This window comes from Ruegeria sp. E5 (assembly GCF_056534105.1).
This window is the reverse complement of the sequence record NZ_JBQFPA010000001.1, coordinates 1579301-1629285: the sequence shown is the minus strand read 5'-3', so window position 1 is coordinate 1629285 and position 49985 is coordinate 1579301. Positions and strand designations below refer to the sequence as shown.

The window sequence follows — 49985 nt, the reverse complement described above, 5'->3', positions numbered from 1 at the left end:
TCGTCAGGCTCATAACCTGAAGGTCGCAGGTTCAAATCCTGCTCCCGCAACCAACTTTAGAAAATCCCAGAGCAGCCCGCGCAGACTACAAACAGTCCACCGGACCGTTCGATTAACGATCAAACCTCGTCAGGCTCATAACCTGAAACTCAGAGGTTCAAATCCTACTCCCGCAAACAAAAAACACCGTGCAACATCAGATGTTTACGCACCGCCCTAGGGCGGTTTTGTTCATTCTGGGACGCCCCCAAAGTAAGCAAATCCGCAAGTTCCCCAACAAGTTTAATCGCATACTTCCGTTCTTCGGGGACCTACTGGGTCTCCGACAGAAGGCAGCGGATGATCGTCATCACCTCGGCTTTTGTGTATAGATCATTCAACGCTTCTTTTCAAAGTTAACTTGATGATTGGCGATGACTGGAGGCAGCTGTTGGGACGAAAGCGGTTAAGTGTCATTCATTAAACGCTATAGGTCAAAACCAGCCAATCCGGTGCGATGTCTGCTGCAGATACTGACGTTTACTGGAACTCCAATCTGAAAATGGCAACCTTTCAAACTGCCTATTCGAAGCGGTCTAAGTACGCTTTCGATTTGTCAAATTTTGTGTTGAAGGAACCCTTATCAAAGGTCTGAGACGGTATTGGCGCAGGTGGTAAGCCGGCAGAGACTACACTTCACACGACCAAGTTACTCGCAGCGAGTCAATGCGTTACGGAAAAATCAAGAAAACGTAGTTGAAGTAACATAATGCTTGCTGCGAATCGATGAGAGGCTTATTAACCGACCTATCGGTCACTTAATGATGTGAATTCAAATTCGGAGTAATCGACCTATGGACGCCTTTATCTGCGACGCCCAGCGCACCCCGATCGGACGATATGGTGGTGGACTAAGCCAGGTGCGCACAGATGATCTTGCCGCCCTGCCAATCGCTTCGCTTGTCGCGCGTAACCCACAGGTGGATTGGTCCAGTCTGGACGACGTGATTTATGGCGATGCGAACCAAGCCGGTGAAAGCAACCGCAATGTGGCGCGGATGGCGGCGTTGCTGGCAGGGCTGCCGGTGGATGTACCGGGAACGACAATCAATCGGCTCTGCGCGTCTGGCATGGATGCGGTGGGCATGGCTGCGCGCGCCATCAAGGCTGGGGATTATGACATGGCGATCGCGGGTGGGGTCGAAAGCATGTCGCGTGCGCCATTTGTGATGCCCAAGGCAACATCCGCCTTTACTCGTGCCAATGCCGTTTACGACACCACGATCGGCTGGCGCTTTGTGAACCCGAAAATGGAAAAGGAATTTGGTATCGACTCGATGCCCGAAACAGCGGATAACGTAGCGGAAGCTTATGGTATCAGTCGCTCCGATCAGGACGCGTTTGCCGAACGCAGCCAGGCCCGCTGGGCCGCGGCGCACCAGACCGGGGTGTTTCAGGAGGAGATCACCCCGGTCACAATCCCACAGCGCAAAGGTGACCCGGTGGTGGTCGATACGGACGAGCATCCACGTCCGGGGACTACAGCAGAGAAACTGTCTGGCCTAAAGGGCATCAACGGGGTGGACAAGACTGTGACCGCTGGAAACGCCTCGGGTGTTAACGACGGCGCGGCGGCGATCCTGATGGCGAATGAATCTGCTGCGGCAAAGAACGATCTGATCCCGATTGCCCGTGTGGTTGGCATGTCCGTTGCTGGGGTGGAGCCGCGCGTGATGGGCATCGGCCCGGTTCCAGCCAGCCGTAAGGTGCTTGCACGGGCTGGGCTCAGCATTGATCAGATGGATGTGATAGAATTGAACGAGGCGTTTGCCTCGCAGGGCCTAGCCACGCTGCGCGAACTCGGGGTGCCCGATGATGCGCCGCATGTGAACCCAAATGGCGGGGCGATCGCCATTGGCCACCCGCTTGGAATGAGCGGTGCGCGGCTAGTGATGACTGCTGCCTATCAACTGCGCCGCACCGGAGGCCGCTACGCGCTCTGCACCATGTGTGTCGGGGTAGGGCAGGGTGCCGCACTTATTCTTGAACGTGTGTAAGGGAGGAGACCTCACATGTACGCTCAGATGATCAAAACAGCCGGAACAGGCGTGAAATCCCGCGAGGAGATGACCGAGCAGGAACGCGCGTTTCAGGACAAGATCGACGCCGATATCAAGATCGAGCCCAAGGATTGGATGCCCGACGACTATCGCGCGACACTGATCCGTCAAATTGGCCAGCACGCACATTCTGAAATCGTAGGCCAGCTGCCCGAAGGAAACTGGATCACCCGAGCGCCAACGCTGGAGCGCAAGGCGATCCTGCTGGCCAAGGTGCAGGATGAGGCCGGGCATGGGCTGTATCTCTATTGCGCAGCAGAAACGCTGGGTGTCAGCCGGGATGAGATCACCGAGATGCTGCTGGACGGGCGCATGAAATACTCGTCGATCTTTAACTATCCGACCCTGAACTGGGCTGATATCGGCGCGGTCGGATGGCTGGTCGATGGCGCTGCGATCATGAACCAGGTTCCGCTGCAGCGGACATCCTTCGGACCATACTCGCGCGCAATGATCCGCATCTGCAAAGAAGAGAGCTTTCACCAGCGCCAGGGCTATGATGCGATCCGCAAGATGGCAGAGGGTACGCCAGAGCAGCGTAAGATGGCGCAGGATGCAATAAATCGACTGTGGTACCCGTCGCTGATGATGTTCGGGCCGTCGGACAAGGAAAGCGTGCATTCGGCGCAATCCATGGCGTGGAAGATCAAGATCAACACCAATGACGAGCTGCGCCAGAAATTCGTGGATCAGACCGTGCCTCAGGCCGAATATCTGGGTCTGAGTATCCCTGACCCGGACCTGAAATGGAACGAAGAACGGGGCCATTATGATTACACCGACCCGGACTGGTCCGAGTTTTTCGATGTGATCAAGGGCAACGGCCCCTGCAATGTCGACCGGCTGGCCGCGCGTAACAAGGCGTGGGACGACGGTAAATGGGTTCGCGACGGGCTGCTGGCTCATGCCCGCAAGAAACGCGCCGCAAATCTGGCTGCAGAATAAGACTGCCCTGAGGAGGATACCAAATGAACAACGAATGGCCCCTGTGGGAAATCTTCATCCGCGGACAACATGGCATGAGCCACCGCCATGTTGGGTCGTTACACGCCCCGGACGCGGAAATGGCGATCAAGAACGCGCGCGATGTCTACACGCGCCGCAACGAAGGCGTTTCGATCTGGGTGGTTGAGGCCAACAACATCTCGGCCTCATCGCCCAGCGACAAAGGTCCGCTGTACGAGCCCAGCGAAAGCAAAGTGTACCGCCATCCAACCTTCTTCGATATTCCCGAAGAAGTGGGGGCGATGTAATGAGTGTTCCGGTTTCCAATGATGCTTTGCTGCAGTTTCTGCTGCGGATGGGGGACAATACCCTGATCCTCGGCCATCGCGTCAGCGAATGGTGCGGCCATGCGCCTGTGCTGGAGGAAGACATCGCGCTGGCCAATACCGCGCTGGACCTGATCGGTCAGACTCAGATGTGGCTGGGTCTTGCGGGTGAGATCGACGGCGGCAAATCCGCCGATGATCTGGCCTTTCTGCGAGATGCCTGGGATTTCCGCAATGTGCTGCTGGTCGAAGTGCCGAACGGCGATTTCGGCCACACGCTGATGCGTCAGTTCCTGTTCGATGCGTGGCATTCGATCATGCTGGGGCGTCTGATGACATCCTCTGACGACCGGGTCGCTGCGATTGCCGCCAAGGCCAGCAAAGAGGTCACCTACCACCTCGAACGCTCGGGCGACACGGTTGTGGGCCTCGGCGACGGGACCGAGGAAAGTCATGCCCGCATGCAAGAGGCGCTGGACTATCTCTGGCCATATGTCGGCGAGATGTTTGCCAGTGACGATGTTGATGCAGAAATGGTTGCGGCGAGGATTGCCCCGAACCCGGCAGATCTGCGCGCAGAATATGACGCTCTGATCGAGCGTGTGCTGTCCGAGGCGACACTAACCATTCCCGAAAGCCGCTTTGCCCATAAGGGCGGGCGCGACGGTCGCATGCATACCGAGCATCTGGGCCATCTTCTGACACAGATGCAGTGGTTGCAGCGCGCATATCCCGGCGCGAAGTGGTAAGGATCAATGCGGGCTTCAACGGATCAGGTGTGGGAATGGCTGGACGCTGTACCAGACCCTGAGATTCCGGTGATCTCGGTCGTCGATCTGGGCATTGTACGCGATGTGCGATGGGATGAAGACACTCTGACGGTTACCGTCACGCCGACCTATTCGGGCTGCCCGGCGACCTCGGTCATCAGCATGGATATCGAAACTGCGCTGCGTGATCATGGAATCGACGATCTGCGGATCGAGACAAGTATCGCACCGGCTTGGACCACCGATTGGCTCAGCGACAAGGGCCGTGCTCGGCTCGAGGATTACGGCATCGCCCCGCCGCAGCCTGCAGGTGGACCTGAACGCTGCCCACATTGCGGTAGCAAGGCGGTTGATAAGGTCAGCCAGTTTGGCTCGACCCCTTGCAAGGCCCATTGGCGCTGCACCGACTGCCTGGAACCTTTTGACTATTTCAAGTGCATCTGAGGGAGGATCACCGGATGGCACGCTTTCATGATCTGGAAGTTACCGATGTTCACAAAACCATCCGCGATGCGGTGGTCGTGACGCTGAAACCTGTAAACGGTTCAGCCGATGAATTCGACTTTACCCAAGGCCAGTACCTGACCTTCCGCCGCGATTTCGACGGGGAAGAACTGCGCCGGTCCTATTCGATCTGCGCGGGCAAGGATGAGGGCATTCTGCAGGTGGGGATCAAGCGCGTGGATGGCGGCGCATTCTCGACCTGGGCCAACTCCGATCTAAAGGTGGGCGATACGGTGCAGGCGATGCCGCCGATGGGCAGCTTTTACACCGCAATCGATCCCTCCGCCGAAAAGCATTATCTGGGCTTTGCGGGTGGGTCGGGCATCACGCCGGTTCTCTCGATCCTGAAGACGACGCTTGCCCGAGAACCGCATTCGCGGTTCACATTGGTATATGCCAACAAGGGCGTGAACACGATCATGTTCCGAGAGGAGCTTGAGGACCTCAAGAACCTCTATATGGGGCGTCTGAACGTGATCCATATTCTGGAAACAGACGCGCAGGAAATCGAGCTTTTTACCGGTCTGGTCACGCAAGACAAATGTGCCGAACTTTTTGAACACTGGATCGATATTCAGAACGTCGACACGGCGTTTATCTGCGGCCCCGAGCCGATGATGCTGGGCATTGCCTCAGCCCTGCGGGCGCATGGGCTGAACGACGGGCAGATCAAGTTTGAACTCTTCGCCAGCGCTCAACCCGGTCGGGTCAAGCGCAAAGTAAGCGGGGCGGACACGGCATCTCAGGACAACCAGACCAAAACATCAATCACCATGGACGGGGCAACGCAAACGATCACCATGCCGAAGGATCAATCGATTCTCGATGCCGCGTTGGAGAATGCGATGGACGCGCCTTACGCCTGTAAGGCCGGGGTCTGTTCAACCTGCCGCTGCCGAGTGCTTGAGGGCGAGGTCGAGATGGTCGCCAATCACGCATTGGAAGACTACGAAGTCGAGAAAGGATACGTCCTGAGCTGTCAGGCCTATCCGATGACCGACACCGTTGTCGTGGACTACGATCAGTAGACGGAGGGAATGATGGCTGAAGACATGACAATCGAGAGCTATTTGGCAGCGGGTGGTGTCCTGAGTAATCCAACCAACGTGCCTCCGCGCTATCGTGCAGAGCTCATGAAACTGATGGCGACCTTCGTGGACAGCGAACTGGCCGGCGCAGCGGGCTTTGCCGACATCATAAATCTGGGCCCGGGCATCAAGGAACGCATCGCGGCGGCCAAGATTGTGCTGGAAAAGACCGACAACGCAGATCGTGTCCTGAAAATCATGGGCGAGTTCGGAGCCAACACTGACCGCTATGCAAATCACCATCCCTGGACCACACGTCTGGATCGTGATGCGGATATCGGGGCTACGCGGTCCGAACACGACATGCGCCTTGCTGTATTCAACTATCCGATCGAAGGATGGGAAGATGCCGTGGTTATGAACCTGCTGATGAGCCTAGCGGTTGACGTCCAACTGGCTCAGTTTTCGCAGATATCCTATCAGCCTCTGGCCGAGGCCTTCCGCGAGATTTCCCCGATCGAGGCGCGCCATGGGGAGCTTGCGCTAGAGGGTGCGGGCAAGCTGATCGAACAGGGGAAGGCTGCAGAAATGCAAGCGTCGGTCGACTATTGGTGGCCCCGGGTCGCGGCAAGTTTTGGGGCGGGCACAGCCGAGAAAACCGAAACGCTCCGCAAGCTGGGGCTGCGGCAATTAACCGGGATTGAGATGAAAGATCAGTGGACAGTAAAAGCGACCGAACAGATCGAAAAGCTGGGACTTAAAGTACCCTAGCTTTCAAAGTTGGCGTTTACGGCTCAGCAACCCATACTTCACGGCCAATCCGCGAAGCGTGCGACGCTTTCGCCGATCTTTCTTCAATGACTGCTGGGCTTTAGCACCACATTTCCGATTGAACTCAAAAACGTCAATCACCCGCTCGGCGCAGCCACAGGCTTCGCCCAGACCTACTTTGGCGAAATAGAATTTATCGAAACGATCAGGGCGTTGCATGGGTGACCTCCGCCCATATTGAACCTCATCCTGACCGCAGAGCCAAATCAACTCTGTGCCAACAAGGGTTCAAAGGCCATCAACACCTGATAATGTCAGATTGCTTACCAACGCGGCGTAATCGCTGCGCGCGTCGGCATCCGCCCCGGCATTCCACATGTAGAACCAGTTCAACATTCCGAAAACGGACATGGTCGTGGCCCGAAGCTTGGCCGCATCATCCTTGAAAGTTGCAGGCGAGATGCTGGCGATGATGTCACTGACGAACACCACCAGATCCCGCTGATAGCTACGCAGCAGATTCTGCTGCTCTTCGGGCAATGCGGACATGCCGCTGGTTTGCACGCGATGCTCATCATCCACGCCTTGATAGGCCAGTAGGATTTCCCGCACCACCCGTTTCAAGCGATCCGCGGGTTCCATCCCATCAAGGTCCAAGCCGCAAACCTGGTCACGCAATTGCAGCAGGTAACTGTCGAGAATATCGAACAGAATGGCGTCCTTGCTGTCGTAGTAGTGATAGATATTGGCCTTGGATATCCCGCACTCCCGCGCCAGCTGAGACATTGACGCCCGATCAAATCCTTCCTGCGCGAAGACGCGGGCGGCGCATTTTAGGATGCGAGTTCGTTTATGGTCGTGGTCTTTTGCTATCGTGCGCGCCAAATCCTGACCCTCCGTCTGTCGCTTAACTGTCCCGATTGTCAATCACACGCCGGGCCTTGCCCTGTGAGCGTTCGACCTCGCCCGGCTCGCCTATATCGATCTCGGTCGAGATGCCAACCACCTCTTTAATCCGGCGAGATAGCATCCGAGCAGCGGCGGTTTTGCTCAGCTCATCGGCTGCATCTGGCGTTGCTTCGACATGCACGCGCATCGCGTCCATCCGGCCAGCTTTATAAAGTTCGATCTGGTAGTAGGGCGCCAGACCGCCGATTGCCAGAACCTGCTCCTCGATCTGACTGGGGAAGACGTTGACACCTCGCAGAATGATCATGTCATCCGAGCGGCCCGTGATCTTTTCCATCCGACGCATCGACCGCGCCGTGCCGGGCAAAAGCCGCGTCAGGTCACGGGTGCGATAGCGGATCATCGGAAGACCTTCTTTGGTCAGCGTGGTAAAGACCAGTTCACCAATCTCACCATCAGGCATGACCTCGCCGGTCTGCGGGTCGATGATTTCGGGGTAGAAGTGGTCTTCCCAGATCACGGGCCCGTCTTTGGTTTCGACGCACTCATTGGCGACGCCCGGTCCCATGATCTCGGACAGGCCGTAGATATCGACGGCATGCATATCGAATGCTTGTTCAACCTCGGAGCGCATCGAATCCGTCCATGGTTCAGCGCCAAAGACGCCGACAGCCAAGGAACTTTCGCGCGGATCGAGTCCAATCTTGTGATACTGCTCAAGAATGTTCAGCATATATGATGGTGTTACCATAATCCCGTCTGGTTTGAAGTCAGTGATCAGGTCGACCTGCTTGCCGGTCTGCCCACCGCTCATCGGGACGACCGTGGCCCCCAGACGTTCGATTCCATAATGCGCGCCCAGACCGCCGGTGAACAGGCCATAGCCATAGGCGTTGTGCACCATGTCGCCCCGGCGCAAACCGCTGGCACGCAATGACCGCGCCACCAGATCCGCCCAGTTGTCTATGTCGCCTTGCGTATACCCCACGACGGTTGGCTTACCCGTGGTTCCCGACGAGGCATGAACACGAATGATCTGCTCACGCGGGACTGCAAACAGACCAAAGGGATAGTTTTCCCTCAGATCGTTTTTGTAGGTAAACGGAAACCGTGCCAGATCACTGAGGGACTGAAGGTCGTCAGGATGCACACCGGCCTCATCAAACCGCTGCCGGTACATAGGCACGTTGTCATAAGCATGGCGCAGCGACCATTTCAGCCGATCCAACTGTAGGTTGCGGATTTCATCAATCGAGGCGATCTCGATCGGATCAAGATCCGCCTTGTTCGGAGTAAGATCCTTCATGCCATCCCCCTCATCTCAGGTCTCGTCAAACACCGGGCCTTTGACCGCGCGGGAAAAGCCCCGAAATTCTGCGATCTTTTGTCCGGCTTGGTTGGTTATGGATACGTCATAGATGCCGCTGCGCCCTGTCAGGCTCAGTTCCGTTGCGCGGGCCGTCAGCAGATCACCGGATCGCGCGGGCGCGACGTAGCTGATCACATTGTGCTGGGCGACTGTGGACTGGTTGCGACTATTGCAGGCAAAGGCAAAGGCGCTGTCGGCCAACATGAATGTCACGCCGCCATGGCAGATCCCGTGCCCGTTGCAGTGATGGTCAGCCACCTGCAACGCCAGCGTCGCAGCGCCTTCATCCATCTCCACCAGTTCCATGCCTGCCCATTTCGAGGCATTGTCCCGCCCCCACATGGCAGCAGCGGCTTTCTGTGCGCGTTCCTTCGGCGTCATCTCATTCTCCCCGAAATACTGGCGCGCGCTTTTCCAGAAACGCAGTAACGCCCTCGGCATAGTCGACGCTTTCGCCGCAGGTTTTTATTGCGTCCGCCTCAATCTCGAGATGATCGGTCAGGGTATTCGTGGCAGCCGCCTGTATCGTCTGTTTCGTCAGGCCAAGTCCCAGCGTCGGACCATTGGCGAACTGTTCCGTTAGTGCGCGCGCCTCGGTCAATAGTTCAGCGTCTGGAATTGCTTTCCAGATCAGCCCCCAATCCGCAGCCTGCTTTGCTGGCAGGGGTTGCCCAGTCAGGGCCAGCCCTTTGGCTCGGGCTTCACCCAGCAAACGTGGCAGATGCCAACTGCCGCCGGTATCAGGTATCAGGCCCACTTTGGAAAATGATTGGATAAACTTGGCGGAGTCAGCGGCAAGTACCACATCACAAGCCAGGGCTAGATTCGCACCAGCCCCGGCGGCAACGCCATTGACGGCGCAGACAACAGGTAATTCCAAGGACCTGATCAGGCGGACCAAAGGCGCGTAGAAGGTGCGAACCGTATAGCCCAAATCCGGCGGACCCTTCATCGTGGCAGGGTTTCGATCGCCCAAATCCTGCCCTGCGCAGAACCCGCGCCCCGCGCCGGTTAACAGCACCGCTCGTGCACCTCCGTCACGCGCGGCCTCAAGTGCAGCGCGCAGGGCATGGTGCATCTCATCCGTGAAACTGTTCAGGCGATCAGGGCGATTGAGTGTAATTTCAACCCATTGACCCATATTCTGCGAAATAATCGTGTCGGACATGCCCGGTTCGCTTTTCATAAGTTACAACAAACTTCTTGCATAAACCGAACGGTTGGTCAATAAATTCTATAGCCGTTTGTGACTCGGCGATCGGAAATGCACTTTGGCCAGCGGGCGGAACAGCATTTCTCGTCGTTGATAGTTACAAAACGTACCATTAACACATTCACGACTTGCGATTTTGAGGAGGAGACCCGGTCATGAAATTCACCAAGCTCACCACATTGTTGGCGTCTGCAACCTTGGCGGTGTCCGGCACCATTGCTTTTGCGGCTGACTACACCCTGACAATTTCCAGCTGGGCCCCACCCACCCACGGCATCAACGCAAAGATGTGGCCCAAATTCGTCGAAATGGTAGAAGAGGCCACTGACGGGCAGGTCACCGCAGAGCTTAAGCTGGGTATCGCTCCACCGCCTGCGCAGATGGACCTGATTATGGATGGCGCGGCCGATGCCTCGATTATCTTTCACGGCTATCAACCGGGACGCTTCGTCACCACCAAGCTGATCGAACTGCCTGGTTACGAAGGCTCGGCCGAGGACGCTTCGGTTGCCTACTGGCGCGCCTACGACAAGTACTTGAAAGCTGCTGACGAGCATCGTGGTGTCAAAGTCATCGCCTTGCACACGCATGGACCCGCGCAGCTGCATTCCAGCGCGCCAGTAACCACTCTGGATGAGGTTTCGGGCCTAAAAGTACGTATCCCGGGTGGCGTTGGCGGAGACGTTGGTGCGGCGCTTGGCGCGACCGGCATTCAGGTGCCCGCTCCGAAAGTCTATGAAACACTGGCATCGAAAGCCGCCGACGGCGTGGTCATGCCACTGGAATCGCGCAAGGGTTTCAAGCTGACCGAGGTTGCGCAGAACGTCTATGAGATGCCCGGTGGCCTCTATCGTGGTTCGTTTGCATTCATCATGAACGAAGACACCTTCGCAGATCTGCCACCCGAGCTGCAGACGGCGCTGGAAGAAAACGTATTCGGTGAACCGCTGAGCCGTGAGATCGGTAAAATCTGGGATGAGATCGACGCCACTGGACGTGAGGCAACCGAGGCGGCAGAAGGCAATGCCATCAACGCTGCCACAGATGCGGATATGGAGAAGTTCTCGGCCATCGCCGAAGACATCCGCGGTAAGGTCATCGCCGAGGTTGACGCAACAGGAGTCGACGCACAGGCCGCATATGACATGATCAAATCGGAAATGTCCTCGAACTGATCCGACTGCAGGGCGGCTCTTGCGCCGCCCTGACTTACCCTGCGCGAGTTTCCCATGACCCCTATTATTCAGCTTGTGCGCCGTGCCAGCGCCCTTCCCGTGATCGTGGCCTGCATTGCACTGTTTATCCTGATGGTAATGACCTTTTGCGACGTGATCCTGCGTTCGGTCTTCAATGCGCCCATTGAGGCCGCCACTGAGCTGACGCGCATTCTGATGGCAATTCTGGTGTTTTCTGTCCTCCCGATCGTCTCCACCACCAATGGCCATATCGCGGTCGATCTGACAGACGGGTTCTTCCACCGTCTGCATCTGTCGCGTGCGCGGGACGTTGTGATCTATGTGGTCAGCGGCATCATGCTGTTCTGGCCGGTCCAGCGCGTTTGGGTCCTGGCCGAGCGAGCGCGGGATTATGGGGATGTAACCGAATATCTTTCAATCCCCACCTACCTGATCGGCTGGTTCATTACCCTGTCTGTTGCCATCACTGCACTGGTGATGATCGCCACTGGGCTGCTAAAGGCCTTCGCCCCAAATACACTGTCGGAGCCTATGTAATGACCGCAGCGCTAATCGGATTTGCGATTGTATTGATCTTGGTGCTGGTGCGCCTTCCTATCGTCTTTGCCATGGGTCTGGTCGGCACATTGGGATTTGCCTATGAGCGTGGCGGCTCAATCTTTGATGAGCGCGGGATGAAGGCTGCCATGTCCATGGTGGGCCGACAGATCACCGACACTGCGCAGGACTATGGTCTGTCGGTTGTGCCGCTGTTCATCCTGATGGGCCTGTTCGTGAACAAGGGCGGCATGGCGCGCGAGCTTTATGCGGTGTCCAACGCCTTTCTTGGCCACATGCGCGGTGGTATTGCCATGGCAACGGTTGCGGCCTGTGGCGGATTTTCGGCTATCTGCGGATCGTCGCTGGCAACCGCCGCCACGATGTCAAAGGTCGCGATGCCGCAGATGCGGCGTTACGGCTATTCCGATGAACTCTCGACCGCCTCGATTGCCGCCGGTGGTACATTGGGCATTCTGATCCCACCATCGGTCATTCTGGTCATCTACGGGTTGCTGACCGAGACCTCGATCGGGAAACTGTTCATGGCGGGCATCATCCCCGGCATCCTCGGCATTCTGTTCTACCTCTTCGCCGTGCGCTGGACCGTCTGGCGCAACCCCGAGGCCGGCCCAGCCGGAGAGCGTGCCACATGGTCCGAACGCATCCGTGCGCTGGGCTCGGTTTGGGCGGTGCTGCTGCTGTTCTTTCTAGTCATTGGTGGGCTGTATGGAGCCTTCGATTTCGAGCCATTGAACTTGACCTTCTCCCCCACCGAGGCCGCGGGCATGGGCGCCGCCGGGGCCTTCTTGATTGCGCTCTTTCGCGGAGGGTTGACTGTAGGCTCAACTTTCGAGGTCCTGAAAGAGACCTGCTTTACCGCGTCTGCCTTGTTCGCGGTGTTGATTGGTGCGCAAATATTCTCGAATTTCATCAATCTGGCCGGTTTGCCCGAAGCCCTGATCGCGATGGTGACCGCCTATGATGTGGCTCCGTTTGTCGTGATCCTGATGATCCTTGGTATCTACATCATTCTGGGTTGCGTCTTCGAATCCCTCTCGATGCTGTTGCTGACGGTTCCGATCTTCTTCCCGTTGGTCACGTCTCTGGGCTATGACCCAATCTGGTTTGGCATCGTCGTCGTGGTTGTCACCGAAATCTCGCTGATCACTCCACCCGTGGGCCTGAACGTCTTCATTCTGAAAGGCGTGGTGGGCGACGTCTCAACCGGCACCATATTTCGCGGCGTCACTCCGTTCTGGATCGCCGATATCTTCCGCCTCGCGCTGATCGTGCTGGTGCCCATCGTGGTGCTGTATCTGCCGCAGCAAATGGGCGCTTTGGGACACTAGTCCCACCGCATCAAATAGGAGATCACCATGTCCCTGCATCAGATTTCCAGCTTCGCCGCTGGTACTTGGGTCGCGCCTGGAGAAGGCGCACGCACCATCGCATCCGCCATCACCGGCGCACCGTTTGCCAGCGCTGGCAATGCCGCGCTCGACGTACAGGCGATGCTTGACTATGCGCGCAATACCGGTGGCCCCACGCTGCGCAAGTTAACGTTCCATGATCGTGCCCGGATGCTCAAGGCGCTGGCGCAAGAGCTTTCGGCGCATAAACAAGTCCTTTACGACCTGAGTTTCGAAACCGGAGCTACGCAGAAGGACCACCTGATCGATATCGATGGTGGCATCGGCACGATGTTTGTCTTTGCCTCAAAAGGCCGGCGCGAGATGCCGGATGCGCAGGTTTATCTGGACGGCGAAATCGAGCAGTTGTCACGCAATGGCACCTTTTTAGGGCAGCATATCTGCACGCCCCTGCAAGGGGTCGCGGTTCATATCAACGCCTTCAACTTCCCGGTCTGGGGGATGCTGGAAAAGCTGGCCCCGACGCTGCTGGCTGGCGTGCCTGCAATCGTCAAGCCGGCTACCAACAGTTGCTACGTCACCGAACTGGCAGTGCGGATCATGCTGGATAGCGGCATCCTGCCTGCCGGTGCGCTACAGCTGGTCTCAGGCGGGTTGGGCGACATGCTCGATCACTTGGATTGTCAGGATGTGGTCAGCTTCACAGGCTCGGCGAACACCGCGTTGAAGCTGCGGCAGACGCCTGCGATCTTGCAGAACTCGGTCCGGTTTGTGGCCGAGCAGGACAGCTTGAACGCTTCCATCCTCGGGCCCGATGCCACGCCCGGCACGCCCGAATTTGACCTGTTCGTCAAGGAAGTCTCGCGCGAGATGACCACAAAGGCGGGCCAGAAATGCACTGCGATCCGACGCATCATCGCGCCCCAGCTGCAGGTCGACGCCATAATTGCCGCGCTGTCTGACCGATTGGCAAATATCACCATCGGCGACCCCCGTTCCGACACCACTCACATGGGCGCGCTGGTGTCGAACGGGCAGAAAGCCGACGTTCTGGAAAAGGCAGCTCTGATCGGGCAAGAGGCTGAACGGGTTTATGGCAACCCCGACGCGTTCGACCTGCACGGCCCTGAAACCGGCGCATTCGTTCCCCCGATGCTGTTTTACTGTGCTGACCCCGACAAAGCGCAGCGCGTGCACGATACCGAGGCCTTCGGCCCAGTTTCGACCCTCATGGGCTACCGCGATCTGGATCATGCGGTGGCACTTGCCAATCGCGGGCAGGGGTCTCTGGTCACGTCGCTGATCACTCACGACACAAAGGTCGCGCACAACGTAGTGATGGGGGCCGCAGCCTATAACGGGCGGATTTACATCAACGACCGCGACTCGATGGCTGAATCGACCGGCCACGGATCTCCGTTGCCCCATATGGTGCATGGAGGGCCGGGCCGTGCGGGCGGTGGTGAGGAAATGGGCGGCGTGCGCGGTGTGAAACACTATATGCAGCGCACGGCCATTCAGGGCTCCCCGCGCATACTCAGTGGTATCAGCACCAAATGGGTGCCAGGAGCGCCCGAAATCCAAGGTCCGGCCCATCCCTTCACCCGTAAATTTGGTGAGTTGCAGGTCGGCGAGACGCTGCACACAGCCCCGCGCACTGTCACGCTGGAGGATATCGAACACTTCGCCAATTTCACCGGCGATACCTTTTATGCGCATATGGACGAGGACGCGGCGGCGCGAAATCCGTTCTTCCCCGGTCGTGTGGCGCATGGTTATCTGTTGCTCAGTTTTGCGGCGGGCCTATTTGTTGAACCGAACGATGGGCCGGTGCTGGCCAATACCGGGCTGGACGGGCTGCGGTTCATGAAGCCCGTTGTTGCTGGCGACAGCATCAAGGTGCGCCTGACGGTAAAGCAGAAAACCCCACGCAATGACGATTATGGCGAGGTTCGCTGGCACGTGTCCCTGACCAATCAAGATGACGAACCGGTCGCAGAATACGAGCTTCTGACCATGAACGCCCGCTGACCCGCTGTACTACCTGTTTTTCTTATTGGGCCTAATGGGTTAAACTGGGTCCATGACCGAAAAGACCTCGTGGTTCGAAATGGCTGTGGCCGAACTGGCGGACCCGCAAGACCAGCGGGTCTGGTCGATTATCGTCTCGCTGTTTGGTGACATGGCACAAGAGCCCGGCGCGCAAATCTCGGGCGGTGTTCTGACCCGGATAATTGAGCCGATGGGCATCAAACCCGAAGCGATCCGCGTCGCTCTGCACCGGCTGCGCAAGGACGGCTGGATTGAAAGTGACCGGATTGGACGCGTCTCGCGCCATGTCCTCTCGGAATTCGGCCGGACGCAATCCGCCGCCGTCACGCCGCGCATATATGCGCGCGGTCCTTCGCCCATTGAAAATTGGCATCTTCTGATCGCCGAAGACGGGTCGGGCACTCAGGTGCTTGAGGACGTGATGCTCAGCGACGACTATATCCCTATTGGGCGCAACGTAGCGATGGGTGCGGGGCCTGTGTCCGATCAGTCAGACGGTTTGCTGGCCTTGGACATCTCTCCGCACGCAGCTCCCAAATGGGTGCAGGATCGGTTGTGTCCACCCGAATTGCGCGCCTCTTGCAAGGCTCTTCTGGGCGCGGTCGAACGCGCCGCGAAGTCCCGTCCCGAAGGCTGGGCGCCAACCCCCTTGCAGAGCGCAACACTGCGCACCCTGCTGGTGCATCGGTGGCGGCGCGTCGTGCTACGCCAGCCGGACTTACCTTTGGCTTTTTATCCTGTTGATTGGGCTGGCCCTGCTTGTCGCGATAGCGTGTTCGGGCTGCTTGATCTGCTGCCACGCCCCTCGGCTGACGTACTGAGCGGTAGTAGTTGACCGCTGAGCGGTCTGTTCAACCATATTATCAGTGCGGCGCACATACCGGGTGCTGGGAGCTTTTCTGACCAAGTCATACCAATTTACACACCAATAATTAGGTTGCGGTTATCTGCCTGCCAATTCAGCCGTTCAGAAAACGCATGGTGCAATCGGGCTCCGGGCAATACCATCGCCTGTGCAAACCTGCCGGAGAACCGTGATGTCGATTTTGCTAACGATTGTCTTGTTGCTGATGTCCCTTTTGCTGGGGATGCACATCTGGACTCGCCGCCTAACGCGGCAGGGCACCGAAATGGTGCCGCAACTGGGGCGGATCGTGCCCGTTCACGGTGGCAGCATTCACTATGTCGAAAAAGGCGACCCTTCCAACCCGACTATTGTCATGATCCATGGCCTATCAGGCCAATTGCAGCATTTTACGTATGCGTTAGTGGATGATCTTGCTCAGGATTATCACGTTCTCGCGGTTGACCGTCCGGGCTGTGGCTATTCCACGCGCGATGCTGCCCAGTTGGCGGAATTGCCCGAACAAGCCCGCATGATCCACGAGTTTCTGGAAACAAAGAACGTCGATCAAGCCACACTGGTCGGTCATTCTCTAGGTGGCGCCGTGTCTCTTGCGATGGCACTGGATTATCCCGACAACACGGCGGCATTGGCGCTTCTGGCCCCCTTGACGCAACAAATGCCGGAACCGCCCGCCGTTTTCAAACCACTTGAAATCCGTACCGAGTGGCTGCGCAACCTTATTGGCAATACAATCGCCGTCCCGATGGCCCGAAAAACCGCACCCCTCGTCCTGAAAGACGTCTTCGCACCCGAGCCCGCGCCCTCAGACTTCCTGAACCGTGCTGGGGGTGCCCTTGGTCTTCGCCCCTCGGCCTTTATCACCGCCTCACAGGATGTTGTTGGGGTAGAGGCCAGCATGGGTGCCCTGACTTCACGCTATAACGATCTGCGCGTGCCCGGAGGCATTCTGTTCGGGACAGAGGACCCGATCCTGTCCGCCGAGCTACACGGTGCCACAATGACGAAATTCGGCCTGACCTTTGAGGTCATGGAACACCGGGGTCACATGATACTCATCACAGAACCCGAAGTCTGCGCGCGTTTCATCCGCCAGATCGCCGAGAATTCCCGCACCCGGCTGGCAGAGCAGGACGCGCATTGAATAACGCAATAAAGAATCTCGGCAGGCACGCTTTTCCCTCTTGACCCTCCCCGGCCCCTCGCTTAAATCGCCTCTCACTCGTGGCGGAGTAGCTCAGTTGGTTAGAGCAGCGGAATCATAATCCGCGTGTCGGGGGTTCAAGTCCCTCCTCCGCTACCACCAAACCCCCCAGCTTTTTGGAACGATTTGATACCAAGGCGCTAAGGCGGCCCTTCACCTCGACTGGCACGCCGTCTTTCTCGGTTGGAGACACAACGATCTCCGAAATCAAGCCGCGCACCGCGTCACGCGCTTTTGGGTTCGGATTGCCGTCATGTGCCTGCATGGAAGAGATCATTTCATCCAGTGCAGTCACATACCTGGATGCTGTCGCTGGATTGAATTCGAGCGCCTTCTCCTTCTCGTCAAAGCTGGCCAATACGTCCGTGACAACCGAAACGCGTTGTTTGGCCTCAGTCAACTTTGCCTCTCCTTCAACTCCTTCAAGAATTCCCATCTCGAAAAGTTCAATACGGCGCGATAGCAGCTTGTTAGCTTCTGCTACCGCGCGTTCGAGCTTCTTCCTGTCCGGTTTGTCCGCTGCGTTGAGTTTGCGACGTTCTTCATTGTAGGTGCGGATGAACTCATCGATGTAGGTTGGCTCAGACAACTCCTTTCGCAGTTCGGTCAGCAGAGCGCTCTCGATCTTGTCGAGGCGAACCTTCCCGTTATTGTTGCAGGAGCCACTCTCTTTGGCCGTTGAGCAACGGATGCGGATGGTATTGCCGTTTCTGTCATGAATCGACATGCCGCCACCGCAGCACCCGCATTTGATCAGCCCCGAGAACGGGCGCACAGGGTTTCGGGTCGATTTTCCCGATCGCTTGGCCGCAGACTGCGTGGCCAAACGCCGCTGAACTGCGTCCCAAAGTTCCTCTTCGACAATACGAAGGTGCGGAACTTCCGCAATTTTCCAGTCTTTGACCGGCTTTTCACGGCTGACCCTTTTGCCTGTTGTCGGGTTTCGTACCATTTTGACGCGATCCCAAACGAGTATGCCAGCATAAAGGGAATTTCTGAGAATACCGTAGCCGCGCTTGCCGTTTCCACTCAGCGTTGACGCGTTCCACTTCGTCCCACGAGGCGGCAACTCACCGCGAGCGTTGAGATCATGAGCAATATCTCGCGGGGAAGCTCCTTCTGCGTAGGCCTTATAGATTTGGCAAATAACTTCCGCTTCGTGTGCCTTGACCTGGAGCTCCCCGGGTTTTCCCGCAATAGGTGAGTAACCATAAGCCTTACCGCCGGCACTCAAACCTTTGGCTATGTTGCCTGACATTCCGCGATGCACTTTTTCACGCAGATCTTTGAGGAAAACCGTACCGACGAAGCCGCGAAGGCCAATCTGGAGTTCTGACTGTACCCCCTCGCTGGCTGAAATGATTTCGACGCCAGCGTAGCTAAGCAGTTTATGCACCGTATGAAGATCACCTGCGTCCCGGCTGATCCGATCAACACACTCCACGACCAGTGCATCAATTTCCCCCGCACTCGCCGCTTCGAGAAGATTAGCAAAACCAACTCGCCCAATCAGAGTCTCAGAGGTTTTGGCCCTGTCTTCGAATGTCCGGACCTCCCTATAGCCTTCACTTGTCAGGTAGCGTCGGCAGAGCTCCACCTGATCTTCAATGGAGCGCTCCGACTGGAGCGTGGTCGAATAGCGGGCGTAGATCGCAGCGCGGCGTTGCATTCTCTCGAGTTCCTCGCGTCTTGTTGTGCTGCCGCCCGGGCCAATTCCCGGACGAGCTCAAGCAAACCAACATCTGGCGTCGGGTTTTGCTTTGCTGCTGGGGACTTGGTGATCTCTTCACAAATCGAAAAATCGGTTTGGATCGGTTTTTGAACTGTCATGGTGCTCGCTTTATGTTTCAACGAGCGTGAGATCGGTCTCCTCTGGAAAATTTAGAAACGCAGTTTAATCCGAACGGTTCGGAGAGCGAGAAACGCTCTCCGAAGGCTGCAGGCTAAGTCTGCGTTTCAGCGATCACTCGACGTGTTATTCGGTCGGCTCGACGCAGGTTCTGGATGAGTTGAAGACATCTTTGAAGCGCCACCAAAGGTTCAACGGTCCGGTTCAATTCGGCTGCTCGATTTGTCAGCCGCTTGTTGATCCAAGCACCGCCCGGGCAATGCTCGTCTGCAATCACCTCGCTCACCCATCCGGCTTCTATCTCAGCCAAGACAGGTTGGAGCAGGGATTCGAGATCATTGAGATCGCGATCACCGAACATTTCACCCGCACGGAGGCGTGAGCCAAAACGATAAGCAATGCGCGCGCCAGTGGGCTCCAGATTGTCGATTAGCGTGTCGAGTGCCTTCGACGCTGAGGGCACCATGTTGAGCGCATCGAGGATCGCTGCCTCGATGGGCAATAGCTGCTGTGCGATGCTATCATACATAGCGCACCTCCCGCGTATCCGGCCGTCCCTTGCGCCGCGTTTCAACCGTGACGGCGCGTATCTTTCGACCCGAGCCTCTGCTGCCGAACCTACGGGAGCGCCGGATATCGCGTTCTGCATGTATTCGTGCGCGAACGCGATGAAGTCGATCCAGCGCTGCGTCGGCGAGTTCACCCAATACGGGCGTTCCATCGGAGTTTCTGTCGAAGCCGCTGTTGTTGACAGATACGGAAACACGTCGAGCCGCATTGAAGCGTGTTGGCGCCCTCAAAGAAGCCTGTTCCCGCTCCTCTTCCGAACGCACATCGACGCAATAGGCCTGCTTGCGTGGACAGGGGTTCGTTGTGCCGTAAGCCAGAACCGCAAAGCGCTCACCGGCCATTTCCTCGACATCAATAACCAGCGACGGCCGAACTTTGGGATCATCCTCTCCCATCGTTTCATGGGGGAAGCGAAACGCGACGACATCGCCAACTTTCAAACGGGATTTCCAGTTCTCGGAGGGCAGCGCGATTTCAGTTTGAAGTGTCATGAGACATCCTTCATCGAAGTTGAAAAGAGCCGCGTCTTCCACCGTGTTTGGGCTGGTTCCCACTTTCGGCTGCGCGACATCCGGACTGCGCAGTCGAAGGTGGGCGACCTGCCTTTTCCGCTGTTTCGGTTCTCGTCCGTGCGCTGTTTTCTGGTCTGTTGCAGCTTTCCGATCTTCCGCCAGAGTGTTCGAAGTGTTTCCAATGGGTCGGTTGACGGGTGTTTCCGAATGCTGTGCCTCTGTTGGAGGGCCACAGAGTTCTCTGTGTCCAGTATGGTTCCCCTGTAGTGGACATGGACCTGTCCGGTCCGGAGCGACGGGCAGTTCTGGGAGTGTTCCTGCCTTCTTGCGCGCGTAATACTGGGACCTACCAAGACCATAGTTCAGCCAGGGCTTGTTTCTCGATGCGCTGTTTTCGAGCAGGTATTGATCTCGCGAGGTACTCCCCTGAACAGCACGCCGTGCTCGTTCCCGTTCAGCTTTTCTGCGGTGGCGCTCTTCCGCTGGCATCACCTGACGCATGCTCAACTGACGCGCCATATCCGCTGATACGTCGAGACGCTCCGCAACAGTCGAGCCGCGGTAACAATATCTCTCGCTCTCGCGTGCATTGTCGCAAGCTTGCAGCTTTGACTTCGCAAGAGCCTGCTTGATAATGGCGTTCGTTTCGTTCTGGCATAGCCCGGGCGTTGCCATGTCTGCCGCTCGTTGAATGTGACCTTCGATACTCTGGGTGTCCGACTGATGGGTCAGGCAGGTGGCATAAAAATGCAGCCATGTGTTTCGGTACCCCACCGGGATCACCCCACCGTGGTAAATCCGGTAAGCCTCGAGATCTTTCAGGATCTGTTCAAATCGCTCAGCTTGGGTCAATCCCCGCGGCATTGTCTGACTACCCGGCTCCCGATCCTGACGCTGCTTGCGGCGCTCTGCGAGTTCGGAACGGGTGGGCCGCCCGACGGCGGCAAAAATCTGATCGGCAAGGACATCAAAATCCTGGCGTTGGCAATTCCCACCAGACACCTGAACGACCCGGCCCGATTTCTCGTTTCGAGTGCCGGGAATGCGAAAGACGCGAGCTGGGTCATTGCAAGAACGATCCGAACCAAAGTGAGCAAGCAGATCCATCAATGCCCGGATTGCCGCCTGCCAGCGGGATAGTGCAGCAGGTGGCATCGAATGGATCAACCAGATTGCGGCCAGTCCTCGTCCCGTTCGCAAATAGAATGATGGCTCAGAGACACCGCGCATCAGAAGATGGCCCGCGACGGCTGCCTGAATGTCTTCTTCACCCTCAGCGCGCCAGCCGGGATCATTGTGATAGTCCAGATCGACATAAAGCGAATTCAGGCTGACCAATCCTGAATTGCAGCGTGTGCCCTTAAACCGGTTCAGCGAGATAAACGATGTCCGATCCAGCAGCGCATGAAGACACGCTACAATCCCATCCGGACAACGTGTAAATTGTTGGCTTGGCTTCTCGGAATTCTTGATCAGAACGGCAGGATTCCCAATCACTCCTTGCGGATGGAGGAGTTGAACGTATTCCTCTGGCGAAACGGTGTGGATATCATCTGAATGCGGGGCAAAGTCGCGCGGATCGGTGTGCTTCATCCGCGGGAATTGGCTCTGCGGTTGTTGGCACAGAAAAATCCAAGCAAAGAAAGGCAAGGCCCGGGTGACGCCCCATGCCCGTCAACCGATCAACGGCTCGAGTCCAAACATTGTAGATCGCATCAAGTGTTGCGCCCTGCAAAAACTGGCATCGGTGTCATCGCGTACGCTGACGCGGCTTGCGTGTTCTTACACGCGGTATGTTGGAAACCCGATCATTCCGCTGGAGCTGAGGTGGGTGATACGCCTCAAGGTCGACATCAGAGGAGAATTCCTCATCGAGGATATCTGATGGATCGGCGTCTATGCCTTCTGTCGCCCATCGCACCGCTTGCTGGTATGTTGTCTCAGTTCTTAGACATTCTATTTGCGACGAAGCTTCCAGCGCTGCTTTCACTTCGCGCTCGGATCTCGCCTCCAGCATTCGACGTTTCTCATCGCTGGCCGTTTTCTTGCGGGCAGCCTCTCTCACCCGCGCGATACGCTCCGCTTCGAGGTCGTCTCTCTGACGCTCCAGGGCGCGCAGCTGCAACCACGAGTGCCAGAGTGTTGAATTGTGTTCTTGGACAGCCTGGCGCCGCACTCCGGCAACTGTGTCGTCGTTTCCGCTTTCTTGCAGTCTGCGGCGCGACCTGGCGGATCTGCGTGGCCCGACATGATCTTGTCTTGCCAGGCCTTGCGGTGCATCGCCTGTCTCGACCATCTCGGCATACGAACGAAGATCAACCCGCGCGTGGGAGCCAATCTTGCGCAGGGCCGCGTTGGTCCGCTTTTCCCATTCTCCGCGGATACGCTTGATTTCTCCGGGGCCTGAGGTTCTGTCGTCAAGAACACGCGTTTTCTCACCAAAATCGCCAGTGATCCTATCAACCTTCCGCGTCGTCATCAGGATGTGGGCGTGGAAATTCAGGTTGGTCTTCGATGGATTGAAGAGCCTCTGCACGTAGTCTTCTCGCGTCAGTTCGAGTTTGCCCGCGCTGTGCCGTTTCTCTTCCACAGGGCACAAGAAACGCGGCGCGTGAATGTCGGCTTGAACGGCAACGCCGTATTTATCGCGAAGCCAGAGGCAGAGGCTGCGGACAAGCCGGACCTGCTCGGGAAGCGGTAGCTCGCGCGGCAGGGATGGGCGCAGTTCGCGGATGACTCTTGCATTCGTTCGGCGTTCCGAACGCTCGGCAGCGTTCCAGAGCTCCTCGGCGTTTCCTGTCCAGTTGATCAATTCATGAGACAGGAGGCCACCCTTTCTGCCCGGCGAAAACCGTCGTCCAACCCGCGCATCCCGGAAGGTGGTGCGCGCGGTGTAAGCGGCGGATTTGACGGCGGAGCGACCGTCGGCGCGAGAATGCAGGATGACTTCGAGTCTGCTGGCGGGGTGTATCATGTAAAGGACATCGGGCCCCAACCCGATCTCCGCACAAAAAAGCCCGCGGCAGGCGCGCAGGCAAACCCCGAGTTTGCGTAACTGCGCGCATTGCCCAGCGGGCATGCGGACGGCCGCTCACGAGGAGGCCTGGCGAAGCCACATTTTCCCGCCCGGGTAGCGAAGCCGGGATCCAGGCCGCATTTCCTGTTCGACCACCTCAATCAAGGGAGAACGAAATGGCGGACCTGGATCAACAAATCGAGCAGGCGCGCGTGAGGCTCAGAGACCTTCAGGCCCGGGCGAGCAAACAACGGCGTCGCGATGAAACGCGCAAAAAGATTATCTATGGCGCTGCTGTTTTGAAGCTTCTCGAGGAAATTGAGAGAGACAAAGCTGATCGGTTGCTCAAGCTTCTGCACGAACGTATCTCACGCGACTCAGATCGAGAGCTGTTAAGACTGTAAACCCAGTTAGATCTTCTTGAGGCACTGCACGCTCTCAGAAGGTTTGGCTGACTTGGGCCTATTGAAAGAAAAAAACTGGCGCGGCTTACCGCGCTCAGTATCGTCAGGTCGCGACGTGAGAAACATCCTTGTCCGGCGAATAAATGTCCAGGATGTTCCAATGACCGGTCGTTGGTGTCGGGTTGTTGATCATTGGCACATCCAGCACGGTTGGTTTGCCGCTGGCGATTGCCGCTTCCAATGCAGGCAACAACTCGTCAGCAGCGCTGAGTCTGTGCCCTTCCGCGCCGTAGGCTCGCGCTATGTCGGCATAGCCCGGTCCGTTTGCGGGTGCGGCGGCTGATCCGGGGAACGTCGTTCCATAGGTCAGACCGTAGTGCGCTTTTTGAAGGCCGGCGATAGTTCCGAAGGCGTTGTTGTTCATAACCAGCCAGATGATGCCCAGATCGAGTTCGACGGCAGTCGCGAGCATCGACGGGTTTTGACCGAAGCCACCATCGCCCACCAGACTGAGGACAATGCGATCAGGTGCCGCCAGTTTCGCGCCGATCGCGCCCGGAGGACCGAAACCCATCGTCGCGAACCCGCCGGGGGTCAGGATTGAACCCGGCGTCAAAATGTCGAACTGTTGCCCGACACCGTTCTTGTTCCACCCAACGTCCGTTGTGATGATGGCATCCTCGGGCAGTGCCTTGCGGGTATCTGCCAGAATACGCTCGGGCATCATTGGAAAGGCCGATGAAGTCGCCATTTCCTCGTTGCGCGCTTTGAAGTCCGTCCGGAAGCCAGCGATTTTCTGCTCCAGCGTGGGGCGCTTGAAGCCGTCCGGATACATCTCGCGGGCGACCCGGTTGAGGACGCACAAAGCGGCCTTGGCGTCAGCAAAGACTCCGATCTCGGTGGGATAGTTCCGACCGATCTCCTGCGGCTCAATGTCGATATGAATGACCTTCGATCCGGGAATGTTGAACGTGTAGCCAGGGTACCAACTTGAACAATCAGCCTCTTTGAACCGGGTGCCCACGGCAAAGATGTAGTCCGCATTCAAGCAGGACTGGTTGACCAATTCGGTGCCCCAAAACCCGGTCATTCCCAGCACAAGCGGATGGTCGTCTCGCAACGCGCCTTTACCCATCAGGGAATGCGCGACTGGAAGGCCCATATGTTCAACAAATTCTCGCAACTCCTCGCTGGCCTGTGCCAGAAGAATACCACCTCCGACATAAGCTACTGGGTTTTCGGCCTTAGCAAGTGCCTCGACAATCTCACGCGCGGTTTTGTCGTCGATCGATGGTTTCTTGAGCGCGTTCGTGTTACCGAGAATACGATCAAAGCTGTCCGACGGGATGACTTCCGAGAAGATGTCCATCGGCACATTGACCAACACGGGGCCAGGCTGACCGCTTTCCGCGAGGTGAAACGCCTTCTCCAGAATCTCGGCCATCAGGTCGGCGCGATCCACGCGCCACGCGCGCTTCACGAAGGGTCGGTAAATCTCCCATTGGGCTGCGTCTGCATGCAGGTTCACTTCCTGATGCGGATGTTTACCGTAGTAATGCGTGGGAATGTCACCCGCGATCACGACCATCGGGATACAGTCCAGTGCGGCGTTGGCGACCCCGGTGGCGCAATTGGTCAGCCCCGGGGAGAGATGGGACAGCACCACCGAGGCCTTGCCCGTCACGCGGGCATATGCATCCGCCGCGTGGCTGGCGATTTGTTCGTGTCTTACTGTGACGAAATCGATGGGACTTTCCGCCAGCGCAGCCAGAACCGCAATGTTCGTGTGCCCGCACAGGCCGAAAACGTGCTTGACCTCACGGCGTTCGAGAAAGTCAACGATATGTTCGGCAACGGTTTTGCCGTCCAGTTTCGCTCCGTCCATCACGCGACCTCCTGTCCGTAGAACTCACCGAACAGGTCCGGCTCCGAGGGGCGATCCTCAGGGATCGGACGACTGACCCAGGTGTAGTTCATCATGTGTTTCATGGTGACGTTTTCGTTGGTGATGTTGCCGCCCCAGATGCCGCAGCCCAGGCTGCTGGTCATAGGCATGCCATTTGTCCAGGCACCCGCATTGGCCTTGGATTGAGGCTGTCGCACCATCATACGGCTGACCGGAGCCAGACGCGCCAACCGGTCGATGTGATCGTCATTGTGGCTGTAGATGCCGCAGGAATGGCCCTTGCCCCCGGTGTTGTAGATCTGGCTGACCGTTTCCAGCGCATCATCGAACGTTTCGAAGTGATAAAGCGCCATCAGCGTGGTCAGTTTTTCCTTGGAGAACTTGTGCTGCGGCCCGATTTGCCCCTGATTTTCAACCATCAGAAACTTGCGATCTTCGGGGATGCTAAAACCGGCGACCTTGGCCGTTTGCTGCGGCGGACAGGCAATGGTCGGAAACGTACGGTTTCCCTTTTCATCCCACATGGCCGCTTCGAGCATGGCCTTCTCTTCATCCGAACACAGGTAGCCTCCCTCGGCTTGAAGCGCCTTGACCATATCGTCGTAAACTGAGCGCTGGATGATGATGTTGCCGTCGGCCGAGCAGCCCGACCCAAAGTCGGAGGTCTTTGAAATACGGGTATTCTGCGCGGCGATATCCAGATCGGCAGTCTCATCAATGACAATGGATGAATTGCCTGCGCCGACACCATAGGCTGGACGCCCTGAACTGTACGCCGCTTTGACCATGGGTTTGCCGCCCGTCGCCAAAGTCAAGTCGCAGATCTCCATCAGATGTTGCGTCAATGGGATCGAGGGTTTGCGAATGGATTGAAACAAGTCCTCGGGGGCACCGGCAGCACGACAAGCTGCACGCATAACCTCGACCATTTCGAAGGTCGTATGAGCGGTTCGCGGGTGCGGGCTGAAAATGACGGCATTCCGGGCGTTGGCGGCGGAAACGCCGGTCACCGGTGGTGTCATCGCTGGGTTAGTCATTGGGATCAGGGATGCGATGACGCCAGCAGGTTTGGCATATTTCACCAGACCTTTTTCCTCATCAACCTCGACGATGCCGGTCGAGGGTGTGCGCAAGACATCTCGCAGCACCATGTGAATCTTGAAGCGCTTCGCTGGGCGGCCTTCGCGATCTCCGATACCGCTCTCATCCACGCCTTGTTGAGCCAGACGCGTGAAGGTTTTCTCATTACCTGCATACCACGCGATGGCCTGAGACAGGCGGTCCAGCCTGTCCTGATCCCAATCCTCGATCTCGGCCATGGCAGCGCGGGCGCGTGCCAGCATATCTGCCGCCATGTTGCGGTCGTTTTCAGTGAGCTCTTTGCCCATGATGATCCTCTTGGTGTTTTGGAATTGTAGCATCGGGCATACGACGCTGTGACCGCGCCTCGCCAAATGTTCGCTTGGCGTGGCTGAGACAGCGACGCGCGTGTTCTTCATATCCCAACTCGGCAACGCGGCTTTGGTTGGGCAGTTCGATGGAATAGTCGACGGGCGGCATCCGTTCGATGATGCCGGTGAAATCGATCCATCCCTCACCGGGATATAGCCGCGCATCGCGGGCCAGTTGGATCATGCCCTCACGCGTATCGGCGATGCCGGGTAGGCAATCAGAGATATGCAGGAAGTGAAACAGGTCCGAGGGGACGTGTAGCAACTCTCCCAAATCCACGCGGCTGAGATGCAGATAAAGCGTATCAACCAGAATACCGCCATTCGGCTGATCGGAGGCGCGGACAATGTCAAGCGTCTCATCCAGAGTACGAAGGCGGGAAAAGCTTGGGAACTCCAGGTCCACTGTTAGCCCGTAGGGTGCCGCCAGTTCGCAGGTTTCCGAATAGACGTCGATCAGGAAGTCACGATCATCGCGGGTATTGGTCCACGCGCTCATGATCATGCGCTTGGCACCCAATTCCCCACCGATCTCAAGAGAAGGCTCAAAACTGCGCGGATCGACATCTTCTGTGATGCGCGCAAGTTCGACATCGAGGACTTTCAAGCCAGTGGTAGAGAGAGCAGTTTTGGTGGCATGCACCTGTGCCTTGTCGATTGGAGATTGAGTGAATTCACCGGGCACATGCATCGGAATGAAGCGGGGGCTGACGGCATCGTAACCGGCCCGCGCTGCGATATAGACCAACTCGGGCGGCGTACAGCCAATCAGCGTCAGGTGCGCCAAGGAATAGAGAGAGGGGCTTGCGCCAGCCTCTTCGGGTTTCACCATGAACGGCAGCTCCACGTGTCTGCGAATCTCAAATTCATCACACGTAGTAAAAAATATCTGATATTTTTTAAAATATCAACTTTTAATACTGAGCAGGAAATGAAAGCGCCCGGGCAACTGCCCGGGCGTGTTTTTCATTCTTGTTGGCAGCGCCTTAGAGAGTAACCCAGTCGCCTCCGGACTGGTGAGAGCGCACAGTGGCATCTATGAATCGGACGCCGTCTGCGCCTTGATTGACGCTGGGATATGTCAGCCAATCGGTCGGAACGGAAACGCCATCCCGGCGCGCGGCTACGGCCATGGCAAATTCCGTATAGAGGTTGGCCCAAGCTTCGATAATCCCTTCGGGGAAGCCGCGCGCGGTACGGATCAGACGTTCTGCGTCGGGGCCGATACCATGCCCGTGACCTCGGCTGATGATACGATCCGGCTCGCCGAACCGATTGAACTTCAGCTGCTCCGAATTCTCCAAATCCCACTCGAGGCCTCCTTCGCTCCCGAATATGCGCAACCGCAACCCACCCCGATTTCCGGGGGCAAGGCGTGTTGCCATCAAGGTTCCTGGGACTTCATTTTGGTAACGGGTGAACATGAACACCGTGTCTTCCAAAGGCTTTGGCGCGCCGCAGACATGAAACTCGGCCCGTAGGTCGGTTAAGGGCAGGCCCGAGACAAAACTGGCCAGATGCGCGGCATGGGTGCCGATATCGCCGACGCAACTGGTCGGGCCAGAAATCTTTGGGTCCAGCCGCCATTTGACATGGGGCGCATCAGCCACATCATCGGGCGTCATCCAGTCTTGCATGAACTCGACGTGGATTTGGTTGATTTTACCGATGCCGCCTTCCGCTACGATTTGTTTGGCCTGACGGATGACCGGAAAGCACGACATCGCATATCCGACGGCAAAGACCTGTCCCGTGCGCGTGGCGATCCCCTTAAGCCCCTCGGCCTCGGCAACTTCGTTGGTCAGGGGCTTGTCGCACAGCACGTCAATGCCCGCCTCAAGAAAGGCTTTGGCCGCTTCGAAATGAACGTGGTTCGGGGTCGTGATCATGACGGCATCTACGCCATCCGGGTGCGCCGCCTCGGCCTGCGCCATCTCATTGAATGACGCATAGCACCGGTCGGCCGGCAGGAACCACTCGGCCCCGCGCGCCTTGCTTCGCATGGCGTCAGAACTGAGCGCTCCTGCGACGACCTCCCACCGGTCGGTCATCCGCGCGGCCGTTGCCTGCGTGACAGAGATACGTCCGCCGCCAACAACACCCAGCCGCAAACGGCGAGACAATCGGGGGAAAGGTCCGTCAAAGTTCAGGTCTTCGGAAAACAGTCTCTCAGCCATTCTGAATCTCCATTTCCGGGACCCGTACGCCTTCCGGCAGCATTTCCACCGCCATGAAAATGCTGGGGGTAATCGTCTCGTACTGATGCCAGGGATAGTTGCCTTCGGCGTCATACATCGGTTTGTGCGTCGTGCCGGGGGCCATGAATTCTTCGAGGTAAAGGGATTCAACATCCCGCTCACGGCATTGCTGCATTTTCCCAAGGCCTACGATTTGTGTATGCACTTCGCGAAACCCCGGTACCGGGCAGAACGGATGATCCTTGTGCAATCCGACATTCAGCGGCACCGAGCCGGAATGGTACATGGTCAGCCCAACGTTACCCACAAAGACCTTTGGCGACATGTAGTGGCTGACACCGCGTAAACGCTCCTCTTGGCGAACATCAAAAGCAGATGGCCATGTATCTTTCACCCATGCGAACAACTCGTTGTCATCGGCATGGGCGTCGAAATCGTGGACAATGACTGCACGTTCCACGCCGCCAAGCGTGCTGTCTTGCACGATCACAGAGGAAAGCGGTGCAATGGTCTGATCCTCGACAGAGAGATTTCGCCCCCCAAGGTTAAGGACGATGGCGCGACCCTCGATAGAAATTCTGCGCTCGTCAGTTATGTGCTGGACGCGAAAGAATGGCTGAGCAAAGTCGAGTGTCTCAATCGGCATGAACCAATTCCTTCCTCTCATCGTTAAGGAAATCGACCGGCAAAGGCTCCGGAGCCGCGCAACGGCTTTCTATCGTCTGATAGGCGCCAAATTTTGGTGCCCGTTCGATCGCGTCCATGACCTCGAAAACGTGGTAGGCGAGCGCTCCACTTGCACGGGGTTGGCGTCCTTCTTGCGCCGCCAGAGCCAGATCCAAAAGGCCGAGACCACGGCTGTCCTCATTGAACCCGTGTTTGTTGACGACCACCTGCCAGCCTTCGCGACCGGATGGGCGCGGCTGATGAGACCAGCGCGAGGTCTCCCGCGTTTTCAGCCAGACATCCCCCTGAAAGATGTTGGCACCATGTACCGGGTCAGGGTCTGGGATGCTGATGGTGCCTTTTTCACCGTAGATCTCGAACCGCGGCGTTTCGCTATCCCAGACGTCAAAGCTCATGGTCATCGACCCTATAGCCCCGGAAGAGAACTGCAGTAGGCTTAGGGAATGCGTGTCGACCTCGACATCCATCCATTCACCGTTGCGAGGGCCGTTTTCGATCATCCTTTTGTCGAACGTGCGCCGAGCCATTCCGGCGACCCGGTCAACCGGACCAAGGCAGCAAACCATGGCGGTCAGGTAATATGGCCCAAGGTCCAGCAAGGGCCCGCCACCGGCCTGGTAGTAGAAATCCGGGTTGGGATGGTGGCGTTCCGTCCCGTGGGTACCGACATGGGCAAAAACCCCTGTCGGTTTGCCAATGGCACCCTCATCGATCAAGCGCCGAACGGTTTGCCAACGACCGCCCAGAAATGTGTCGGGTGCGCAACCGACCAGTAGCCCCTTTTCAGAGGCCATGTGCAGAATCGTCTTACCATCCGTTCGATCCATAACCAGCGGCTTCTCGGAATAGACGTGCTTGCCCGCCTCCAACGCACGCAGGCTGATTTCGGCATGCGCCGCCGGAATTGTCAGATTCAGAACGCAGTCAATCGTCGGATCGTCAAACACCCCAACTGGCGCACAGGCCTTGGCGATACCGTATTGATCTGCCTTGGTGCGGCTTTCCGAAGGGTCAAGGCTTGCGCAAGCCACGACCTCAACGTTTGAGAATTTGGATAGTGTTTTTAGATAAATATCGCTGATACGACCACAGCCGATAAGGCCGACCCGGAAGGATTTCGATGTCTCACGTTTCATCATTCCTGTCTTCGTAGAGGGGTAAGTAATTAGGGGGAATCGGCCCTTTGTTGCGGCCACCCTGGTTCATCTGTTCCCAAGCGTGGGCGAGTATTCCGACCGAGCGGGACAGGCAGAACAGCCCTCGCGACAAGGGCGCAGGAAAGCCAAGTTCGCAGAAGATCACAGCTGTCGCGCCGTCAATATTCATGGCAATTGGCCGACCGCCTCGTTGACGACCGAGTTCGGCTTGAACCTCTTCTCCGATATCGGCAAACCGGCCAGAAACTGTGCCTTCTGCCGCCGCATCTCGAACAAGTTGCATCAATCGGGGTGCGCGTGGATCGACAGGTTTGTGAAACCTGTGACCAAAGCCCGAGACGATCTTGCCATAGGTCTCGCGCCAGCTGTCCAGACCGTCCTTCACTGCGTCATTCAACGATGCTCCGCAATCCATGCGAGCTGCGATATCATAGTACAGCTCTGCACACTGCTCTCCTGCCCCGCCGTGCACGTCGCCCAGCATGTTCACCGCAGTCGCCATCGCGTTATTGAGACCTACCCCGCAGGTGGCGGCCATACGCGCAGCCGCGATTGAGGGAGCCTGTGGGCCGTGATCCACGCCTGCGACCAAAGCGGCTTCGAACAGGCGCGCTTGCGCGTCGCTGGGTAGATCGCCCCGCACCATAAGCCAGATCATCTGCGGGAAAGATACGTTTCCGATCAGGTCCTCTATGGCGTTGCCACGAAAAGAGATCTGTCCAGGTTTCATGTCGATGATGGAGGTACGCCACCATTGGCGAACGGCGCGCTCATCGTCTGTCGTCTGCGCGGTCATTGCGTCTGCACCTCTTTCACCGGCTGGGTTTTGCTTTGCGCGGCAAGGCGAATGGGTGCATTGCGCGCGCCATAACCGGCATAGCCCATACGGCGTTCAACAATTTCGAAGAAGAAGCCGTTAAAGATGGGGCGGCTGTATATCTGAAAATACTCAGCTCCCGCCGCCCGATCGTAGAGAATACTCCCCCTGCGCAATTGGGCGACCAAATCGTCATCCAATCCGAATGTCGCTTGCAGATCAGCGTAGTAGTTCTCCGGGATGGACAGGCTGGGAAAGCCAGACTTGAGCAACTGGGCTGAAGTTTCAAAAATATCATCCGACTGGAAGGCAATGTGCTGAACACCAGCCCCAAAGCCATCTTCAAGGAATGACGCCGCCAGTGTTCGACGCCCAACTGCCCCATTCAGGTTTAAGCGCACTTCGCCTTCGGGACTTTCGATAGCCTGGCTTTGCACGACACCAGACGGGTCGGCGACGTTCAGGATAGGGGATTTTGCCATCTCGAAAGTCGAAATGTAGTAGAGTAGCCAGCTTTGCATCTCATCGTGACGCATCGTCTGGGCCAGATGGTCGATACGACGCAGACCGGCAGGTTGGGTGGCTTTGGTTTTCGCAACCGGCTCGAACTCAATGTCCCATACCCGATGGAGATCGGATTTCTCATCGATGAAATGAACGACGTTGCCACCAACGCCCCGAATGGCCGGGATATCCAGTTCCCCTGTTCCCACCGGTTGTGAGAAATTCGGCGCGCCCAACGCGGTCGCCCGCTGAACCGTCTGATCCGCATCTTTGACACGCAACCCCATGTCACAAACGGAGGGGCCGTGACCCAGGAACGCCGAATGGGCAAATCCTTCCTTTTCGGTATTCACAACGATGTTTATCGCGCCCTGCCGCCACAGCTCGACGGACTTGGATACGTGTTTTCGCTCCATTCGAAAACACATTGCTGACAACATATCTGCCAGCTGCGCGCCGCTTGTTTCGTCGGCTGTAAATTCGACAAATTCGAAGCCTGACGCATAGACGCGTTCCGGCAGGTCCGGGATGCCGAAATCGGTTCCCGGCTCGGTCCGGGGTACCTCATCCAGGAGGTTCACCAGCGACCTGTAGCTGTCTCGGGCCAGTGTTCGGCCACCGGGTTGAGGAGCTGCTTCGTTGACGCGTGCAACCGACCAAGGCCCTTTGTATCCGGCGCGAGACAACACGCGAACGAAGCCCGCAAGGTTCAGCGACCCAAGCCCCGGCAGAAGCCCAAAGTGCCGCTTGAGCCGACGTATATCCATCTCAAGCCGGGGTGCATCGGACAGTTGCACATGGAACAGCCGCTCTCCGGGAATGTCCCGAAGGCGGGCTGGTTTGGATCCGTCGGCAAGCGAGAAGAAGGAATTCAAAGCCAACCCCAGATTAGGGCTGTCGACAGCATCAACGACGCCTAACGCCTGTTCATCCGAGTGAATAAGATCCGACCATGGCAAGCCCATATAGGCCAGACGCATCCCCATTTCTTTAGCGATTTGGGCCGCCTCGCCAAGATCTGCGATTACCTGTTCTTCGGTCGCAGCGACATCGACCTCGAAGGCAGACCCGATAAGCAGCAATTCCGTTCCCAGCTCGCTCATCAGGTCGAGTTTGCGCTTCAGTCGATCAAAGGCGCGCTCACGTCCGGCTTCGGGCTGGCCTTCAAGATTATGGAAGGGTTGTAACAGGCATATCTTCAGGCCGAGGTCCGATGCAATCTTGCGGACTTGCGATGGCGGTCCGTCAAAAGCGGTCAAATCCGGTTCGTGTAATTCGACACCCCCGAATCCCGCGTCAGCGATAGCACTCAGCTTTTCAGCCAGATCACCGGGGATCGACGTTGTCGAAACCGACAGGCACATTATCCCTGATATCCAAACATACGCGGCAACCACAGGACCAGATCCGGCATCAGCATCATTATCACCAAGGCGAAGATGAGAACCGCGAGGAAGGCCCAGATTTCGGAGATGATTTCGCGCAGCGGAATGTCCGTCACGGCGTTGATCACAAAGAGTAGAATGCCATAGGGCGGCGTGATCAAACCGATCATTGAGTTCACGACGACCAGCACTCCGAAATGCACCAGATCAATCCCGAGCGCTTCGCAGGTTGGAATGAACAGGGGCACGATCACCAGGATGATCGTTGTTGCGTCTAACACGCATCCCAGCGCGAGGATCAGCAGGTTTACGAGGATCAGGAATACAATCGGGCTAACATCCGAACCCTCCAGCAGTGCCGAGATCGACTGTGGAATCTGTTCCTGAATGACGATGAAGTTCAGAATGAACGCGCCACCAATGACCACCCCGACGGCGGCGGAGGAGCGCGCGCTGTCGACGAACACTTGATAAAGGCCACGGAAGGTCAGCGCGCGGTAGAACAACGCTGCCAGTAGCAGAGCGTAGAATGCAGCAACTGCGGCGGCTTCGGTCGGAGTGGTGACGCCGCCATATATACCGTACAGCAGGATTGCGGGCATCAGCAGTGCCGGAAACGCGTTGGCGGTTTTAGCCGGCAATTCGCGCAGAGGAACAGGTTCTTCCAATGCAAAGTTCCGCTTTCCGGCCAGGTAATAGTTCATTGCCATGAGGACGACGCCCATGATCAGGCCCGGCAGAATACCGGCTAAGAACAGAGATCCGATGGAGGCCTTGGAAACGAGCGCGTACAAAACCATTGGGATCGAGGGCGGAATGATCGGGCCAATCGTCGCCGACGCCGCGGTAATAGCAGCAGCATAACCTCGGCTGTAGCGGCCATCCTTGGTCATCATCTCAATGATGATCTTGCCGATCCCCGCGGCATCCGCGACAGCCGAGCCGGACATACCGGAAAAGATCAGGGACGCTACCACGTTGACGTGCCCGAGGCCGCCCTTGAAACGACCGACAGCGGCTACGCAGAAGTTCAGCAAGCGGTCGGTGATCGACCCCGCGTTCATGATATTGGCGGCGACGATGAACAAAGGCACGGCAAGCAGGATCGTGCTTTTGTAGAAGCCTTGCAGGATTTTCTCGCCCGCGAGTGCGACGTCCAATCCGGCCGTGCCCAGATAAACCAATGAGGCCAAAAGGATGGAATAGCCGATAGGTGTCCCGATGCCTGCCAGAAGAAAGAGCGCGAGCAGGCAGGAAAGAAGTTCAAAGCTCATTTGCCTGCTTCCTCGTCGTCTTCACCGTCGACACGGGGATGATCGTCAACCACGTTGTACCCAACGACCAGTTCCAGCTCGGTTTTTGGTGGGCCATTTCGCAGGATGTCAAAGAACAACCACCCATACCGCGCAGCTACGACCAGCATGAACACCGCATAGATTGAGAACACGGTGCGCAGTGGTATCTTCTCACCCGAGAACGGATTGCGCACAGTCGAGGTTTTGCGGATTTTCATCCAGTCGATGTAGTCCCACGTCGGCAGGAAACTGTAGAGCATCCCGACTACAATCGCCGCGGCCGCCAGCATCGCAAAGACCTGACGAACGCGCATCGGCACCGAAAGGTAGATGATGTCGAACTTCACGTGATCTCTCTCGCGCACGATGAACGCGCAGCTAAAAAAGATCACCCAGACCCAGAGGATGCCGATCAGTTCAAGCGTCCAACCGGCGGGGGTAAAGAAATACCGCAAGAGAATTTGCAGAAGGAAGATTAGGAAGATTGCCGCCAGCATCCCGCCGGCAATCGCTTCGGTCAGTCGGGAGAACCCCTTTGTGAAGCCTTTCATTGTGGTTCTCCCTCCCTTGTGTAGATGGGCTTAGTTGCCCAGAGCGTTGATCTGCTCGAGAACACCGTCCGGCCATGATCCGGCGAATTCGCTTTCGAGATACATCGACTGCACCTGATCACGGAACGCCGCGAGGTCGGGCTCGTAGACCTCCATGCCCTGCTCCTTGAGGAAGCTGACAAGGTCCTCTTCTTTCTGAAGCTGCTTCTGGCGACCGGATTCAGCCGCTGCATCCGCAGCTTCCTGAACCTTGGCTTGCTGTTCCGGTGTCAGCCCGTCCCAAACCTCTTTGCCGATGGCGATATAGTTCAGGTCGACCAGATGCGATGTCAGGATGATCTGATTGGTCACTTCGTAGAATTTGGCATCAACCACAGTCGGCAATGGGTTATCCTGACCGTCAACGGCACCGGTCGACAGCGCGGTATAGACTTCGGAGAAGGCCATTGGTGTCGGGGCGGCACCCAGCGCTTTGCCAAGGAACTGCCACGCATCCGTGCCCGGCATCCGCAGGTTCACACCTTCCAAATCTGCTGGCGTCGTGACCGTCAATTCATCCTTGGGCTGGCGCAGGTTCACCTGGCGACGGCCCAGATACATGACCGACAGCAGTTTGACGCCCAGCTCCTCTTCGGCCTTTTGTTTGAACGCGTCCATCAAGGGATCGTTGAAGACGGCAACCTGATGCGCGGCGTCCTGATGGACATAGCCGGCGGTAAAGATCGAAAACTCGGGGAAGAACTGTGCCAGTTCCTGCGCCGAGGTGATCGACATTTCCAGGTTGCCCCGGCTGATGGCGTCCAGCTCGGTGCCTTGGGCGAAGATCGTGCCATTATAGCTGGGCTCATAGCTTGCGAAATCAGCGACCATAGGCGCGAAAACCTCGGCCATAGCGACCGAGCGCTGGTCGGTCTCCGATCCTGATGTTGCGAGGCGAAGTTGCACTTTGTCTTCCGCCAGCACACCACTTGTTGCGCTAAACAGAACACCAGTTGCAACCAGGGCTGATACAGCAGCCCGGCGGGTAAGTTTGGTAATCACTTTGCTCCTCCCTGAGACATCATGATGCTTCTTTTTTGCGATTCAGAGTTTTGACCTATTTTTGTCGTTTTGCAAGATTTTTTATAAAATATATGATATTTTTATGCAGCCGTCATATCTACCTTTGGTGTTTTTTGTAGGTTTTTGATCCTGACCGTCTCACCTGTTCTGCAGGAATTCTGAATAGCTTCAATAACTTGAAGCGTTCTGAAACCTTCCCATCCAGACACAATCGGCTCTGCTTTGTGCAAAGCTACTTCAACAAAATGCCTAAGCTGATTGACCAGAGGATCAGACGCACCCTTCTTCAGCGCGGTTGATGAGATAGGCGTCCACCAGTCCCTTTGCTCACTCTGGTAACTCCACAATCGAAGATCAGGAACGGACAACGAACCATGAGATCCACCTATCATGTAGCTACTCTCAGTGGTTGAAGGATAGATTGGATATTCCTGAGACGTCATCTCCCAGCTCCATGGAGCTACGATGCTGTCGGACACACTTATCGTCCCTATCGCCCCGCTTTCGAACGTCAACAGAGCACCGGCAACATCTTCGTTGTCGTATCCCCGCTGCGATGCAGCCGACTGAGCCTGTACGGTCATGACTTCTCCGGCCAGGTACCGCAGCAGATCCACATCGTGGACAAGATTGACCGAGATGGGCCCTGCACCGGGTTTCTTTCTCCAGGGCGCAGCATCAAAATACTCGTCAGGCTTATAGAACCAGCAATTCGCATGGACAGCGCGCACATCTCCAATCTTCCCATCGACAATGGCTTCCTTAGCCGACCGGATCAGAGGATTGTGCCGACGATGATGTCCGACCATCAGAGGCACATTGGCCTTCTCCGCTGCTTGAACAAGCTCAAGTGCAGCGGTGGCTTCTACGGCGATCGGTTTTTCGACAAGAACGGGACAGCCATGTCGAACACAGGTTAGGCCTTGATCAACATGAAGCGTAGTGGGCGTCGCAAGCACAGCTCCGTCCGGCGTCTGGTTTGCAAACATTTCCTCCAACGTCTCGTAACACGCGACCCCGTGCTCAACGGCGTAGGCACGACCTCCGTCACTGGGGTCGACCACCGCTACAAGATCAACATGGCGCAACGCTCGGATAGCGTCCGCATGGCGGCGCCCAACAAGACCAATGCCGACAATGGCAATGCGAAAGTTCTTAGACACTTTGCTTCCTTCCGGAGGGTCCGGAAAATCCCGAAACCGATGATAGCGATCGAGCTGCTTTGCCCAACTTGGCCACGACCGTATTGGGGTTTTCGCGATTCCGCAATAATGTATGATATTTTTATTTTTACCATATATCAGTTTGGATTGTTGATGTCTCCGAAAAATGCTAAGTGAACGAGGAAACTGATAATATCGGGTGAAACGCATGGCGAAACAGCCGTCTACGATAGGTGCAAGCACCTATCAGCGCATCAAGCGGGATATCATCTTCGGGGAGCTGCAACCCGGCTCCAAACTGAAGCTGGACGCCTTGAAGGAACGCTACTCGGCAAGCCTTTCGACACTTCGTGAAACGCTGAACAGGCTCGCCAGCGACGGATTTGTCGAAGCTCCCGAGCAACGGGGTTTCCTGGTCACACCAGTTTCACGAGAAGACCTGACCGAGATTTCAGAGCTACGGGTCCTGTTGGAATGCCACGCGTTGGAATTGTCCATTGCGAATGGCAACACGGATTGGGAAGGCAACCTCGTTGCCGCACACCACAAACTGCACCTGATGGAACAGCAGCTTCTCAAGGGCGACGAGTCGGAGAAAGAAACCTGGAAACGATATGATTGGGAGTTTCACCAAGCGATGATCGCGGCCTGCAACTCCAAAAACCTTCTGTCTCTGCACTCCATCATCTACGACAAGTACTTGCGGTATCAGATGCTTGTACTGACTTATCGCGGCGAAGAGGCGGTCAAGGAGCACAAGGGCATGTTCGATGCCGCGCTGGCCAGAGACGCCGACACGGCGAAGAGGCTGTTGGAAGATCACATTCGAAATGGCCTCCAGCATACCTTGGAGGCTATGTAAGACGTTCCTCTTGCCGCAATAGCGACAGCCTTCAACGCTGAGCACCCCGGTGAAGGCCAATTTCTTTTGATCGCATTCGCCAGTCAGGGCACCGCTACGACAATTGACCTTTCGGCTTACCCCTTGAAGGTCACGGCACCCATATTTTACAGAGTGTTAATGTGTGGGGTTTGTGTCCAAGACGGACCTCCGCTACCAGAACTTCCCAAACAAGTGCTAAGGCCCTGTTAGCTGCGTTTCCATTTGGATCGCGCCCTCGGGTTCCGTGCGAATTTAGACCTAGCACTGCAGTTTTTTGCGCTTCGTTGGTCTGAGGCCGCGAAGCAATTTCTACCGCAACGTAAAAGGTTAGTTCCGGGCATGAACCGCGTGATTATGGTACTAAATCCGAGAAAATCAAATAAACCGAACGATCGGTCGAAAATATAGTTGAATACGAACGCAGACCGGGCCAGTCTTTGATCGCGCCGTGTTCGGGGATTCCCCGATTTACTACTGGCATCGCATTTCGTCTGAGGAGGCACGATCATATGACCCAAGTCATCGGGTATGAGAAAGTGGGCGATATCGCCGTTTTGTCGGCTGAGAACCCACCCGTTAACGCGCTGGGCGTGGATGTGCGCCGGGGTTTGTTGTCGGCGATCGAACGTGCCGAAACAGAGGGCGCGCGCGCGGTTTTGATCTATGGTGAGGGTCGGACTTATTTTGCAGGCGCAGACATTCGCGAGTTTGGCAAGCCGCCACAGGACCCGTGGCTGCCCGCACTCTGTGATCGGATTGAGGCGTCGCCCTTGCTGGTGGTTTCTGCGTTGCATGGAACCGCGCTTGGTGGTGGGCTTGAGGTTGCCTTATCCTGTCATTATCGCGTTGCCGTGCCGTCTGCGAAGGTGGGGTTGCCCGAGGTTAATCTTGGTATCATTCCTGGCGCTGGCGGCACCCAGCGCTTGCCGCGTGTTGCCGGAGCCGAGGCTGCATTGGACATGATCACGACGGGGCGGCACGTCCGAGCTCCAGAAGCGCTTGAGATGGGTGTGCTGGACAAAGTTCAGGATGGTGATCCGCGCGAGATCGGCCTGGCCTATGTCAGAGAGCTGCTTGCAACTGATGCACCTCGGCGTCCTGTTTGCGATATGGCCCGGCCCGCCCCAATCGATTTTGATGCGGCCTATAACGCGGTGCTGAAGAAGGGCCGGGGCCAACTGTCGCCTGCGATTGCAGTGCGGGCAATACAAGCCAGTTGTGAGGCCGAGGATTTTGCATCCGGTTTGGCACGCGAACGGGAATTATTCATGGACCTGATGGCCTCGGATCAGCGCAAAGGGTTGATCCACGCATTCTTTGCGGAGCGTGCGGTTGCAAAATTGCCTGAGTTGAATGGGGTCGAGCCGCGGGACCTGCAACAGGTTGGCGTCATCGGCGGCGGTACGATGGGCGCAGGGATTGCCACCTCAGTTCTGCTGGCGGGACTTCCTGTCGTGCTGCTTGAGATGTCACACGAGGCAGCGCGGTCCGCTAAAGATCGTATCGCGGCAAATCTGGCTGGCGTCGTGAGGCGCGGAAAGCTGAGCCAGGATAAACATGATGATATTCTGCAGAACCGGCTGACCCTGGCCACCGACTATGACGCGCTGAGTGGCGTTGATCTGGTGATCGAAGCCGTGTTCGAGGACATGGCAGTGAAGAAAAAGGTTTTTGCGCAACTGGATGCGGTCTGCAAAAGCGGTGCGGTATTGGCGACCAATACCTCATACCTTGATATCAACGAAATTGCCGGATCGACCGAAAGGTCACGGGATGTCATCGGTCTGCATTTCTTCTCCCCAGCACATGTGATGAAACTGCTTGAGATCGTGGTGGCGGATCACACCGCGCCCGAAGTTGTGGCAACGGGTTTCGCGTTGGGCAAGAGGTTGGGCAAGGTGGCCGTTCGGGCAGGTGTGTGCGACGGGTTCATAGGTAATCGGATTTTGGGCACATATCGGAACTGTGCTGATCACATGGTGCTGGATGGGGCGAGCCCATTCCAGATCGATGCTGCGCTGACCGGGTTTGGATTTGCGATGGGCCCCTATGCAGTGTCAGACTTGGCCGGATTGGATATTGGCTGGGCGGCGCGCAAGCGGAAACGGGCCGCAGGCCAGGATCCACGCGTTCGCGACAGTTTCTATGCCGACAAGCTGTGCGAGGCCGGACATTTCGGCCAGAAAACCGGCAAGGGCTATTACATATATGAAAATGGCAAGCGGGGTGGAGAGCCGAACCCCGAGCTGACATCATTGATCGAAGCCGAGCGTGCGGCTCAGAACATAACTCCACGCGCGTTTACGGATGAGGAGATCATACGTCGCTATATGGTCGCGATGGTGAATGAGGCGGCGAAGGTGGTAGGCGACGGCATCGCGCGTAGACCGCTGGATGTGGACGTTACGCTGCTCTATGGCTACGGTTTTCCGCGCTACTGGGGTGGGCCGCTGAAATGGGCAGATTTGCAAGGTTTGCCGGGCGTATTGAACGATATCCGCAAGTGGGCTGAAGAAGATGCCTATTTCTGGCAACCTGCACCCCTGCTTGAACAACTGGTGGCCGAGAACCGCTGCTTTGATGATCTCAACAAAGGTGCCTGAAGTCTCGGGGCAAAGGCTCCCGCGCCTGCGCAACATTGGCTGCGCCAATATTGCTAGCCGCCTTGGGCCCGGCATCGCGCAAAGCGCGATGCCGGGCCCAACAGGAGGAGGCGTTTCGTAAGAAACGTCGACGACTGGCGGGAGGGTTTGTTGTTAACCCAGTGCACCTTCGGCAGCAGTCCGCACAGCGCGAATATTGTCGCCATAGACCGACTGGTTTGAAACTGACCCGCCTTTAAAAACTGCTGATCCGGCGACCAACACGTCAGCGCCTGCAGCGGCCACCAGAGGCGCTGTTTTGGGATCAACACCGCCGTCGATTTCGATATGCACCGGTCGGTCGCCGATCATCTCGCGCAAACGTTGCACTTTTGCGGTCATGTCGATGAATTTCTGCCCCCCGAAGCCAGGGTTGACGGTCATGACGCACACCAGATCAGTCAGGTCCAACAGATGTTCGACGGCCTCGGCGGGCGTCCCGGGATTCAACGCGATCCCTGCTTTCATTCCCGCAGCGCGTATCGCCTGCAGCGTGCGGTGCGAATGCGGCCCCGCTTCGACATGCGCGGTCAGCACATCAGCGCCCGCATCGGCATAGGCTTGAATATAAGGATCGACCGGAGTGATCATCAAATGCACATCCATGACGGTCTTAACATGTGGGCGAAACGCTTTGACCGCTGGGGGACCAAAAGTGAGGTTTGGGACAAAGTGGCCGTCCATCACGTCCACATGAACCCAATCCGCCCCTTGAGCTTCGATGGCCTGAATCTCCTGTCCGAAATTTGCGAAATCGGCTGACAGGATCGAGGGAGCGATCTTGATGGAACGGTCAAAGCTCATGACTGGCCTCATGTGGGTGTGCTGTTGCGGTGGCGTATACCCTCGACTCGCGTCAATGCATAGGCCTGACTGCGGTGAATCTGATCGATAGATTCAATATACAATCCCGCCAGTTCAAAGCCTGCTCAGGCGCGATAGAAAAGATATCGATCGGGCGCGATGGTCTCGGGGCCTTCAATCTGAGCAAAACCCGTCAACGGTTGCCCTGAAATCAACAACCCACCGGGTCGCATGACCTGTTTGATCAGAGGGCTGAGGCGCGCCGCTTCCGCAACATCTTCGGACTTGATCCCGCGGCCGAAATCGTAGTGCGCCAGCGCGATTGTTTGGCCTGCGTCCGCTAGTTTACGCAACATCGGCTCGGCCTCACCCTGCAGGAAATCCTGTGCCGGTGGCGTGCTGTCGGGATGACACTGCAAGACGCGATCCATCACCCATATACGCCGAGAGGGCAGGATTTCACGCAGATGATCATAGGTACGTCCGTTACCTAGCCCCAGGTCCAGAACGTCCCCTTCCATGGTGCCGATCTGTGCGGCGGCCCAGTTTAGCCCGTCGCGTTGCGCCGTCAGGCGGCGCAGCATGGAATCCAGTCGGCTCATTCGGGCTCTCCTTGCGAGTTCAGTTACGTGGTGCGGTCCAGGGTGTGCCCGGTCCATCAAGCAGCCTGTGCAACAGATCCTGTGTAAACGTCCAGATGTCCTGATCATGGACCAGATGATGCGTCAACACCCCAAATGCTTCGGCATTGTCAGCGCGACCGGTGCGTCGGTCATGCAGCAGCTCAACTGTCTGTGCGATCAGTCTGTCAGGGTCGATTAAACCGCGCGTCCCGCGCCAGTCGATTGGATCGAGATGTGTGTTTACCTGCGCGAGGCCGGGCGCTGCGAGCAGTATCTTTCGGGGGGTCGCCGTCGACAGAACCCGATAGCCCAGCCCGTGAAGCTGCATGGCGACTTTGGAGTCGATCCGGTTCCATGGCGGAACAAACATCGGTCGCAGGTGCGCACCAAACAAACCTCGCAGCCGGGACAATCCAGCCTCGGCATCTGCAACTGCCGCTTCAAGGGGCCGGTGCAGGCGAAATTCGGCTTTCTTCTCGTCTGCAGGCGCGTGGTTCTGATGCGCCCAGCCATGCACAACCGGGATCAAAACAGACTGATCTGACACATACTCTGCAAGTGCCGTTTGCGCATCACGCGGGATCACAGCCAGATGGACGGGTAGGCCAAGCGCGCCCGACATGGCGGATAGCTTTTCAAGCTGCGGTGTCACCGCAACTGCATCGTCATCACGCCACCACAGGGGCAGGGTCAATCCTGCGTCCTGCCACCGCTGCAACTCGGATTGCAATGTGTGCCAATCAGGCCTCATCGGCTAGCCTCGTGCAAGCTCACTGCAATTTCCACCGACCGGCGTGCACCATCAAACCCGTTGTCCATAGCCGGGCGTGAGGTGCCGGACATGACGCGACCCACCGCATTGGCCAGCGAGTCGGCGGTCAGGTCAGAACTGTTAAGCACCTCGATCCCGTTCAACTGAGACAGAGATCTCGCGCGCAAAGTCTGTTCAACCTCTTTTCCATCATCGAAGGGGATCAGAACCGCCGGGGTACCGCTTTGCAGCAGGTCCATGGCGGTGTTGTAACCGCACATGCTGACCGAGGCGGCGGCAAGCGGCAGCATTTGGCGAAAATCAGGGCGGACGGTTTCAAGAAGAACCGATGAACCCTCGGCCATTTGCGAAAGCTCGGCGATCCGCGCATTGGCATCCTGCCCGCCCACCAACAGGCGCCAGCGCCTGTTGGGCATCTTTCGGGCGGCCTCGATGGCCGCTTGAAAGATCGGCTGGCCGACCGACCCGCCACCCGCGCTGACCAATATCTCGCCCTGGCCTATGCCATCCGGATGACTTGGCGCAGCACTTGGGGCCACGAAACCGGTGTAATGAAGGCGCGATGCCAGTTGAGCCGAGACAGGCCAACTGACTTCAAGTTCGGTGATCTTGGGGTCGGAATGGACCAGAACGCCGTCGTAAAACTCTGCGATAACCTCATCCGTTTGGGTTACTTTTGCAGACTTCGATGGCGGTGCAAGAATGTCACGGATCGAACCCAGGATGATGGGCGGCTGAGGTAGGTTCCGCGCGGCTTCCAACGCAGATCGGAATTCTGCGGCCAAGGAGCGCCGCCCGAACGGATAAAGCTCGGTGATCAATATTTGTGGCCCAAAGCTGCGGACCGCCTGCGTCAGAGCGTTGGTGCGCGCAGCGAAATAGGCCGGGTCAGCAACAGTACCACTCTGATCAAGCAGGCGGGTGAAATCGGTGCCGTCAGACCGCAGCGGCGGTAAGTTCAGAAATGACAACCCACGTGTGTCAAGCTGTGGCGCAGGCATTCCGCCCGAGACCATAAACACTTCATGGTCCTGTTCGGCGAATGCGCGCCCCAATGTGAGGGCTCGGCTCAGATGCCCGGTGCCCAACAGATGGGTAACAACGATCATCACCTTCATGGTCAAACCTCACGCGCAATCAATCGAACGGGTTCGGGTTCAGGCCGCATTTCGTCCAGGTTTACGATAAACAGTCTGTTACGCTTGATCTTAAACGGTGCGGGTCCGGCAAAATTCCAGCCCCAGGCCTTGGCCAATATTACCCTCATGATTCCGATGTGGCAGACAGCAAGATTGTCTCCCTGCAACTCGGTCAACCATGGATTAAGCCTTGCCCATAATTCAGCCGGGCTTTCACCGCCCGGTGGCCGATAATCCCAGCCCCAGTCTTCGATGTGGCGGTAACCGCTATCGGGTGTCTCGATCAGCTCAGCACCGCGCTGTCCCTCCCATTCGCCCCAATTCATCTCGGTCAGGGCCTGAGATGTTTTGGGCGCTTTATCCGATACCAACTGCGCTGTTTCAGACGCGCGGCTTAGCGGGCTGGACCAGATTGATGCGGCGTTCCATGGCGAAGGAAGGCAATACCCCGCAAGTTCAGCCCGGGCGTCGGCATCCAGCGGAATGTCGCTGCGCCCTTGAATGCGACCCGCGCGATTCCAATCCGTGTGTCCATGTCGCAGAAGGGCGAGGCGGGTCATCGGTTTTTCTCCAACAATGGGCGCACAGTGGTCCAGAACCGCTCGGTGGCGGATGGCATCAGATGGCGGTGCGCGACATAGGCGCGGGCACGATTGCCCTCAGACTGGCTCAGGTCGGGATGGTCCAGAAACCTCTGTATACGCGCGGCCAACCCTTTGGCACCCGATCCGACGCCGGGATGATCCGAAGGCATCAGCACATCACGAACACCGGGGCGATCTTGTGCTGCGACGGGAACGCCGCAGGCCTGGGCCTCAAGATAGACCATTCCATAGGCTTCGTTGACCCCGGGCCAAACGAACAAGGACGCCTGGCGGTACCGGACCTTCAACGTGTCCCGATCCAGCTGACCCAGAAACCGGACACGAGGTCCGAACCGCGCCATCAGCGCCTCGACTTCCAATCGGGCCGGGCCATCGCCTACCACGTCCAACGCCCAATCCCCTGTCAGATGTTCCAGCGTGTCGGCCAGAATGGCGTACGAGGCCAGCTTGTCCCCCGGCCGCATCATGCCCACGGTCAGCATCGGCCCATCACGGGTCGAAACAGGGGGCAATTCCGTGATGGGAAGAAACGGAGGCAGTTCCACCAACGCCTGCGTACCGAACCTTTCCCGTTCTAACGTGATCAGGTCGTTGGCAGTGTGGTAGAAAATCACCTGCGCGCTGTCGCACGCGTCATGCGCCGCTTGCGCAAAATCAGCCCATGGGCCTGCAAGCCGGCTGGTGGCGCGGGTACTTTCCAGCTGCACATACGGGATGTCTCTTGCGCGGCTCACGGCCGGGCCGAGCAGATCGGGGGCCTTATAGTAGTTGTGATAAGTCACCCACAGGTTCGTGTCAGAGGGCAGTTCCTCAGCCAGTCGTGCAGCCTCGGTCGTTGCTTTGCGACGTAATTCGTCCTGAAGTGCCCGGTCGCCTGCCTTGTCGTAAATCCGCAATTGCGAGGCCAGCTCAACAATGTCTCCCTGAGCGCCGAGGGCCTGCATCAGGTTGCGGGCCATTTCGCGATCACCCGAGGGCTTGGGACTGTCGGGGGACTTCATCGGTGCATAGAAAGCCACCCGCGCCATCAGGGCTCGTCCGCGCACAAGGCGCTGAGCCGCTCGGACAAGCGACGTATGCCCGGGTCCATCCGGAAGTCGGCGATCAACCGGTTATACGCGGCCTCAGCCATCTCGGCCGTTCTGGTCGGGTTCCGGGCGAGATCCGCAATAGCCGAGGCAAGAGAGGTCGGGTCATCTGCTGACAACTGACCGTGAATACCGGATTCAATGAACTCCGGGATGGCTGACACCGGCGTTGACAGGATCGGGAGGCGCTGGGACGCGGCTTCCATCAAAACATTGGGTAAACCATCGCGGTCGCCGTCGGCAGCAATTCTGCTGGGCAGGACAAACAGATCAGAGCGGCGCATCTCGGCAATGACTTCCGGTTGATCGCAAGCCCCCATCCACGTGATCCGATCGGAAATCCCTGCGGCATCGGCTTGTGCGCTCAACTCATCGCCCAGATTTCCGCCGCCGATATGGGTCCAATGCCAATTCAGCGATCTGGGGAGTAGCGCGAAAGCTTGGAGAAGCCGGTCAAAGCCCTTCTTTTCGACAAGACGCCCGACTGACAGCATGTGAAAGGGTGCATCCTCTGCACGCGAACACTGCTGGGGAGGTGCAGGAAACCGCGACAGGTCCAGCCCATGATAGATCAGTTCTACCCGCGCAGGATCATCAGCCAGTTCGCGCAGATGTGCGGCACCAATGGCAGTACAGGTTGCCCCGAAGATGGCGCCGTGAGAGGCCAGTTGCAGCTTTTCCCGCTTTTCCCAGTCTGGTGAGGTCCAGATATCTTTGGCATGCGCCGAAAAACTCCAGGGCAGGCCGCGCATGATAGACGCATAGCGGGCGACCGAAGACGGTGTGTGCATGAAATGCGCGTATAGCGCCTGCGTTTGATCGGGCAGCTCTGCGGCCAACACGCAAGCCTGGCCAAACCGGCGAATTCGGTTGTGAGTCGGGTCTCGGCGAAGGTCTTGCCGCCAGACCTGATAGGCTTGGGCGTATCCCGACAGACGAGAGGCAATCTTGCGCGCAGCCACCAGCCGTGCGGGCTCGTCATAAAGGTATTCCGGCAGGTAATGCACCTGCCCCATGAAGCGATCGTGCAGAGGATGGCGCTTGGTATCGGTCGGGTGGCGCAACGACCAGATATCGAAGCTGTGCCCTGCCTCCTGCAAGGCCACCAATTCTTGCGCGATGAACGTCTCGGACAGGCGCGGCCAGCCTTTGACCAGCACCGCCAGCTTGGGGGGTTCGCGCGTCATCCGGTGGCGCGCTCTTGTTCCGCGCCTAGCAGCGCGTTTATGCGATGAGTGACGTAGCTTAGCCCGTCCAACAACCCTGCGCGAATGGCCTGCGAAGGCAGCGGCTGATGGGGCAAGGCGCGGATCGCGCGGATCATTGCATCCGCTGTCAGACCGTCACGGTTTTCATCCAGCATGCGTACCAGACCCAGATCCTCGGCGCGCGAGGCACGAATCCATTGCTCCAGCCGCGGCGACGTGCGCGGAACAATGACGGCGCGTTTGTCGAAGGACAAAACCTCGCAGAAGGTATTGTACCCGCCCATGCAGACCACACCGGCAGCGCCCGCGAACAGCGTTTCGATCTGCGATTCAAAGCCAACGGCGGTCACACGGCCATTTAGGGCGGCGACACGGGTTTCAAAATCTTCGCGTAGTTCGCCTGACAGGAAGGGCCCATAGACCAGCACAGCGCGGGGTGACAGATCCGGGTCTTTTTCATATGCGGACAGCACCAGATTGACCATCGCCTTGCCATCGCCGCCACCACCAGGGGTAATCAGGATATACGGTTGTTCTGGTGGCTCACCAACCGGCCCAAGATCGCGACGTAGATACCCTGTCCAATGAATGCGCTGTTGCGTCGCCGGGCTGAGGGGAAGGCCTTGTGTAGGATCGTAGACCGATCGCAACCCATATACCCAGATCTCATCATAGAATCGTTCAGTCGCCGAGATCGCGTCCTTACGCTCCCATTCGGCGGCCAGTACTTTGGGCTCATCCAGAACGTCGCGCAGGCCCAGAACCAATTTGGTTGAGCAGGAGTTTTCAAGATACTCAAGCGTCGGCAGCAGCTCACCGCGAAAACCGGTAGGCTCTTTGTCGACGATCAGCACATCGGGGTCGAACTGTTCGACAGATGTCTGGATCAGGCTTGCGCGCAACTCGGTCACATCATCGATGCCCATGCCGATGGTCTGCGAAGCATACGAGCCGTCGGCGCGTTTGGTGACCCCGGGTAGACGGACATGGTCAACCCGACGCGGAAAAGTAAACCGTCCGGCAATGGGTGAACCGGTCAATATGAGGGCCGAAGCGCGTTGATCGGCTTGTGTTATGGCCGCAGCCAGCGCGCGTGACCGGCGCAGGTGACCCAGGCCGAACGTGTCGTGACTATATAGCAGGATGCGCGGTGCGCGGCCGTGATTTTCGTTTTTGATCCCTAGGCTCATGCCTTCGCCTGTTTCGGTTCCGGTGCAACTCCGCGCGTCTGCACCTGATTATCGTAATTCTGCCAGACCTTCTTGCCAAAGGCACAGATTCCGCCGTCCAAATGCGCCAAACATTGCGAATTGGCAACAGCATAATGCCACCGCCGGCAACAGGCGCACCTTGCGATATGCAGGCCGATGGTTCTTCATGCACAAGCCAATTCGGAGGCGGGACGCCTCAGGTGGTCATATTCAATTTTTGTTGTCTTGGAAACACTTTATCCCATCCATTGCGTCAGGAACACGGGCTCTCACGATGTTGACACCGCGTGTGCGGATGATTTGAACAGCCTTCTGAGGTTCTATAGTCTTGGACGCAGCTACGAATTGGATGCGATATACGATGAAAATGAATGTTCTGGCCGGGCTGATTTTGGTGATTTGGGCGGCGATGCTGGCCAGTGCAACCGACGCGGTTGCGCAAACTTCGCTTATTCCGGGATACCCAATAGGATCAATCGAGGAAACCGGTTCTTCAAGCTCTGCCGCTGACAGCGATCTGGCGGCGGCCATTCGATCCGCTTCCGAGGCGGGCGCAAGCGTAATCGTAATCGACAGCGCCGGGCAGGTTGTATCGGCAGCGGGCAATAGCGCCGACGCGACGCCAGAGGCAGATAGCATTGATCACATGGCTGAGGGTTCTCAGCTGATGAAGGCGCAAGAGCGGTTCTCAAAGTTCCGGGATTCCGTACGCTCGCGGATGGAGGCGCTGCCCTATTCGGTCTTTGAGGTCCAATACATCCTCAGACAGACCAGTCCGGACGGGCGGATTCAGACCTATGTCGAGGTGTTGGTCCTGAACGTGTTGTTCCTTTTGCTGGGGCGTTGGTTGTCGATCGAAATCTACGGCAAGCGCATCGCGAAGCGTTTGGTGGTTGCGCGCATCAAGGAAAACCCGGTTGGCTATCGTGAGAAGATGCCTTTCCTTGTGTATCGTTTCGTGATGGGCATTGGCGGAACGATCTTTGCCATGCTCATGGCGCTGATCGTTGGCTATCTGTTCTTTGGTGAAGCGGAAGACATATCAATCCAGTTTACCGTTACGGCAATCTTTACCGCATTCTTCCTCTCGCGCACCGTCTCGGACTTGTGGCGGATGGTTCTGTCGCCTTACCTCAGCCAGTATCGCTTGCCGCCTTTTTCAGACCGGGACGCCAAGCGCCTGTATGTTTGGGCGTCAGCACTGGCGACCTATGACATCTCGGTTGTTCTGTTCTCGACATGGGTCGCGGATTTTGGGCTGAACTATAACGTCTATGCCATGGTCTATGGTAGCCTGACGCTGATCGGGGCGCTGGGCAACA

The 49985-nt window shown here is 57.3% G+C and carries 46 protein-coding genes and 1 tRNA gene (1 of these 47 cut by a window edge); 18 read left to right on the top strand and 29 right to left on the bottom strand.

Translation table 11 applies throughout. The features are described 5' to 3' along the window. The first annotated feature begins 833 nt into the window (after window positions 1-833). From pcaF to ACR0BI_RS08135, 7 genes are read left to right on the top strand one after another with little or no spacing between them, the layout of a single operon-like run. Window positions 834-2036 (top strand): 3-oxoadipyl-CoA thiolase, encoded by a 1203-nt coding sequence (pcaF, locus tag ACR0BI_RS08165; RefSeq protein WP_170511547.1) that lies wholly within the window; start codon window positions 834-836, stop codon window positions 2034-2036. 15 nt (window positions 2037-2051) lie between these two features. Then, window positions 2052-3044, top strand: coding sequence for a 1,2-phenylacetyl-CoA epoxidase subunit PaaA (paaA, locus tag ACR0BI_RS08160; RefSeq protein WP_170404695.1), 993 nt, complete (start codon window positions 2052-2054; stop codon window positions 3042-3044). Window positions 3045-3067: 23 nt separating this feature from the next. Then, on the top strand, window positions 3068-3352 hold the full coding sequence (gene paaB, locus ACR0BI_RS08155) for a 1,2-phenylacetyl-CoA epoxidase subunit PaaB (RefSeq protein ID WP_170404692.1): 285 nt from the start codon (window positions 3068-3070) through the stop codon (window positions 3350-3352). After that, complete coding sequence (paaC, locus tag ACR0BI_RS08150; RefSeq protein WP_480563133.1) at window positions 3352-4119, top strand: 1,2-phenylacetyl-CoA epoxidase subunit PaaC; 768 nt, start codon at window positions 3352-3354, stop codon at window positions 4117-4119. Before paaB ends, paaC begins: the two co-directional genes overlap by 1 nt. A gap of 6 nt (window positions 4120-4125) precedes the next feature. Continuing rightward, a complete protein-coding gene (gene paaD / locus ACR0BI_RS08145; protein WP_480563131.1) occupies window positions 4126-4584 on the top strand; it encodes a 1,2-phenylacetyl-CoA epoxidase subunit PaaD in 459 nt (152 codons plus the stop codon). 14 nt (window positions 4585-4598) lie between these two features. Beyond that, window positions 4599-5672 carry a 2Fe-2S iron-sulfur cluster-binding protein gene (locus ACR0BI_RS08140; protein ID WP_170397725.1) on the top strand — a complete coding sequence of 358 codons (1074 nt, stop codon included), beginning with the start codon at window positions 4599-4601 and terminating at the stop codon, window positions 5670-5672. Between the two features lie 12 nt (window positions 5673-5684). Continuing rightward, the gene (locus ACR0BI_RS08135) at window positions 5685-6443 is read left to right on the top strand and encodes a Phenylacetic acid catabolic protein (protein ID WP_480563130.1); all 759 of its coding nucleotides are present in this window, start codon (window positions 5685-5687) and stop codon (window positions 6441-6443) included. A 3-nt stretch (window positions 6444-6446) separates the two neighbouring features. Here the strand turns inward: ACR0BI_RS08135 and ACR0BI_RS08130 are convergent, their stop codons facing one another. The 5 genes from ACR0BI_RS08130 to paaG all read right to left on the bottom strand — a co-directional run bounded on the left by ACR0BI_RS08130 (window position 6447) and on the right by paaG (window position 9889). Next, window positions 6447-6662, bottom strand: coding sequence for a hypothetical protein (locus ACR0BI_RS08130; protein WP_170596871.1), 216 nt, complete (start codon window positions 6660-6662; stop codon window positions 6447-6449). A gap of 69 nt (window positions 6663-6731) precedes the next feature. Then, a complete protein-coding gene (locus tag ACR0BI_RS08125; RefSeq protein WP_170596872.1) occupies window positions 6732-7328 on the bottom strand; it encodes a TetR/AcrR family transcriptional regulator in 597 nt (198 codons plus the stop codon). A 22-nt stretch (window positions 7329-7350) separates the two neighbouring features. Beyond that, window positions 7351-8658: a phenylacetate--CoA ligase PaaK gene (paaK, locus tag ACR0BI_RS08120; protein ID WP_480563128.1), complete on the bottom strand. Its 1308-nt coding sequence runs from the start codon at window positions 8656-8658 to the stop codon at window positions 7351-7353. A 15-nt stretch (window positions 8659-8673) separates the two neighbouring features. After that, complete coding sequence (paaI, locus tag ACR0BI_RS08115) at window positions 8674-9102, bottom strand: hydroxyphenylacetyl-CoA thioesterase PaaI (RefSeq protein ID WP_170397710.1); 429 nt, start codon at window positions 9100-9102, stop codon at window positions 8674-8676. A gap of 1 nt (window position 9103) precedes the next feature. Further along, window positions 9104-9889, bottom strand: a complete 786-nt coding sequence (gene paaG / locus ACR0BI_RS08110) for a 2-(1,2-epoxy-1,2-dihydrophenyl)acetyl-CoA isomerase PaaG (RefSeq protein WP_480563127.1) — start codon at window positions 9887-9889, stop codon at window positions 9104-9106. Between the two features lie 200 nt (window positions 9890-10089). On the opposite strand from paaG, the gene ACR0BI_RS08105 reads away from it, so the two are divergent. The 7 genes from ACR0BI_RS08105 (at window position 10090) to ACR0BI_RS08075 (ending at window position 17260) form a co-directional block, all read left to right on the top strand. Continuing rightward, window positions 10090-11109, top strand: coding sequence for a TRAP transporter substrate-binding protein (locus ACR0BI_RS08105; RefSeq protein ID WP_170397704.1), 1020 nt, complete (start codon window positions 10090-10092; stop codon window positions 11107-11109). Between the two features lie 54 nt (window positions 11110-11163). After that, the gene (locus ACR0BI_RS08100) at window positions 11164-11667 is read left to right on the top strand and encodes a TRAP transporter small permease (RefSeq protein WP_170397701.1); all 504 of its coding nucleotides are present in this window, start codon (window positions 11164-11166) and stop codon (window positions 11665-11667) included. Continuing rightward, window positions 11667-13019: a TRAP transporter large permease gene (locus tag ACR0BI_RS08095; protein ID WP_170397698.1), complete on the top strand. Its 1353-nt coding sequence runs from the start codon at window positions 11667-11669 to the stop codon at window positions 13017-13019. Before ACR0BI_RS08100 ends, ACR0BI_RS08095 begins: the two co-directional genes overlap by 1 nt. A 27-nt stretch (window positions 13020-13046) precedes the next feature. Next, a complete protein-coding gene (gene paaZ / locus ACR0BI_RS08090; RefSeq protein ID WP_480563125.1) occupies window positions 13047-15071 on the top strand; it encodes a phenylacetic acid degradation bifunctional protein PaaZ in 2025 nt (674 codons plus the stop codon). A 52-nt stretch (window positions 15072-15123) separates the two neighbouring features. Further along, on the top strand, window positions 15124-15927 hold the full coding sequence (locus ACR0BI_RS08085; RefSeq protein ID WP_170404659.1) for a PaaX family transcriptional regulator C-terminal domain-containing protein: 804 nt from the start codon (window positions 15124-15126) through the stop codon (window positions 15925-15927). Window positions 15928-16129: 202 nt separating this feature from the next. Then, window positions 16130-17101 carry an alpha/beta fold hydrolase gene (locus ACR0BI_RS08080; protein WP_170397690.1) on the top strand — a complete coding sequence of 324 codons (972 nt, stop codon included), beginning with the start codon at window positions 16130-16132 and terminating at the stop codon, window positions 17099-17101. Between the two features lie 82 nt (window positions 17102-17183). Beyond that, a tRNA-Met gene (locus ACR0BI_RS08075) sits at window positions 17184-17260 on the top strand. Here the strand turns inward: ACR0BI_RS08075 and ACR0BI_RS08070 are convergent. The 4 genes from ACR0BI_RS08070 to ACR0BI_RS08055 all read right to left on the bottom strand — a co-directional run bounded on the left by ACR0BI_RS08070 (window position 17217) and on the right by ACR0BI_RS08055 (window position 23066). Continuing rightward, window positions 17217-18830: a recombinase family protein gene (locus ACR0BI_RS08070; protein WP_480563134.1), complete on the bottom strand. Its 1614-nt coding sequence runs from the start codon at window positions 18828-18830 to the stop codon at window positions 17217-17219. The genes ACR0BI_RS08075 and ACR0BI_RS08070 overlap by 44 nt on opposite strands. A gap of 274 nt (window positions 18831-19104) precedes the next feature. After that, window positions 19105-19539, bottom strand: a complete 435-nt coding sequence (locus ACR0BI_RS08065) for a hypothetical protein (protein ID WP_170773917.1) — start codon at window positions 19537-19539, stop codon at window positions 19105-19107. After that, entirely contained in the window at window positions 19532-21685 is a 2154-nt protein-coding gene (locus tag ACR0BI_RS08060) for a hypothetical protein (RefSeq protein WP_480563124.1), read from the bottom strand. Before ACR0BI_RS08060 ends, ACR0BI_RS08065 begins: the two co-directional genes overlap by 8 nt. 157 nt (window positions 21686-21842) lie before the next feature. Beyond that, window positions 21843-23066: a MobA/MobL family protein gene (locus ACR0BI_RS08055; protein ID WP_480878402.1), complete on the bottom strand. Its 1224-nt coding sequence runs from the start codon at window positions 23064-23066 to the stop codon at window positions 21843-21845. Window positions 23067-23284: 218 nt separating this feature from the next. Here ACR0BI_RS08055 and ACR0BI_RS08050 point away from each other — a divergent pair, with 218 nt between their 5' ends. Beyond that, complete coding sequence (locus ACR0BI_RS08050) at window positions 23285-23512, top strand: hypothetical protein (RefSeq protein ID WP_170773913.1); 228 nt, start codon at window positions 23285-23287, stop codon at window positions 23510-23512. A gap of 103 nt (window positions 23513-23615) precedes the next feature. Here the strand turns inward: ACR0BI_RS08050 and ACR0BI_RS08045 are convergent, their stop codons facing one another. The 12 genes from ACR0BI_RS08045 to ACR0BI_RS07990 all read right to left on the bottom strand — a co-directional run bounded on the left by ACR0BI_RS08045 (window position 23616) and on the right by ACR0BI_RS07990 (window position 37688). Next, window positions 23616-25397 carry a thiamine pyrophosphate-binding protein gene (locus tag ACR0BI_RS08045; RefSeq protein ID WP_170353331.1) on the bottom strand — a complete coding sequence of 594 codons (1782 nt, stop codon included), beginning with the start codon at window positions 25395-25397 and terminating at the stop codon, window positions 23616-23618. Continuing rightward, window positions 25397-26806: an aldehyde dehydrogenase family protein gene (locus tag ACR0BI_RS08040; RefSeq protein WP_170353332.1), complete on the bottom strand. Its 1410-nt coding sequence runs from the start codon at window positions 26804-26806 to the stop codon at window positions 25397-25399. The genes ACR0BI_RS08045 and ACR0BI_RS08040 overlap by 1 nt, the downstream gene beginning before the upstream one ends. After that, the gene (locus ACR0BI_RS08035; RefSeq protein ID WP_480563122.1) at window positions 26787-27701 is read right to left on the bottom strand and encodes a sugar phosphate isomerase/epimerase family protein; all 915 of its coding nucleotides are present in this window, start codon (window positions 27699-27701) and stop codon (window positions 26787-26789) included. The genes ACR0BI_RS08040 and ACR0BI_RS08035 overlap by 20 nt, the downstream gene beginning before the upstream one ends. Window positions 27702-27855: 154 nt before the next feature. Then, on the bottom strand, window positions 27856-29046 hold the full coding sequence (locus tag ACR0BI_RS08030) for a Gfo/Idh/MocA family protein (protein WP_480563120.1): 1191 nt from the start codon (window positions 29044-29046) through the stop codon (window positions 27856-27858). Next, complete coding sequence (locus tag ACR0BI_RS08025; RefSeq protein WP_480563119.1) at window positions 29039-29713, bottom strand: hypothetical protein; 675 nt, start codon at window positions 29711-29713, stop codon at window positions 29039-29041. The genes ACR0BI_RS08030 and ACR0BI_RS08025 overlap by 8 nt, the downstream gene beginning before the upstream one ends. Further along, window positions 29703-30890, bottom strand: coding sequence for a Gfo/Idh/MocA family protein (locus tag ACR0BI_RS08020; RefSeq protein WP_480563117.1), 1188 nt, complete (start codon window positions 30888-30890; stop codon window positions 29703-29705). Before ACR0BI_RS08020 ends, ACR0BI_RS08025 begins: the two co-directional genes overlap by 11 nt. Beyond that, window positions 30880-31707 (bottom strand): citryl-CoA lyase, encoded by an 828-nt coding sequence (locus tag ACR0BI_RS08015; protein ID WP_480504944.1) that lies wholly within the window; start codon window positions 31705-31707, stop codon window positions 30880-30882. The genes ACR0BI_RS08020 and ACR0BI_RS08015 overlap by 11 nt, the downstream gene beginning before the upstream one ends. Further along, window positions 31704-33596 (bottom strand): bifunctional sugar phosphate isomerase/epimerase/4-hydroxyphenylpyruvate dioxygenase family protein, encoded by a 1893-nt coding sequence (locus ACR0BI_RS08010; RefSeq protein ID WP_480563116.1) that lies wholly within the window; start codon window positions 33594-33596, stop codon window positions 31704-31706. Before ACR0BI_RS08010 ends, ACR0BI_RS08015 begins: the two co-directional genes overlap by 4 nt. Then, entirely contained in the window at window positions 33596-34891 is a 1296-nt protein-coding gene (locus ACR0BI_RS08005) for a TRAP transporter large permease (protein ID WP_170328647.1), read from the bottom strand. The genes ACR0BI_RS08010 and ACR0BI_RS08005 overlap by 1 nt, the downstream gene beginning before the upstream one ends. Then, on the bottom strand, window positions 34888-35463 hold the full coding sequence (locus tag ACR0BI_RS08000; RefSeq protein WP_170604457.1) for a TRAP transporter small permease: 576 nt from the start codon (window positions 35461-35463) through the stop codon (window positions 34888-34890). The genes ACR0BI_RS08005 and ACR0BI_RS08000 overlap by 4 nt, the downstream gene beginning before the upstream one ends. 30 nt (window positions 35464-35493) lie before the next feature. After that, entirely contained in the window at window positions 35494-36504 is a 1011-nt protein-coding gene (gene dctP, locus ACR0BI_RS07995) for a TRAP transporter substrate-binding protein DctP (RefSeq protein ID WP_170773895.1), read from the bottom strand. 101 nt (window positions 36505-36605) lie between these two features. Further along, window positions 36606-37688 (bottom strand): Gfo/Idh/MocA family protein, encoded by a 1083-nt coding sequence (locus ACR0BI_RS07990; RefSeq protein WP_480563115.1) that lies wholly within the window; start codon window positions 37686-37688, stop codon window positions 36606-36608. Between the two features lie 208 nt (window positions 37689-37896). On the opposite strand from ACR0BI_RS07990, the gene ACR0BI_RS07985 reads away from it, so the two are divergent. Continuing rightward, window positions 37897-38550 (top strand): GntR family transcriptional regulator, encoded by a 654-nt coding sequence (locus ACR0BI_RS07985; protein ID WP_480563114.1) that lies wholly within the window; start codon window positions 37897-37899, stop codon window positions 38548-38550. 530 nt (window positions 38551-39080) lie between these two features. Beyond that, window positions 39081-41174: a 3-hydroxyacyl-CoA dehydrogenase NAD-binding domain-containing protein gene (locus ACR0BI_RS07980; protein ID WP_480563113.1), complete on the top strand. Its 2094-nt coding sequence runs from the start codon at window positions 39081-39083 to the stop codon at window positions 41172-41174. A 153-nt stretch (window positions 41175-41327) separates the two neighbouring features. Here the strand turns inward: ACR0BI_RS07980 and rpe are convergent, their stop codons facing one another. The 8 genes from rpe to ACR0BI_RS07940 form a co-directional block, all read right to left on the bottom strand. Then, window positions 41328-42017, bottom strand: a complete 690-nt coding sequence (gene rpe, locus ACR0BI_RS07975; RefSeq protein ID WP_170663931.1) for a ribulose-phosphate 3-epimerase — start codon at window positions 42015-42017, stop codon at window positions 41328-41330. Between the two features lie 125 nt (window positions 42018-42142). Beyond that, window positions 42143-42619, bottom strand: a complete 477-nt coding sequence (locus ACR0BI_RS07970; protein WP_170397683.1) for a class I SAM-dependent methyltransferase — start codon at window positions 42617-42619, stop codon at window positions 42143-42145. 19 nt (window positions 42620-42638) lie between these two features. Further along, window positions 42639-43391, bottom strand: a complete 753-nt coding sequence (locus tag ACR0BI_RS07965) for a polysaccharide deacetylase family protein (RefSeq protein WP_170663929.1) — start codon at window positions 43389-43391, stop codon at window positions 42639-42641. Further along, window positions 43388-44530 (bottom strand): glycosyltransferase family protein, encoded by a 1143-nt coding sequence (locus tag ACR0BI_RS07960; protein WP_480561082.1) that lies wholly within the window; start codon window positions 44528-44530, stop codon window positions 43388-43390. The genes ACR0BI_RS07965 and ACR0BI_RS07960 overlap by 4 nt, the downstream gene beginning before the upstream one ends. A gap of 2 nt (window positions 44531-44532) precedes the next feature. After that, complete coding sequence (locus ACR0BI_RS07955; protein ID WP_170626530.1) at window positions 44533-45111, bottom strand: histidine phosphatase family protein; 579 nt, start codon at window positions 45109-45111, stop codon at window positions 44533-44535. Next, the gene (locus tag ACR0BI_RS07950; RefSeq protein ID WP_480561084.1) at window positions 45108-46184 is read right to left on the bottom strand and encodes a glycosyltransferase family 4 protein; all 1077 of its coding nucleotides are present in this window, start codon (window positions 46182-46184) and stop codon (window positions 45108-45110) included. Before ACR0BI_RS07950 ends, ACR0BI_RS07955 begins: the two co-directional genes overlap by 4 nt. Further along, a complete protein-coding gene (locus ACR0BI_RS07945; protein ID WP_170424457.1) occupies window positions 46184-47431 on the bottom strand; it encodes a glycosyltransferase in 1248 nt (415 codons plus the stop codon). The genes ACR0BI_RS07950 and ACR0BI_RS07945 overlap by 1 nt, the downstream gene beginning before the upstream one ends. Continuing rightward, complete coding sequence (locus tag ACR0BI_RS07940) at window positions 47428-48642, bottom strand: glycosyltransferase family protein (protein ID WP_480561086.1); 1215 nt, start codon at window positions 48640-48642, stop codon at window positions 47428-47430. The genes ACR0BI_RS07945 and ACR0BI_RS07940 overlap by 4 nt, the downstream gene beginning before the upstream one ends. Window positions 48643-49024: 382 nt before the next feature. Here ACR0BI_RS07940 and ACR0BI_RS07935 point away from each other — a divergent pair, with 382 nt between their 5' ends. Beyond that, window positions 49025-49985 carry the 5' end (the start) of a mechanosensitive ion channel family protein gene (locus ACR0BI_RS07935; RefSeq protein WP_480561088.1) on the top strand. Its footprint extends 1436 nt past the window's final position, so only the first 961 of its 2397 coding nucleotides appear in the window; the start codon lies at window positions 49025-49027; its stop codon lies beyond the right edge, outside the window.

What these genes read in the sequence shown, in the direction of transcription:
- ACR0BI_RS08105 (WP_170397704.1), top strand. Translation starts at nt 10,090, where the DNA reads ATGAAATTCACCAAGCTCACCACATTGTTGGCGTCTGCAACCTTGGCG.
- ACR0BI_RS07970 (WP_170397683.1), bottom strand. Translation starts at nt 42,619, where the DNA reads ATGAGCCGACTGGATTCCATGCTGCGCCGCCTGACGGCGCAACGCGAC.
- ACR0BI_RS08045 (WP_170353331.1), bottom strand. Translation starts at nt 25,397, where the DNA reads ATGGACGGAGCGAAACTGGACGGCAAAACCGTTGCCGAACATATCGTT.
- ACR0BI_RS08070 (WP_480563134.1), bottom strand. Translation starts at nt 18,830, where the DNA reads ATGCAACGCCGCGCTGCGATCTACGCCCGCTATTCGACCACGCTCCAG.
- ACR0BI_RS08085 (WP_170404659.1), top strand. Translation starts at nt 15,124, where the DNA reads ATGACCGAAAAGACCTCGTGGTTCGAAATGGCTGTGGCCGAACTGGCG.
- rpe (WP_170663931.1), bottom strand. Translation starts at nt 42,017, where the DNA reads ATGAGCTTTGACCGTTCCATCAAGATCGCTCCCTCGATCCTGTCAGCC.
- ACR0BI_RS07985 (WP_480563114.1), top strand. Translation starts at nt 37,897, where the DNA reads ATGGCGAAACAGCCGTCTACGATAGGTGCAAGCACCTATCAGCGCATC.
- ACR0BI_RS07965 (WP_170663929.1), bottom strand. Translation starts at nt 43,391, where the DNA reads ATGAGGCCTGATTGGCACACATTGCAATCCGAGTTGCAGCGGTGGCAG.
- ACR0BI_RS08065 (WP_170773917.1), bottom strand. Translation starts at nt 19,539, where the DNA reads ATGTATGATAGCATCGCACAGCAGCTATTGCCCATCGAGGCAGCGATC.
- ACR0BI_RS08060 (WP_480563124.1), bottom strand. Translation starts at nt 21,685, where the DNA reads ATGAAGCACACCGATCCGCGCGACTTTGCCCCGCATTCAGATGATATC.
- paaD (WP_480563131.1), top strand. Translation starts at nt 4,126, where the DNA reads ATGCGGGCTTCAACGGATCAGGTGTGGGAATGGCTGGACGCTGTACCA.
- ACR0BI_RS07945 (WP_170424457.1), bottom strand. Translation starts at nt 47,431, where the DNA reads ATGACGCGCGAACCCCCCAAGCTGGCGGTGCTGGTCAAAGGCTGGCCG.
- ACR0BI_RS07955 (WP_170626530.1), bottom strand. Translation starts at nt 45,111, where the DNA reads ATGACCCGCCTCGCCCTTCTGCGACATGGACACACGGATTGGAATCGC.
- ACR0BI_RS08050 (WP_170773913.1), top strand. Translation starts at nt 23,285, where the DNA reads ATGGCGGACCTGGATCAACAAATCGAGCAGGCGCGCGTGAGGCTCAGA.
- ACR0BI_RS08040 (WP_170353332.1), bottom strand. Translation starts at nt 26,806, where the DNA reads ATGGGCAAAGAGCTCACTGAAAACGACCGCAACATGGCGGCAGATATG.
- ACR0BI_RS08095 (WP_170397698.1), top strand. Translation starts at nt 11,667, where the DNA reads ATGACCGCAGCGCTAATCGGATTTGCGATTGTATTGATCTTGGTGCTG.
- ACR0BI_RS08035 (WP_480563122.1), bottom strand. Translation starts at nt 27,701, where the DNA reads ATGGTGAAACCCGAAGAGGCTGGCGCAAGCCCCTCTCTCTATTCCTTG.
- paaB (WP_170404692.1), top strand. Translation starts at nt 3,068, where the DNA reads ATGAACAACGAATGGCCCCTGTGGGAAATCTTCATCCGCGGACAACAT.
- paaC (WP_480563133.1), top strand. Translation starts at nt 3,352, where the DNA reads ATGAGTGTTCCGGTTTCCAATGATGCTTTGCTGCAGTTTCTGCTGCGG.
- ACR0BI_RS08010 (WP_480563116.1), bottom strand. Translation starts at nt 33,596, where the DNA reads ATGTGCCTGTCGGTTTCGACAACGTCGATCCCCGGTGATCTGGCTGAA.
- ACR0BI_RS08030 (WP_480563120.1), bottom strand. Translation starts at nt 29,046, where the DNA reads ATGGCTGAGAGACTGTTTTCCGAAGACCTGAACTTTGACGGACCTTTC.
- paaI (WP_170397710.1), bottom strand. Translation starts at nt 9,102, where the DNA reads ATGACGCCGAAGGAACGCGCACAGAAAGCCGCTGCTGCCATGTGGGGG.
- ACR0BI_RS08055 (WP_480878402.1), bottom strand. Translation starts at nt 23,066, where the DNA reads ATGATACACCCCGCCAGCAGACTCGAAGTCATCCTGCATTCTCGCGCC.
- paaZ (WP_480563125.1), top strand. Translation starts at nt 13,047, where the DNA reads ATGTCCCTGCATCAGATTTCCAGCTTCGCCGCTGGTACTTGGGTCGCG.
- paaA (WP_170404695.1), top strand. Translation starts at nt 2,052, where the DNA reads ATGTACGCTCAGATGATCAAAACAGCCGGAACAGGCGTGAAATCCCGC.
- ACR0BI_RS08080 (WP_170397690.1), top strand. Translation starts at nt 16,130, where the DNA reads ATGTCGATTTTGCTAACGATTGTCTTGTTGCTGATGTCCCTTTTGCTG.
- ACR0BI_RS08100 (WP_170397701.1), top strand. Translation starts at nt 11,164, where the DNA reads ATGACCCCTATTATTCAGCTTGTGCGCCGTGCCAGCGCCCTTCCCGTG.
- ACR0BI_RS08000 (WP_170604457.1), bottom strand. Translation starts at nt 35,463, where the DNA reads ATGAAAGGCTTCACAAAGGGGTTCTCCCGACTGACCGAAGCGATTGCC.
- ACR0BI_RS08135 (WP_480563130.1), top strand. Translation starts at nt 5,685, where the DNA reads ATGGCTGAAGACATGACAATCGAGAGCTATTTGGCAGCGGGTGGTGTC.
- paaK (WP_480563128.1), bottom strand. Translation starts at nt 8,658, where the DNA reads ATGAAGGATCTTACTCCGAACAAGGCGGATCTTGATCCGATCGAGATC.
- ACR0BI_RS08015 (WP_480504944.1), bottom strand. Translation starts at nt 31,707, where the DNA reads ATGACCGCGCAGACGACAGACGATGAGCGCGCCGTTCGCCAATGGTGG.
- ACR0BI_RS08130 (WP_170596871.1), bottom strand. Translation starts at nt 6,662, where the DNA reads ATGCAACGCCCTGATCGTTTCGATAAATTCTATTTCGCCAAAGTAGGT.
- ACR0BI_RS08020 (WP_480563117.1), bottom strand. Translation starts at nt 30,890, where the DNA reads ATGAAACGTGAGACATCGAAATCCTTCCGGGTCGGCCTTATCGGCTGT.
- ACR0BI_RS07940 (WP_480561086.1), bottom strand. Translation starts at nt 48,642, where the DNA reads ATGAGCCTAGGGATCAAAAACGAAAATCACGGCCGCGCACCGCGCATC.
- paaG (WP_480563127.1), bottom strand. Translation starts at nt 9,889, where the DNA reads ATGTCCGACACGATTATTTCGCAGAATATGGGTCAATGGGTTGAAATT.
- pcaF (WP_170511547.1), top strand. Translation starts at nt 834, where the DNA reads ATGGACGCCTTTATCTGCGACGCCCAGCGCACCCCGATCGGACGATAT.
- ACR0BI_RS07950 (WP_480561084.1), bottom strand. Translation starts at nt 46,184, where the DNA reads ATGGCGCGGGTGGCTTTCTATGCACCGATGAAGTCCCCCGACAGTCCC.
- ACR0BI_RS07980 (WP_480563113.1), top strand. Translation starts at nt 39,081, where the DNA reads ATGACCCAAGTCATCGGGTATGAGAAAGTGGGCGATATCGCCGTTTTG.
- ACR0BI_RS08025 (WP_480563119.1), bottom strand. Translation starts at nt 29,713, where the DNA reads ATGCCGATTGAGACACTCGACTTTGCTCAGCCATTCTTTCGCGTCCAG.
- ACR0BI_RS08140 (WP_170397725.1), top strand. Translation starts at nt 4,599, where the DNA reads ATGGCACGCTTTCATGATCTGGAAGTTACCGATGTTCACAAAACCATC.
- ACR0BI_RS07960 (WP_480561082.1), bottom strand. Translation starts at nt 44,530, where the DNA reads ATGAAGGTGATGATCGTTGTTACCCATCTGTTGGGCACCGGGCATCTG.
- ACR0BI_RS08005 (WP_170328647.1), bottom strand. Translation starts at nt 34,891, where the DNA reads ATGAGCTTTGAACTTCTTTCCTGCCTGCTCGCGCTCTTTCTTCTGGCA.